The 49,825-nt window shown below is 68.5% G+C and carries 52 protein-coding genes, 1 tRNA gene, 1 pseudogene and 1 riboswitch; of the genes and pseudogenes, 37 read left to right on the forward strand and 17 right to left on the reverse strand.

The annotated features are described in order from the left end of the window. A pseudogene (locus JL108_RS18700) lies at positions 1-128 on the reverse strand (superoxide dismutase); the annotation flags it as partial. A 188-nt stretch (positions 129-316) separates the two neighbouring features. Between JL108_RS18700 and JL108_RS18705 the strand changes: the two are divergent. The 13 genes from JL108_RS18705 to JL108_RS18765 all read left to right on the forward strand — a co-directional run bounded on the left by JL108_RS18705 (position 317) and on the right by JL108_RS18765 (position 10,406). Beyond that, positions 317-904 carry a CDP-alcohol phosphatidyltransferase family protein gene (locus JL108_RS18705; protein ID WP_143912106.1) on the forward strand — a complete coding sequence of 196 codons (588 nt, stop codon included), beginning with the start codon at positions 317-319 and terminating at the stop codon, positions 902-904. After that, positions 901-1,689 carry a DUF881 domain-containing protein gene (locus JL108_RS18710; RefSeq protein WP_205199636.1) on the forward strand — a complete coding sequence of 263 codons (789 nt, stop codon included), beginning with the start codon at positions 901-903 and terminating at the stop codon, positions 1,687-1,689. Before JL108_RS18705 ends, JL108_RS18710 begins: the two co-directional genes overlap by 4 nt. Continuing rightward, positions 1,686-2,018 carry a small basic family protein gene (locus tag JL108_RS18715; RefSeq protein ID WP_143912109.1) on the forward strand — a complete coding sequence of 111 codons (333 nt, stop codon included), beginning with the start codon at positions 1,686-1,688 and terminating at the stop codon, positions 2,016-2,018. Before JL108_RS18710 ends, JL108_RS18715 begins: the two co-directional genes overlap by 4 nt. Then, positions 2,011-2,727 (forward strand): DUF881 domain-containing protein, encoded by a 717-nt coding sequence (locus JL108_RS18720; RefSeq protein ID WP_185972982.1) that lies wholly within the window; start codon positions 2,011-2,013, stop codon positions 2,725-2,727. Before JL108_RS18715 ends, JL108_RS18720 begins: the two co-directional genes overlap by 8 nt. Continuing rightward, positions 2,724-3,098, forward strand: coding sequence for a glycine cleavage system protein GcvH (gene gcvH / locus JL108_RS18725; RefSeq protein ID WP_143912112.1), 375 nt, complete (start codon positions 2,724-2,726; stop codon positions 3,096-3,098). The genes JL108_RS18720 and gcvH overlap by 4 nt, the downstream gene beginning before the upstream one ends. 120 nt (positions 3,099-3,218) lie before the next feature. Beyond that, positions 3,219-3,644 carry an FHA domain-containing protein gene (locus tag JL108_RS18730; protein WP_143912114.1) on the forward strand — a complete coding sequence of 142 codons (426 nt, stop codon included), beginning with the start codon at positions 3,219-3,221 and terminating at the stop codon, positions 3,642-3,644. Next, on the forward strand, positions 3,641-4,354 hold the full coding sequence (locus tag JL108_RS18735) for a MerR family transcriptional regulator (protein WP_246065069.1): 714 nt from the start codon (positions 3,641-3,643) through the stop codon (positions 4,352-4,354). Before JL108_RS18730 ends, JL108_RS18735 begins: the two co-directional genes overlap by 4 nt. A 3-nt stretch (positions 4,355-4,357) precedes the next feature. Next, positions 4,358-4,822, forward strand: a complete 465-nt coding sequence (locus tag JL108_RS18740) for a bifunctional nuclease family protein (protein ID WP_205199637.1) — start codon at positions 4,358-4,360, stop codon at positions 4,820-4,822. Positions 4,823-5,061: 239 nt separating this feature from the next. Continuing rightward, a complete protein-coding gene (locus tag JL108_RS18745; protein ID WP_143912119.1) occupies positions 5,062-5,637 on the forward strand; it encodes a MerR family transcriptional regulator in 576 nt (191 codons plus the stop codon). 274 nt (positions 5,638-5,911) lie between these two features. After that, positions 5,912-6,002: riboswitch (glycine riboswitch) on the forward strand. A 61-nt stretch (positions 6,003-6,063) separates the two neighbouring features. Further along, complete coding sequence (gcvP, locus tag JL108_RS18750) at positions 6,064-8,898, forward strand: aminomethyl-transferring glycine dehydrogenase (protein WP_205199638.1); 2,835 nt, start codon at positions 6,064-6,066, stop codon at positions 8,896-8,898. A 132-nt stretch (positions 8,899-9,030) separates the two neighbouring features. Beyond that, positions 9,031-9,402 carry a hypothetical protein gene (locus tag JL108_RS18755; RefSeq protein ID WP_205199639.1) on the forward strand — a complete coding sequence of 124 codons (372 nt, stop codon included), beginning with the start codon at positions 9,031-9,033 and terminating at the stop codon, positions 9,400-9,402. Between the two features lie 121 nt (positions 9,403-9,523). Then, positions 9,524-9,919, forward strand: coding sequence for a hypothetical protein (locus tag JL108_RS18760; protein WP_143912123.1), 396 nt, complete (start codon positions 9,524-9,526; stop codon positions 9,917-9,919). A gap of 4 nt (positions 9,920-9,923) precedes the next feature. Next, positions 9,924-10,406 (forward strand): hypothetical protein, encoded by a 483-nt coding sequence (locus JL108_RS18765; protein WP_205199640.1) that lies wholly within the window; start codon positions 9,924-9,926, stop codon positions 10,404-10,406. A gap of 88 nt (positions 10,407-10,494) precedes the next feature. On the opposite strand, the gene cobA is transcribed toward JL108_RS18765, so the two are convergent. The 4 genes from cobA to JL108_RS18785 are packed head-to-tail and all read right to left on the reverse strand — an operon-like array spanning position 10,495 to position 14,682. Then, entirely contained in the window at positions 10,495-11,682 is a 1,188-nt protein-coding gene (gene cobA / locus JL108_RS18770; protein WP_205199641.1) for a uroporphyrinogen-III C-methyltransferase, read from the reverse strand. A gap of 2 nt (positions 11,683-11,684) precedes the next feature. After that, positions 11,685-12,962: a sulfate adenylyltransferase subunit 1 gene (locus JL108_RS18775; RefSeq protein ID WP_205199642.1), complete on the reverse strand. Its 1,278-nt coding sequence runs from the start codon at positions 12,960-12,962 to the stop codon at positions 11,685-11,687. Then, a complete protein-coding gene (gene cysD, locus JL108_RS18780) occupies positions 12,962-13,873 on the reverse strand; it encodes a sulfate adenylyltransferase subunit CysD (RefSeq protein WP_143912127.1) in 912 nt (303 codons plus the stop codon). Before cysD ends, JL108_RS18775 begins: the two co-directional genes overlap by 1 nt. 11 nt (positions 13,874-13,884) lie before the next feature. Beyond that, a complete protein-coding gene (locus JL108_RS18785) occupies positions 13,885-14,682 on the reverse strand; it encodes a phosphoadenylyl-sulfate reductase (RefSeq protein ID WP_205199643.1) in 798 nt (265 codons plus the stop codon). Positions 14,683-14,803: 121 nt separating this feature from the next. Here JL108_RS18785 and JL108_RS18790 point away from each other — a divergent pair, with 121 nt between their 5' ends. Both JL108_RS18790 and JL108_RS18795 read left to right on the forward strand, forming a co-directional pair. After that, a complete protein-coding gene (locus JL108_RS18790) occupies positions 14,804-14,950 on the forward strand; it encodes a GPGG-motif small membrane protein (RefSeq protein ID WP_170931297.1) in 147 nt (48 codons plus the stop codon). A gap of 89 nt (positions 14,951-15,039) precedes the next feature. Continuing rightward, complete coding sequence (locus tag JL108_RS18795; RefSeq protein ID WP_205199644.1) at positions 15,040-15,663, forward strand: L-threonylcarbamoyladenylate synthase; 624 nt, start codon at positions 15,040-15,042, stop codon at positions 15,661-15,663. Between the two features lie 15 nt (positions 15,664-15,678). Here the strand turns inward: JL108_RS18795 and JL108_RS18800 are convergent, their stop codons facing one another. Further along, positions 15,679-16,341: a hypothetical protein gene (locus JL108_RS18800; RefSeq protein ID WP_205199645.1), complete on the reverse strand. Its 663-nt coding sequence runs from the start codon at positions 16,339-16,341 to the stop codon at positions 15,679-15,681. A 91-nt stretch (positions 16,342-16,432) separates the two neighbouring features. Between JL108_RS18800 and JL108_RS18805 the strand changes: the two genes are divergently transcribed. Beyond that, complete coding sequence (locus tag JL108_RS18805; protein ID WP_143912133.1) at positions 16,433-16,846, forward strand: MarR family winged helix-turn-helix transcriptional regulator; 414 nt, start codon at positions 16,433-16,435, stop codon at positions 16,844-16,846. Then, a complete protein-coding gene (locus tag JL108_RS18810; protein ID WP_143912134.1) occupies positions 16,843-18,132 on the forward strand; it encodes an MFS transporter in 1,290 nt (429 codons plus the stop codon). The genes JL108_RS18805 and JL108_RS18810 overlap by 4 nt, the downstream gene beginning before the upstream one ends. Positions 18,133-18,145: 13 nt before the next feature. On the opposite strand, the gene JL108_RS18815 is transcribed toward JL108_RS18810, so the two are convergent. Beyond that, positions 18,146-19,369 (reverse strand): HNH endonuclease signature motif containing protein, encoded by a 1,224-nt coding sequence (locus tag JL108_RS18815; RefSeq protein ID WP_205199646.1) that lies wholly within the window; start codon positions 19,367-19,369, stop codon positions 18,146-18,148. A gap of 228 nt (positions 19,370-19,597) precedes the next feature. On the opposite strand from JL108_RS18815, the gene JL108_RS18820 reads away from it, so the two are divergent. Together JL108_RS18820 and JL108_RS18825 are read left to right on the forward strand one after the other, a co-directional pair. Continuing rightward, complete coding sequence (locus tag JL108_RS18820) at positions 19,598-20,029, forward strand: SRPBCC family protein (RefSeq protein ID WP_205199647.1); 432 nt, start codon at positions 19,598-19,600, stop codon at positions 20,027-20,029. A 16-nt stretch (positions 20,030-20,045) separates the two neighbouring features. After that, entirely contained in the window at positions 20,046-21,224 is a 1,179-nt protein-coding gene (locus JL108_RS18825; RefSeq protein ID WP_143912140.1) for an amidohydrolase, read from the forward strand. A 120-nt stretch (positions 21,225-21,344) separates the two neighbouring features. Here the strand turns inward: JL108_RS18825 and JL108_RS18830 are convergent, their stop codons facing one another. After that, positions 21,345-21,830, reverse strand: a complete 486-nt coding sequence (locus tag JL108_RS18830; RefSeq protein ID WP_205199648.1) for a universal stress protein — start codon at positions 21,828-21,830, stop codon at positions 21,345-21,347. A gap of 184 nt (positions 21,831-22,014) precedes the next feature. Here JL108_RS18830 and JL108_RS18835 point away from each other — a divergent pair, with 184 nt between their 5' ends. The 9 genes from JL108_RS18835 to JL108_RS18875 all read left to right on the forward strand — a co-directional run bounded on the left by JL108_RS18835 (position 22,015) and on the right by JL108_RS18875 (position 31,822). Then, positions 22,015-23,094: a BMP family protein gene (locus tag JL108_RS18835; protein ID WP_246065070.1), complete on the forward strand. Its 1,080-nt coding sequence runs from the start codon at positions 22,015-22,017 to the stop codon at positions 23,092-23,094. 88 nt (positions 23,095-23,182) lie between these two features. Next, positions 23,183-24,676, forward strand: a complete 1,494-nt coding sequence (locus JL108_RS18840; protein ID WP_143912145.1) for an ABC transporter ATP-binding protein — start codon at positions 23,183-23,185, stop codon at positions 24,674-24,676. Between the two features lie 267 nt (positions 24,677-24,943). Further along, complete coding sequence (locus tag JL108_RS18845) at positions 24,944-26,062, forward strand: ABC transporter permease (RefSeq protein WP_240191495.1); 1,119 nt, start codon at positions 24,944-24,946, stop codon at positions 26,060-26,062. Beyond that, entirely contained in the window at positions 26,059-27,300 is a 1,242-nt protein-coding gene (locus JL108_RS18850) for an ABC transporter permease (RefSeq protein WP_143912146.1), read from the forward strand. The genes JL108_RS18845 and JL108_RS18850 overlap by 4 nt, the downstream gene beginning before the upstream one ends. Then, positions 27,297-27,719 carry a cytidine deaminase gene (locus tag JL108_RS18855; RefSeq protein ID WP_205199650.1) on the forward strand — a complete coding sequence of 141 codons (423 nt, stop codon included), beginning with the start codon at positions 27,297-27,299 and terminating at the stop codon, positions 27,717-27,719. Before JL108_RS18850 ends, JL108_RS18855 begins: the two co-directional genes overlap by 4 nt. After that, a complete protein-coding gene (locus tag JL108_RS18860) occupies positions 27,688-28,986 on the forward strand; it encodes a cytochrome P450 (RefSeq protein WP_240191496.1) in 1,299 nt (432 codons plus the stop codon). The genes JL108_RS18855 and JL108_RS18860 overlap by 32 nt, the downstream gene beginning before the upstream one ends. 5 nt (positions 28,987-28,991) lie before the next feature. After that, complete coding sequence (locus JL108_RS18865; protein WP_205199651.1) at positions 28,992-30,278, forward strand: thymidine phosphorylase; 1,287 nt, start codon at positions 28,992-28,994, stop codon at positions 30,276-30,278. 9 nt (positions 30,279-30,287) lie between these two features. Beyond that, positions 30,288-30,758 carry a MaoC family dehydratase gene (locus JL108_RS18870; protein WP_143912150.1) on the forward strand — a complete coding sequence of 157 codons (471 nt, stop codon included), beginning with the start codon at positions 30,288-30,290 and terminating at the stop codon, positions 30,756-30,758. After that, on the forward strand, positions 30,755-31,822 hold the full coding sequence (locus JL108_RS18875) for an adenosine deaminase (RefSeq protein ID WP_143912151.1): 1,068 nt from the start codon (positions 30,755-30,757) through the stop codon (positions 31,820-31,822). The genes JL108_RS18870 and JL108_RS18875 overlap by 4 nt, the downstream gene beginning before the upstream one ends. Positions 31,823-31,967: 145 nt before the next feature. Here the strand turns inward: JL108_RS18875 and JL108_RS18880 are convergent, their stop codons facing one another. Further along, entirely contained in the window at positions 31,968-32,546 is a 579-nt protein-coding gene (locus JL108_RS18880; protein ID WP_205199652.1) for an ATP-binding protein, read from the reverse strand. Beyond that, on the reverse strand, positions 32,546-34,408 hold the full coding sequence (locus JL108_RS18885; RefSeq protein ID WP_205199653.1) for an acyltransferase family protein: 1,863 nt from the start codon (positions 34,406-34,408) through the stop codon (positions 32,546-32,548). Before JL108_RS18885 ends, JL108_RS18880 begins: the two co-directional genes overlap by 1 nt. A 186-nt stretch (positions 34,409-34,594) precedes the next feature. Here JL108_RS18885 and deoC point away from each other — a divergent pair, with 186 nt between their 5' ends. The 4 genes from deoC to JL108_RS18905 all read left to right on the forward strand — a co-directional run bounded on the left by deoC (position 34,595) and on the right by JL108_RS18905 (position 40,598). After that, a complete protein-coding gene (gene deoC / locus JL108_RS18890; protein ID WP_205199654.1) occupies positions 34,595-35,314 on the forward strand; it encodes a deoxyribose-phosphate aldolase in 720 nt (239 codons plus the stop codon). A gap of 101 nt (positions 35,315-35,415) precedes the next feature. Next, a complete protein-coding gene (locus JL108_RS18895) occupies positions 35,416-37,638 on the forward strand; it encodes a bifunctional UDP-sugar hydrolase/5'-nucleotidase (RefSeq protein ID WP_205199655.1) in 2,223 nt (740 codons plus the stop codon). Beyond that, on the forward strand, positions 37,635-40,412 hold the full coding sequence (locus JL108_RS18900; protein ID WP_205199656.1) for an ExeM/NucH family extracellular endonuclease: 2,778 nt from the start codon (positions 37,635-37,637) through the stop codon (positions 40,410-40,412). The genes JL108_RS18895 and JL108_RS18900 overlap by 4 nt, the downstream gene beginning before the upstream one ends. A gap of 100 nt (positions 40,413-40,512) precedes the next feature. Beyond that, positions 40,513-40,598: transfer RNA gene (locus JL108_RS18905), tRNA-Leu, on the forward strand. 189 nt (positions 40,599-40,787) lie between these two features. Here the strand turns inward: JL108_RS18905 and JL108_RS18910 are convergent. The 3 genes from JL108_RS18910 to JL108_RS18920 are packed head-to-tail and all read right to left on the reverse strand — an operon-like array spanning position 40,788 to position 41,827. Further along, complete coding sequence (locus tag JL108_RS18910) at positions 40,788-40,994, reverse strand: hypothetical protein (RefSeq protein WP_205199657.1); 207 nt, start codon at positions 40,992-40,994, stop codon at positions 40,788-40,790. Positions 40,995-40,999: 5 nt separating this feature from the next. After that, on the reverse strand, positions 41,000-41,161 hold the full coding sequence (locus JL108_RS18915; RefSeq protein ID WP_205199658.1) for a hypothetical protein: 162 nt from the start codon (positions 41,159-41,161) through the stop codon (positions 41,000-41,002). A 54-nt stretch (positions 41,162-41,215) separates the two neighbouring features. After that, on the reverse strand, positions 41,216-41,827 hold the full coding sequence (locus JL108_RS18920; RefSeq protein WP_205199659.1) for a ribonuclease H: 612 nt from the start codon (positions 41,825-41,827) through the stop codon (positions 41,216-41,218). A gap of 173 nt (positions 41,828-42,000) precedes the next feature. On the opposite strand from JL108_RS18920, the gene JL108_RS18925 reads away from it, so the two are divergent. Together JL108_RS18925 and JL108_RS18930 are read left to right on the forward strand one after the other, a co-directional pair. Continuing rightward, positions 42,001-42,285 carry a hypothetical protein gene (locus JL108_RS18925; RefSeq protein ID WP_205199660.1) on the forward strand — a complete coding sequence of 95 codons (285 nt, stop codon included), beginning with the start codon at positions 42,001-42,003 and terminating at the stop codon, positions 42,283-42,285. Positions 42,286-42,330: 45 nt separating this feature from the next. Then, the gene (locus JL108_RS18930; RefSeq protein WP_205199661.1) at positions 42,331-43,668 is read left to right on the forward strand and encodes an NAD(P)/FAD-dependent oxidoreductase; all 1,338 of its coding nucleotides are present in this window, start codon (positions 42,331-42,333) and stop codon (positions 43,666-43,668) included. Positions 43,669-43,672: 4 nt separating this feature from the next. On the opposite strand, the gene JL108_RS18935 is transcribed toward JL108_RS18930, so the two are convergent. Next, on the reverse strand, positions 43,673-43,861 hold the full coding sequence (locus JL108_RS18935) for a DUF6458 family protein (protein ID WP_143912167.1): 189 nt from the start codon (positions 43,859-43,861) through the stop codon (positions 43,673-43,675). 192 nt (positions 43,862-44,053) lie between these two features. Between JL108_RS18935 and JL108_RS18940 the strand changes: the two genes are divergently transcribed. Then, positions 44,054-45,139: a M23 family metallopeptidase gene (locus JL108_RS18940; RefSeq protein ID WP_205199662.1), complete on the forward strand. Its 1,086-nt coding sequence runs from the start codon at positions 44,054-44,056 to the stop codon at positions 45,137-45,139. Positions 45,140-45,144: 5 nt separating this feature from the next. Here the strand turns inward: JL108_RS18940 and JL108_RS18945 are convergent, their stop codons facing one another. Beyond that, positions 45,145-46,518 (reverse strand): VWA domain-containing protein, encoded by a 1,374-nt coding sequence (locus JL108_RS18945; protein WP_143912170.1) that lies wholly within the window; start codon positions 46,516-46,518, stop codon positions 45,145-45,147. Beyond that, positions 46,515-47,393: a MoxR family ATPase gene (locus JL108_RS18950; RefSeq protein ID WP_205199663.1), complete on the reverse strand. Its 879-nt coding sequence runs from the start codon at positions 47,391-47,393 to the stop codon at positions 46,515-46,517. The genes JL108_RS18945 and JL108_RS18950 overlap by 4 nt, the downstream gene beginning before the upstream one ends. An 18-nt stretch (positions 47,394-47,411) precedes the next feature. Here JL108_RS18950 and JL108_RS18955 point away from each other — a divergent pair, with 18 nt between their 5' ends. Both JL108_RS18955 and JL108_RS18960 read left to right on the forward strand, forming a co-directional pair. After that, positions 47,412-47,792 carry an SRPBCC family protein gene (locus tag JL108_RS18955; RefSeq protein WP_205199664.1) on the forward strand — a complete coding sequence of 127 codons (381 nt, stop codon included), beginning with the start codon at positions 47,412-47,414 and terminating at the stop codon, positions 47,790-47,792. A 19-nt stretch (positions 47,793-47,811) separates the two neighbouring features. After that, positions 47,812-49,104 (forward strand): M20/M25/M40 family metallo-hydrolase, encoded by a 1,293-nt coding sequence (locus JL108_RS18960; RefSeq protein ID WP_205199665.1) that lies wholly within the window; start codon positions 47,812-47,814, stop codon positions 49,102-49,104. 443 nt (positions 49,105-49,547) lie between these two features. Here the strand turns inward: JL108_RS18960 and JL108_RS18965 are convergent. Then, a partial coding sequence (locus JL108_RS18965; RefSeq protein ID WP_205199666.1) for an IS30 family transposase occupies positions 49,548-49,825 on the reverse strand: 278 nt, incomplete at its 5' end.

The following is a 49,825-nucleotide window of genomic DNA, read 5'->3' on the forward strand; positions in this document are numbered from 1 at the left end:
GCGGTGTTCAGGCCGTTGACGTAGTTCTGATGGTGCTTGTCGTGATGCAGCTCCATGATCTTGCCCGAGATATGCGGGTCCAACGCCCCATAGTCATACGGCAGATCCGGCAAAGTGTACTCAGCCACGCGTCCTCCTTCTATCGCGCGAACCGCAGTGGCTCGCGTCAGAGCGTTCTAGGGGAAGTAACACCCTCAGTCTCTCAGCCCTTCCCGGAGTCGCAAGACCGGGAGGTCCCGGCGGCGCGAGCGACCTGCGCGAGGCCCGATACCCTAGGCTGTTCTGCAGACATCGGCGAGCTGGCGAAGGAGGTCGGGTGACCGAGCGCAGTGGCGAACGGATCTTCACCGTTCCCAATCTCTTGAGCTTTGTGCGGATCGCCCTGGTCCCGGTCTTCCTCTGGCTGGTGCTCGGGCCGCAGTGGGACGTCGCGGCGCTGGCAGTACTGGTCATCTCGGGCATCACCGACTACCTCGATGGCAAGATCGCCCGCTCGCTCGGGCAGACATCGCGCCTGGGCGCGATCCTCGATCCCGTCGCGGATCGGCTCTACATCCTGGCGGTCGTCGTCGGGCTCGGGCTGCGCGACATCATCCCGTGGTGGCTGGCGATCATCCTGCCGCTGCGCGACGTGCTGCTGTTCTCGCTGATCCCGTTCCTGCGCACCCGCGGCTACAGCGCGCTCCCTGTGCACTTCCTCGGCAAGGCGGCGACGGCGGGTTTGCTCTACGCCTTCCCGCTGCTGCTGCTCGGCGACGGTGTGGGCGTCGTCGCCGACCTCGCCAATGTCTTCGGATGGGCGTTCACGATCTGGGGTGTCGGCCTGTACTGGTGGGCAGGCATTCTCTACACCTTCCAGTTGCGGCACCTGCTGTCCACCACGCCCGCGGTGCGCTCGACATGACGGAGGGCGCGGGCGCGCGGACGGGTCCTCGGGGAGCCGAATCCCTGCTGGACCGGATCTGGGACACCGCGCTCGAGGACGAGTACTACGCCCCGCACCATCGCCCGCCGCGTCGGGCGCGGGCCCTCTCGGCGATCACGATGCTGGCCTTCGGCCTGCTCGTCGCCACGGCGGCGGTGCAGACACGCGTCGGGCAGCCCGCCAGCGATCTCGAGCGGGCCGCCGTCATCAGCGATATCGAGAACCGCGAGAACCTGGTGGCCACGCAGCGCGCGCGGATCGACGAGCTCACCCACGAGGTCGAGGGGCTGCGGGCCGATGCCGACGCGGCGGGTGCGGGCACTGAGCAGAGCGGTGTCGTGGCCGCGGCGGTGCCGGTGGAAGGCCCTGGGCTGACGGTCACCGCGACATCCGGTGAGGGGCCCGGCGGACAGATCACCGATCAGGACCTGCAGCTGCTGGCGAACGGCCTCTGGTACGCCGGCGCGGAAGCGGTCTCGATCAACGGCCAACGCCTCGGCAGCATGACGGCGATCCGATGGGCGGGGGAGTCGGTCACCGTCAACTTCCGTCCGATCAGCGAGCCCTATGAGATCGCGGCGATCGGTCCGGCGAGCATGGGGGAGAGGCTGCGCGCCAACCCTTCCGGACGCCACTGGGCCCATCGTTCGACCGAGGCCGGCGTCTCCTGGAGTGTCGAGGAGTCGGAGACGCTGCGGCTCCCGGCCGCGCCGGACACGCGCCTGAGCCTGAACCAGGCGACGAAACTGCAGGAGGCTCCATGATCCCCGTCATCGGTCTGGCGATCGGTATCGTGGCCGGCATCGTGCTGCAGCCCACGGTTCCGGCCCCACTCCAGCCCTATGTGCCCATCGCGATCATCGCGGCACTCGACGCGGTGGTCGGCGCGGCCAGGGCGATCGGCGAGAAGCGGTTCGATGATCGAGTCTTCGTGGTGTCCTTCGTCTCCAATGTGCTGATCGCCGCCGCGATGGTCTTCCTCGGCGACCAGCTCGGCGTGGGATCGCAGCTGTCCACCGGCGTCATCGTGGTGCTCGGCATCCGTATCTTCGCCAATGCCGCAGCGATCCGCAGGCAGATCTTCCATGCGTGAACGTTCCCGGCGGGTGACGCGCCCGATGCAGGTGCTGATCGCGGTGCTCGTGGGGGCGCTCGCGTTCGCGATCGTGGCGCAGTGGCGGGAGGACGAGCAGCGCGACTTCGCCGGCGTCCGCGGTGCCGAGCTCGGCGAACTGCTGAAGTCCCTCGACGCGTCGAATCAGCGTCTGTCGCGTCAGATCTCCGAGCTGACCGCGACGCGCGACGAACTGCGCGACTCCACCGCCAGCGACGAGCAGGCCGAGGAGGCGGCTCGCAAGCGCGCCGACGAGCTCGCGATCCTCGCGGGCACGGCTCCGGCGGCGGGACCGGGGATCGCGGTCGACATCGACGGCGGACAGGAGGTCATGACCGCGGCGGTCCTGCTCGACGCGATCGAGGAGCTCCGCGACGCGGGTGCGGAGGTGCTGGCGGTCAACGGCACGGCGCGCGTCGTCGCCAACACGTACTTCCTGGACGATCGCGACGGCATCCGGGTCGGCGGACGACTCCTCGAGCCGCCCTTCGTGATCGAGGCGATCGGCGACCCGCACACGCTGGACGAGGCCGTGTACTTCCGCGGTGGACTGGCCGATCGGGTCGAGACCAAAGGCGGTACCGTGAGCGTCGAGCGGCGCGAGCGGTTGACGATCACCGCCTTGGCTGACGCGACCGACGCCCAGTACGCTCGATCCGCATCGACCGACCCGGAGGAGACACCGTGATCCCTGAGGACCTGCACTACAGCCGTGAACACGAGTGGGTGCGCGCGGACGGCGACATCGTGACGGTCGGGGTGACCCACTACGCGCAGGATCAGCTGGGTGACATCGTCTTCGTCGAGCTGCCGGCCGCGGGCGAGGCCGTCACGGCCGGCTCGGTCATCGGCGAACTGGAATCGACCAAGTCGGTGTCGGATGTCTTCTCGCCCGTCGACGGCGAGATCGTGGAGCGCAATGAGGCGCTCGAGAGCACGCCGGAGACCATCAACGGCGATCCCTACGGCGAGGGCTGGCTGCTACGCGTCCGCGTCGCGGGCGATCCGACGGAGGGCCTGCTGGACGCCGCGGGCTACGCGGCCCATATCGCGGGCTGAAGCGTCGGTGACAGACCACTAGGAGCAGTGCTCACGGGCTCTGTCGCGGGCCCGTCCCTCCTGCTAGGTTGGAGCCTGACGGTGAACGTGACCTTGAGACTGAAGAGGAGTTGGTGATCGATGTCCACGCCGGGTGGTTCCGACGACGACACGAACATGTTCCCGGCGATCGACGCCGACACCGAGGAGATGTCAGCCTCTGACATCTCGGCCGTCGAGAGTCTCCCCGAGGGCAGCGCGATGCTGCTCGTGCAGCGTGGGCCCGATGCCGGTTCACGATTCCTGCTCGACGCCGAGCAGGTCTCGGTCGGCCGGCATCCCTCGAGCGATATCTTCCTCGACGACATCAGCGTGTCGCGTCGTCACGCGGTCTTCACTCGTCGCGACCGGGGCTATGTCGTCTCGGATCTGGGGAGCCTCAACGGCACCTACGTGAACCGCGACCGCATCGACGGCGATATCGCGCTCAACGGCGGCGACGAGGTCCAGATCGGCAAGTACCGGCTCATCTACTTCCCTGGATCGTCCCAGGACGGGTCGGCGTGAGCGAAGCCCTCGGCGAAAGGCCAGCGCGTCTGGGGATCGGCAAGGTCCTCGACGAGTTGCGGCCGGATTTTCCCGAGCTGACGCTCAGCAAGCTGCGCTACCTGGAGACCGAGGGGCTCGTCGAGCCTGAGCGCACGGCCGCCGGGTATCGCAAGTACTCCTACGACGATGTCGAGCGGCTGCGCTTCGTGCTGCGGATGCAGAAGGAGAAGTTCTGGCCGCTCAGCCATATCCGCCAGGTGCTCGACGAGATCGATCGCGGTGCGATGCCCGAGATCGACGATCCGGCGCTGTTCGTGCCCGAGGTCGCGGTCGGCGAGGACGGGCTTCCCACGGTCGAGACCTTTGCCGAAGGGCGGGGTTCGACGCGCCTGACGCGTGACGAGCTGCTCGAGGCGGCCGGAATCGACGATGCGATGCTCTCGGAGATCGAGGGCTTCCAGCTCATCCGACGACGGCCGCATCAGCGGTTCTACAGCCGCGACGATCTGCAGATCGCCGCGTTGGTCGGCAAGATGGCCGGGCTGGGTATCGAACCGCGTCACCTGCGTGGTTTCCGGGCGGCGGCCGACCGCGAGTCCGCCCTGCTCGACCAGGCGATCCCGCGCGGTTCGCGGTCCAATCCCCAGTCGGCGACGCAGCTGATCGAGCTGGCCGCCACGATGGTGCGGTTGCATGCGGTCCTGGTGCGCGGGGAGCTGCGGGGCTGAGCGATGCGTGAGCTCGAGGTCATCGGCGTCCGGGTCGAGATGCCCACGAGTCAGCCGCTGGTGCTGCTGCGTGAGGTCGAGGGCGACCGCTATCTGCCGATCTGGATCGGTGCCGTCGAAGCGGCCGCGATCGCCCAGGCGCAGCAGGGCGTCCTCTCGCCGCGTCCGCTGACCCATGAGCTCATGGCGAGCGTGATCGACGCCCTCGGCGACGACATCGACGAGGTCCGCATCGTCGATGTCCGCGACGGCGTCTTCTTCGCCGAGCTGGTGTTCGGGTCCGGGGCCCTCGTCTCGGCGCGTCCCAGCGACGCGATCGCGCTGGCGCTGAGGGTGGGGACGTCGATCATGTGCGCCGAGGACGTGCTCGACCAGGCGGCGATCGACCAGGACGAAGACGAGGAGACTCAGGTCGAGCGTTTCCGCGAGTTCCTCGACTCCGTCGACCCCGAGGACTTCGAGGGCTGACATCACGCCGTGGACGCTGAGCCTCCCACGCGATCTCCCTCCGCACAGTGAGGGCGGTGAGTGGCCAACCGGCCTCGGACCCGCGTCTCGGGAGCGCCCGGGCAGGAGAGTCGGCGACACGCCGCGCCGGTCGTGGACGCGGGCAGACCTTCACCCTTAACTTGAGGGTGCACGTGGAAGTACACGAGTGTCGTTCCACGCGGTAGACTTCCCCTCACAGCCACGCAGGAAGGCGCACGATGATCGATCCGACCCACGGAGACGACTCCGCTGAGGCGCGCCAACGCGCCGGCGACCAGGGGCTGCTCTTCAACGATGACCTCGCGCCACTCCCGCAGGACACCGGTTTCCGCGGTCCTACGGCCTGCAACGCAGCGGGCATCACCTATCGCCAGCTCGACTACTGGGCCCGTACCGGCCTGGTCGTCCCCACGGTCCGCGATGCCACCGGGTCGGGCACCGCGCGCCTGTACTCCTTCAAGGACGTCCTGCTGCTGAAGATCATCAAGCGCCTCCTGGATGCGGGAGTATCGCTGCAGCAGATCCGTACGGCCATCGACCACCTGCGCCAACGCGGCACCGACGATCTCACCCAGGTCACGCTGATGAGCGACGGAGCCAGTGTCTACGAGTGCCGCTCCGCCGATGAGGTCATCGATCTCCTCCAGGGTGGACAGGGCGTCTTCGGCATCGCCATCGGCGGCGTCTGGAAGGAGATCGAGGGCACGCTCCTGGAGCTCCCCACCGAGCGGGCCGAGGCGGCCAGCGACATCACCGACGAGCTCGCCGCTCGCCGCGCCCGCAAGTCCAGCTGACACTCTCGCCCGCCGATGTTCTAGTGTCCTGCGGCGGAGGTTCGTTGCCGAGAGGCGTCGTCTGAGTGGATGCTCCGCAATCCCCCAAGGACTCCGTCCAGGGAGGTGCCCCCACGGCGGAGCGCGGGCAGGCTGGGGGTACCGCCCTGCACGGAGCGAAGCGGAGTGCTTGGGGGAGACGCCTTTCGAGTGACGCCAACGTCGCGGAGCGCCGCTCAGACGGCGAAAAGCGGTTATGAACTTTCGGCGCAGGGCACTAGACTCAGCAGTGCTGTTGACACGCGTGGGAGAGTCCGTGCTCCGCGCGGCGCCGAAGGGGCAATTCCTCCCCGGAACCTCTCAGGCACCCGGACCACGTGATCGAGGCACCTCTGAAGCGCTGTGACAGAGGGGGAGGCGCTCTGACCGCCGACCCAGGAGTTCCTCGTGACGTCCGCGCCCTTCGCCTCGCGCCACCTCGGCCCCCGTCCCTCCGACCAGCTCGCGATGCTGCGCCGGCTCGGATACGACTCGCTCGACGACCTGATGGCCGCGGCAGTGCCGCAGGGGATCCGTGGTGAGACCGAGCTGAGCCTGCCGCCCGCCGCGAGCGAGGCTGCTGCGACCGCGCGACTGCGCGCCCTCGCCGCCAAGAACACTCCCGGCATCGCCATGATCGGCCTCGGCTACCACCCGACCGAGACGCCGGCCGTGATCCGCCGCAATATCCTCGAGGATCCCGCCTGGTACACCGCTTACACGCCGTACCAGCCCGAGATCTCCCAGGGCCGGCTCGAGGCGCTGCTGAACTTCCAGACGATGGTGAGCGATCTGACGGGATTGCCCACCGCGAACGCGTCACTGCTCGATGAGGGAACGGCTGCCGCCGAGGCGCTCACCGTCATCCGGCGCGCATCGCGGGGCAAGGATCTGCGCCCGATCGCCGTCGACACGCGTCTGGCCCCGCAGACCTTGGCCGTGCTGCGCACACGGGCCGACGCGATCGGGATCGAGCTGATCGAGGCCGACCTCGCCGGAACGGAGCAGGTGGCGGACACCGCCGGGGCGGTGATCGCCTATCCGGCGGCGGACGGGGCCGTCACGGACCCGAGCGATGTCATCGCGGCCTCGCACGAGGCCGGCGGACTGGCGGTCGTCGTCGCGGATCCGCTGGCTCTGGTGGCCCTGCGCTCGCCGGGCGAGCTGGGCGCGGACATCGTAGTGGGCTCCACCCAGCGCTTCGGCGTCCCGATGTTCTACGGCGGGCCACATGCGGCTTTCATGGCGGTTCGCGACGGTCTGGAACGTCAGCTTCCCGGACGCCTGGTCGGTGTCTCGGTCGACGCGGCGGGACAGCCGGCCTACCGGCTCGCGCTGCAGACCCGCGAACAGCACATCCGTCGTGAGAAGGCGACGTCCAATATCTGCACCGCGCAGGTGCTCCTGGCGGTCGTCGCGGGCATGTACGCCGTCTACCACGGCGCGGAGGGGTTGCGGTCCATCGCGCTGTCGGTCCATCAGCACGCCGCGACGCTGCACGACGCGCTGAACGATGCCGGCATCGCCACGCTCCACGGGGAGTTCTTCGACACCGTCGTCGTCCGCGTCGAGGGGCAGGCTGACAGCATCGTCGCCGAGGCACGCAGCGAGGACATCCACCTGTGGCGCGTCGACGACGACCACGTCCAGGTCGCCTGCTCGCAGGTCACCACCCTCGAGCACCTGAACCGCGTGCTGAAGGCCTTCGGCGTCGAGGAACGTCGTATGCTCAGCGGTCGCACCTACCTGCCTGAACCGCTCGTGCGCCGCGACGACATCCTGACCCATCCGGTCTTCACCGAGCACCGCAGCGAGACGCAGCTGCTGAGGTACCTGCGACGTCTCAGCGATCGTGACTACGCCCTCGATCGCGGCATGATCCCGCTGGGCTCCTGCACCATGAAGCTCAACGCCACCACGGAGATGGAGCCGATCAGCTGGCCCGAGTTCGCCGATCTGCATCCCTTCGTGCCCGCGGCCGACGCCGCCGGCATGATCGAGCTCGTCGAGACCCTCGAGGAGTGGCTCGCCGAGGTGACCGGTTACGCGGCGGTCTCCGTTCAGCCCAATGCCGGATCCCAGGGCGAGCTCGCCGGTCTGCTCGCGATCCGCTCCTATCACCGCAGCCGGGGCGACGAGGCCCGCGACATCTGCCTGATCCCGAGCTCGGCGCACGGCACCAATGCCGCATCGGCCGTCATGGCGGGCATGCGCGTCGTCATCGTCGCGGCGTCCGAGGCCGGTGAGGTCGACCTCGACGATTTGCGAGCGACCTGTGAGCGACACGGCGACCAGATCGCCGCGATCATGGTGACCTATCCGTCCACCCACGGCGTCTATGAGCACGGCATCACCGAGCTCTGCGAGATCGTCCACGAGGTCGGTGGCCAGGTCTACGTGGACGGCGCGAATCTCAACGCCCTGCTCGGTCACGCCCGACCCGGGGAGTTCGGCGGCGATGTCTCGCACCTGAACCTGCACAAGACCTTCTGCATCCCGCACGGGGGCGGGGGCCCGGGTGTCGGTCCTGTCGCCGTCGCGGAACATCTGGCGGCCTTCCTTCCGACGCATCCGTTGCATCCCGATGCCGATCGACGCGCCGCGACCGGGGCGATCTCGGCCGCTCCGTACGGATCGGCCGGCATCCTGCCGATCCCGTACGCCTATATCGCGATGATGGGCGCCCAGGGGCTGACCGATGCCACCTCGGTGGCTGTGCTGTCGGCCAACTACGTCGCGGCCCGGCTGGCCGAGGCGTTCCCGGTGCTCTACACCGGCGAGAACGGGCTGGTCGCCCACGAGTGCATCCTCGACGTGAAGTCGGTCGCCGGACCCGCGGGCGTCACGATCGACGACGTGGCCAAGAGGCTCATCGACTACGGCTTCCATGCGCCGACCATGAGCTTCCCCGTGGCGGGGACACTCATGGTGGAGCCGACCGAGTCCGAGGACCTCGCCGAGCTGGACCGCTTCTGCGACGCGATGCTGGCGATCCGTGCCGAGATCGACCGGGTGGCGGCGGGCGAGTACGCCGACGGAGACTCGCCGCTGGCGGGCGCACCGCACGCCGCTCGCGAGCTGTTGGAGTGGTCGCACGGCTACTCGGTGGCGGAGGGCCTCTTCCCGACGGGCGCCACCCAGGACAAGTACTGGCCTCCGGTCGGCCGGATCGACCAGGCCTATGGCGACCGCAACCTGATGTGCTCCTGTCCGCCCCCGACGGCATTCGCCCCGCTCGACTGAGTCCCGCTCCGCTGGGCGGTGAGCTGTCCCGCACCTCGCGCAGGTCCGTGCGGGACAGCACCCCCCCCCCCCCGGCCCGGGGGGGGCCTGGAAGACAGGGCACGGCCGGGTCGACAACCTGAAAGGGACGGTATGAGCTCGCTCGTGGTCTACCTGACGAGTGCGTACGCCCTGGCGATCGCCGTGTACGCCGGCTGGCACAGCTGGCGCGGCTACCGCTTCAGCAATCCGTTGTTCTACGCTCTCGCGGTGCTGGAGGTCATCCTCGTCGGCATCCTCATCGGGGCGATCGTCGCGTACAACGGACGCGACCACGATGTCGATCCGGTGTTGTTCTTCTCCTATCTCGCGACCGTCCTCGTCGTACCGCCGGTCGCCGTGTTCTGGGGCGTCATCGAGAGGTCGAGATGGGGGACCGGGGTCGTCGTGATCGCCATGGTCACCGTCGCCGCGCTGATGTTGCGACTGCAGGGAATCTGGTCGGGCACCGGCTCCGCCTTCTGACCTGCCCTGCGCGCGGAAAGACGATGATGCGCCACGGCGCCTATAACGACCACGATGCATCATCATCGGTGCGGGCACTGCCTGTTCCGTGCGCTGGGCGGGGCCATAGGCTGGGGTCATCATGTCGTCCGACACTCACACTTCCCACGGCTTCGGCCGCATCGTGGTGGCCGTCTACGCCGTGTTCGCCCTGTCGGCGTCGGCACGCTCGCTCTATCAGCTGGCCACCAAGGCCGATGAGGCGCCTTTCGCCTATGGCCTGTCGGCGCTCGCCGGTCTGGTCTACATCGTCGCGACCTACGCCCTGGCCACGAACCGCCGGGGCCTCGCCACCTGGACGATCGGCTTCGAGCTGGTCGGGGTCGTCGTGGTCGGCTTGCTGACGGTCTTCGACGAGCAACTGTTCCCGGATGCGACCGTCTGGTCGACCTTCGGCATCCAGTACGCCTTCGTGCCCCTCCTGCTCCCTGTGGTGGGCCTCTGGTGGGTCTTCCGCAACCGCACGATCCGGGGCTGAGCCCGTGTGGTCTCGTCCCTACTCCCTGCGCTCGCGTTGGGTGCTGCCGGTCGGGCGAGGCGAGCTGTGGGACGCGCTGCTGTCGCAGCTCGAGTCCGGCGATCCGCTGCCGTGGTGGGGATCGGTGCGAGCGGTCGGCACCACACCGGACACGATCGACCTGCGCGCCGACACCGGTCTCGGATATCGCCTGGGGTTCACCGTGTCCGATCTCGAGCTCGCTCGCCCCGACCACTTGACCTTCTCGGCGGACGGCGATCTACGAGGGCGTGCGGTGGTCAGGTTTGTGCCGGCGCCGCGGTCGACCACGATCCTGCTGATCGAGTGGGACGTCGTCGCCACCCGAGCCTGGATGCGGAGCGTGGACCCGTTGGCACGTCCGCTCTTCGTGATCTCACACGCTGTGCTCATGCGCCGCGGCGAGCGCCGGCTCGCCGCCTGGCTGCAGGGCGGTGACATACGCACCTCTCGTCGCCGGGAGCGGTGACTTACGCACCTCTCAGTCGGCTCGAGAGGTGCGTACGTCACCGCCCTGAGGGGCGAGGGGTGCGTACGTCACCGCCCCAGGCGCGGGGTCAGGGCGTGAGCGCCGTGACGACATCGCCGATGACGACGATCGCCGGCGAGGTGGCGCCGACCTCCGCGGCCCGCTCCGCCAGCGTGCCCAGCGTGGCGACGGTGACCCGCTGATCGGGCGTACAGCCGCGTTCGACGACCGCAGCGGGCGTGGCCGGGTCGTGACCGTTCGCCACGAGCTCAGCCGTCGTAGCGGCCAGCCGCCGCACGCCCATCAGCAGCACGAGAGTGTGATCGCCGCGCCGCGGCAGCTCACCCAGCTCCTCGTGGCCGGTGACGACGCTGAAACCGCGCGCGACACCACGATGCGTGACCGGGATGCCCGCCGCCGCGGCCACCGCGATGGCGCTGGTGACTCCGGGCACCACCTCGACCTCGACACCGGCCTCACGGCAGGCGAGCAACTCCTCGCCGCCGCGTCCGAACACATACGGGTCCCCGCCCTTGAGTCGTACGACGACACGGCCCGCCTGTGCGCGGTCGACGATCAATCGGTTGATCTCGTCCTGGGGGATCGGGTGGCGGTCCGGAAGCTTGCCGACATCGATGACCTCCACATCGGGATCCAGCTCATCGAGGACGGCGAGGGGTGCGAGTCGGTCGGTGATCACGACATCGGCTTCGGCCAGCAGCCGCCGCGCCCGAGCGGTGAGCAGCCCCGGATCGCCGGGCCCGCCGCCGACGAGGGCGACCCGGCCGCCGGGGTGATGCGTCCGATGGCGTAGCGGGAGGTCACCGGTCTCGATCGCCGCGACGAGACCATTGCGGAGCAGGGCAGCGCGACGCGCATCGCCCCCGGCGTTGACCGCGATGGTGATGTCGTCCACCCGTCCGGTGGCCGGCGCCCACGCGGTCGCATGCTCCGGGTCGCCTCCCTTGAGGCACCAGATGCGGGACTCCTCGGCATCTGCGGCGACGGCGTCGTCGACCGCAGGGTCCGCCGTCGCCGTCTGGACGAGCCAGGCGCCCTCCAAGTCGCCGGTGCGATAGTCGCGGCGGAGCCAGGTGAGCGACTCGCGGGCGATGGTCGCGGCGAGCGAGTCGGTGACCTCCGGGGAGATCACCACGAGATCGGCTCCGGCGTCCAGCAATGTGGCGACCCGGCGGGTGGCCACATGTCCGCCGCCCACGACGACGACGCGTCGCCCGGAGATCCGTAGCGACAGCGGGAAGAGCGCGTTCGTCACCGTCAGACGTTCGCCGTCGCCAGCAGCGCGTCGCCGACCATGCCGGCGGCGAGCGTGTTGCCGTCGTGCGGGTCGACGATGAGGAAGGCACCCGTGCTGCGCGCGTCGACATAGGGCTCGGCGGGAACCGCTGAGGCGAGACGCAAGGTCACATGGCCGATGTCGTTCAGGCCGAGGGTGTCGGCCGGCAGCACCGAGGCGCTGTCGAGATCGAGGCGTCCTGTCACGGCCTTGACCAGGGCTTGCACGGTGCGGGTTCCGTGTTTGACGAGGACCTTGCTGCCCGAGCGCAGCGGCGCATCCGACAACCAGGCGAGCGTGCCCTCGATGTCCTGTGTCAGCTCCGGGGCGCCGTCGGCGGAGGCGATCAGATCGCCGCGGCTGATATCGATGTCATCGGCGAGACGAAGCGTGACCGACTGCGGCGCGAAGGCCTCGTCGAGCTCCTGGCCGGCCTGGTCGATGCCCACGACCCGGGTCGTGCGACCGCTGGCCAAGGCCACGATCTCATCACCGACGTGGACGACGCCCGAGGCGATCTGTCCGGCATAGCCGCGGTAGTCGCGGAACCGCTCGTCGGCGGCGCTCTGCGGACGGATGACGAGCTGAACCGGGAAGCGCAGCGGCTCACTGTCCGGCTCGCCCTTGGGCGACAGCTCCTCGAGGTGCTCCAGCACGCTCGGACCGCCGTACCAGGGCGTGCGCTCCGAGCGGGTGACGACATTGTCCCCGGCGAGGGCGGAGACGGGGATCGTGGTGACATCGGGCATCCCGAGGTCGCGCGCCGCCGCGATGACATCGGCGGCGACGGAGTCGTAGACGGCCTCGTCGTAGTCCACGAGGTCGATCTTGTTGACGACGACGACCACGTGCGGCACGCGCAGGAGCGAGGCGACGGCGAGATGGCGCCGGGTCTGCTCCTGCAACCCGCCGCGAACATCCACCAGGACCACGACGACATCGGCCGTGCTCGCGCCGGTCACGGTGTTGCGCGTGTACTGCACGTGGCCGGGGCAGTCGGCCAGGATGAAGGTGCGACGCGCGGTGGCGAAGTACCGGTAGGCCACATCGATGGTGATGCCCTGTTCGCGCTCGGAGCGCAGGCCGTCGGTCAACAGCGCGAGATCGGCGGCAGCGAGACCGCGATCCCTGCTGACGCGTTCGACCGCGTCGAACTGGTCGGCGAGCACCGACTTGGAGTCGAACAGCAGCCGCCCGACCAGGGTGGACTTGCCGTCGTCGACGGACCCTGCCGTCGCCAGCCGCAGCAGCGTGCTCATCAGAAGTAGCCTTCCTTCTTACGGTCTTCCATCGCGGCCTCGGAGATGCGGTCGTCCGCGCGCGTGGCGCCGCGCTCGGTGACGCGGGTCGCGGCCACCTCGGCGATGACATCCTCGACGGTCGAGGCAGGACTGGCGACGGCGCCAGTGCACGACATGTCGCCGACCGTGCGGTAGCGCACCTGACGCGTGCTGACCGTCTCACCGTCGCGGGGCTCGGAGTAGGGGCCGACCGCCAGCAGCATGCCGTCGCGCTCGAAGACCTCGCGGTCGTGGGCGTAGTACAGGCTCGGCAGCTCGATCTTCTCCGCGCCGATGTACTGCCAGATGTCCAGCTCGGTCCAGTTGCTGAGCGGGAAGACCCGCACATGCTGGCCGGGGGTGTGGCGACCGTTGTAGAGATTCCACAGCTCGGGACGCTGATTGCGCGGGTCCCACTGGCCGAACTCGTCGCGCAGGCTGAACACGCGCTCCTTGGCGCGGGCCTTCTCCTCGTCGCGCCGGCCACCGCCGAAGACCGCGTCGAAGCGGTGCTCGGAGATCGCATCGAGAAGCGGTTGCGTCTGCAACGGATTGCGGGTGCCGTCGGCGCGTTCGCGTAGGCGACCGTCGTCGATGTAGTCCTGGACGCTGGCCACTTCGAGGCGCAGGCCGAGACGCGCGGCGGTGTCGTCGCGGAATCGCAGGACCTCGGGGAAGTTGTGGCCCGTGTCGACGTGCAGCACGGCGAAGGGGACCGGGGCGGGCCAGAAGGCCTTCACCGCCAGATGCAGCATCACGACGGAGTCCTTGCCGCCGGAGAACAGGATCACCGGACGCTCGAACTCGGCGGCCACCTCACGGATGATGTGGATCGACTCGGACTCCAGCCACTGCAACTGGCTGAGCTCGCGGGAAGGTGTGAGTGTCATGGTCTCGTCTCTCAGGTGTGCAGTCCGCACTCGGTCTTGTCCAGTCCGGCCCAGCGTCCGGCGCGAGGATCCTCTCCAGGGGCGACTCGCCGCGTGCATGGGGCGCAGCCGATCGAGGGATAGCCGTCGTTGACCAGGGGGTTGACGATGACATCGTGCTCGGCGGCATAGCCCAGCAGGTCGTCCCAGGACCAGGCGGCCAGCGGATTCACCTTCACCAGGCCGTTCTTGTCGTCCCACGTCACGAAGGGGGTGTTCGCGCGGGTCGGTGCCTCGTCCCGGCGCACCCCGGTGATCCATACCTCGTACTCGCCGAGCGTGCGCTGCAGCGGTTCGACCTTGCGCAGCTGGCAGCACAGCCCGGGGTCCCGCTCGTGCAGGCGAGGACCGTACTCGGCGTCCTGCTCGGCGACGGTCTGCCGGGCGGTGACATCGACGATGCTGAGCTCCAGCTGGGCCTCGACCGCGTCCCTGGTGCCGATGGTCTCGGCGAAGTGGTACCCGGTCTCCAGGAAGAGCGTGTCGACCCAGGGCAGGTGTCGAGCCACGACATGGGGGAGGACGGCATCGGCCATCGAGCACGCGACCGCGGTGCGGTAGCCGAACTCCTCGGCCACCCAGGCGAGCACCTCGTCGGTGTCCGCATCGGCGAAACGTGTCTGGGCCTCATCGGCGATCGCCCTGAGCTCGTCGATCGAGCGCCTCGGCGCCAACAGCGACGGACGCTCGGCACGATGCCGTTCGCGCGCGTCATCGTGGGCGAGCTGGCGTTCACGACGTTCGGCCAGGGTCAGGGGTGTGGAACTCATGAGGGCCTCAGCCTAGGTCGCCGATCGCACCCGCATCGCGCTGTCCGAATGGCGGACCGGGTCGAACGGCGGGATGCTGGACCCGTCAACCACGGCGAAGCTTCGACGAAAGGACGCGACCATGTGGGCCACCATCTTGTGGATCGCCTCGGTGATCATCGGCATTATCGGCATCATCCGTCTCCTGCAGCGCGACATCGTGATGGGCGTGATCCTCATCGTCGTCGCCCTGCTGGTCGGCCCTGGAGGTGTCAGCATCTTCACCTGACCTGTGGTGCAGGGGAGACGGCACCGTTCTCGGGGCGGTGTCGTCTCCCGTGCGCAGCGGAGGTCAGCGCCAGCCACTAGATTCGACCCATGGCACGCTTCATCGACATTCACCCGGTCAACCCGCAGCAGCGATCCGTCGACCAGGCGGTGGCGGTGCTCGCCGACGGGGGACTCATCGCCTATCCGACGGACTCGGGCTATGCGCTCGGCGCCCAGCTCGGCAACGCCGAGGCGCTGGACCGCATCCGGTCGATCCGCGATCTCGACTCCAAGCATCACTTCACGCTCGTGTGCCGCGACTTCTCGCAGCTCGGGCAGATGGTGCACGTCGACAATGCCGTGTTCCGCGCGGTCAAGGCGGCTACGCCCGGCTCCTATACCTTCATCCTTCCCGCCACCCGCGAGGTGCCGCGTCGCCTGCTGCAGGCCAAGAAGAAGACCGTGGGCGTCCGCATCCCCGATCATCGCATCAGTCTCGCGCTCGTCGAGGCGCTCGGTGAGCCGCTGTTGTCGACGACGCTGATCCTCCCGGGCCAGGAGAATGCGATGACGGCCGCGTGGGAGATCAACGAGGAGCTCGACGGTCGCGTCGACGCGATCATCGATGCCGGCGAGGATGTGCCCGCTGAACCCACCACCGTGGTCGACCTCTCCGAGGGCGTCGCGGAGGTCGTGCGTGTCGGCGCGGGGGATCCGACCCCCTTCGAGTAGGTGAGGCGGCGATGCTCAGGTGTCGCCGTCGAACAGTCCGCCGTCCAGCAGCCAGTGGTTGCGCAGTCGCAGCGCCCGCTCGGTGCTGGCGACCAGCGTCGCGACCAGGAGTGTGACGTTCAGCCATGCGGGCAGGCTGAAGGGCGAGGTGAAGGTGCCGAGGTTCTCCGCGACCGGGGGGATGTGCGAGACCTGATCGACGATCTGCGGGATGCCGAGCACCACAGCGAAGAGCAGGACGGCGATCGACGTCAGGCCGATGGCGCGCCCCACGAAGGGGTGACGGTGTTCCAGCCGCGCGCGTCGGCCCTCGGCGGATGCCGGGTCGGGCACCAGCTGCCGTTCCGACCCGTCGATGGCGACGAAGTGACACCGCTTGAGGCCGAACTGGCTGGTGACCACCTCGATAGTCCCTCCGGGAACAGGGAAGGTGGCCGGCAGCTTGGACTGGGCATGGTGTCGTCCGTCACGGTAGAGCTGGGCGAGCACATCGCCGTCCTCGTCTCCCCATAGCCGGATATCGACCGACCAGGTGTGCGTCTCGCCGTCCTCGTCGGGGAGTTCGAGGTGGAGCAGCGCCCGTGAGAGCGGCTGCCACCAGCGGTAACGCTGAAGAGCGTGTCCGTCGCCGGCCTTCACTCGTCGCGCGGCACGGCGCCGCTTCCAGTCCGAGAACACGCCTGTCAGCCTAGTGTCCGTTCGCGGTCGCAGGCGGGGTGAGTGCGTCCATCCATTTTCTTTAGCTTTGGTAATGAGCTAAGCTAACGGTGTGCCCACCGATTCCCAGCGACTCGCTCACGCCGTGGCGCGCCTTCACCGGCGGCTGCGACAGGAGCGACAGTCGACGCTGACCCCGACTCAGCTGTCGGTGCTCGGCGTGGTCGCTCAGATCGGTCCGGCGACCCCGGGGTCGATCGCCGCCGTCGAGCGGGTCCGCCCGCCGTCGATCACCCGGGTACTCAATCACCTGGTGGAGTGCGGCTATGTCACGCGTGCGCCTCATCCCGATGACGGTCGGCAGATCCTGATCGAGCTGTCCGCGGAGGGTGATCGCATCCTCTCCGACGAGCGCGAACGGCGGGATGCCTGGCTCGAGGAACGCCTCGCCGGACTCGACGACTCCCAGCAGCGGCTACTGCGCGAGGTCACCCCCGTGCTGATGGCCCTGGCGGAGGCGGAGTGAGTCCCACCTTCAGCGCGCTCTCCGTCCGCAACTACCGCATCTATGCGTTGGGCGGGCTCGTCTCGAATATCGGCACCTGGCTGCAGAACACGGCGCAGGCCTGGCTGGTCCTGCAACTGACCGGTTCGGGAGCCGCGCTGGGTATCACCGTGGCGCTCCAGCTGCTGCCGTCGCTGCTGTTTTCACCGATCGCCGGCGTGCTGGCCGATCGGATGTCCAAGCGGCGTCTGCTGGCCATCATGCAGCTCGGCATGGCGTTGCCCTGCGGGGTGCTGGGCGTTCTCGCCGTGACCGGTCTGGTGGAGACGTGGCAGGTCTACATCCTGACCTTCGTCTTCGGCAGTGCTCGTGCCTTTGAGGCGCCCGCGCGACAGTCCTTCGTCAGCGAGATGGTCGACATCGAACGGCTCGCCAATGCCGTCTCCTTGAACTCCGCCTCCTTCAACTCCGGGCGGCTCATCGGTCCCGGTCTGGCCGGCCTGTTGATCGCCGCGCTCGGTTCGGGGGTCGACGCCACCGGCTGGGTGATCGTCATCAATGCGCTGAGCTACGGCTTCACGCTGCTGGCACTGGTCCTCATGGACGGTACCGTGCTGCATCGTCCGCCCATGGCCGAGCGAGGCCGGGGCGCTGTCCGGGAGGGGCTGCGATATGTCCGCTCCCGTCCCGATCTTCTATTGCTGTTCACCTGCGTGTTCTTTCTCGGCGCCTTCGGCATGAACTTCCAGATCACCTCGGCACTGATGGCCACCGAGGTGTTCGGCAAGGGTGCGGGGGAGTTCGGGGTTCTCGGCTCCATTCTGGCGATCGGCTCACTGGCGGGCGCGCTGCTCGCGGCGCGCCGCAGCCATCCGCGGCTGCGGTTCATCGTCGGGGCGGGGCTGGTGTTCTCCGTGGCGCAGATGGTGTCGGGCCTCATGCCCACGTACTGGTCGTACGCGGCGGTCCTCCCGCTCGTGGGACTCAGCGTCCTGACCACCGCGACGACGGCGAACGCCCTCATCCAGATGACCTCGGCCCCGTCCATGCGCGGCCGCGTCGTGTCGCTCTACCTGATGGTGTTTCTCGGCAGCGTGCCGCTCGGGGCGCCGATCATCGGCTGGTTCGGTGAGCATCTGGGCGGGCGAGCGGCGTTGGTGATCAGCGGTGCGACGGTCGGTGTCGGCATCGGCGTGGCCGGTTTGGCCTACGCCCGCGTGCGCCGGGTCAGCCTGCGCAGTCTCGTGCCACGTTGGCCGCTCCGTCACCACGTGACCGAGGACGGACTCGACCAACACCCCTCCTGACGGGACGCGATGATCAGCTGGCGTGGGGGTAGGTCTGGTAGCGGAGGGCACGTTGGTGCTCCAGCGCGCGTCGTCGTCGGTGGCGTGGGTGGCTGCCGGGGAGGAGGCAGCCATGGCGGTCGGTGAAGGCATGGGTCGCGGGGTCGATGACCAAGCTCCCGGCATGCACCGCGCGGTGGCATCTGGGGCAGAGGCCGATGAGGTTGGCGAGGTCGGTGGGTCCGCCGCGGGACCACCAGATGATGTGGTGGATGTGGACGACGGGTGCCCGGCATCCCGGGGACGCGCATTGGTGTCCTTGTCGGGCGAGGACCGCAGTCCGTTGCCTGGGTGTGGCGAGCCGGCTACTGCGTCCGACGTCGAGGATCCCGTCTTTGCCGCCGACTGCGATGGGGGTGATGTCGGCTTCGCAGATCATCTCCTGCAGCTGGCGGATGCCGATGGTCCCGAACCCCACCAACTCCCCGGACCCGCTGTCGTTCATCAGGGTGCTGGCGTCGATCGTCAGGGCCAGGTGCGGACGCACCCCCTTATCCCCGGGTAGGCCACCCTCCAACACCGAATCGAGGAGACGTTCCAGCCCATCGACCCGCCGTTGCGCACTCGTGCGCGGATCATCGGCACCCTGGGGTGCGGACAGCGACTGCAACAACGTGGTGAGTTTCGCGCCGGTGGTCGAGTTGAGGAACCCGTTGATGTGAACACCGTCAGGAACCGGATTCACCTGGATATCCTCACGCGCCATGCCATCGATCCACGACTGATCCAACTCATCGGGATACACCGCATCCCGCAACGCACGGACCACCTGACGCAACGCGGCAGGCTCGTGAGTCGAGGCCACCTCCAACAGCTCCGGGAGCAGGTCACGCGTGTGCCCTGGGCCGACATGCGTCACCGCATACGACAGGTGTTTCACATGCTCGAGTGAGATCTCGCCAGCTGAGGCCAGTTCCGCAGCCTCGGGGATCTGCTTCAGTGTCAGACCAGACCTGACCAACTCGTTCGCCCGCCGCGAGCTGACCCGGAGCTGATCCCGCAACCACGCCTTCACCGAGCTATACCCCTCGGCCTCGTGTTCCAGGGTCTCGGACATCTCAGCGGTCAGTTGAGCCTTGGCGGCATCGATCGCATTGCTCGTCTCTTCCAACGCCCGTAGCGCGTCGGTCGAGGGTGCGAACGCATCAAGCAGGGCTGCGGTGTCCCGCAGCCGCCGTGCCAGATCCCCCGATTCCATGTCTCAGTCTATCGAACAAATGTTCGAACAGTCAAGGGGTGCGGCGGACCTTCTGGTGCCATGTCTCAGGAGATCGGTGACAGTTCTGCATCAGGACATCCGTGACGCTTCGGCGGTTCTTGGGGGTGACGCTTCTCTCCCGGCTGACCCGCTTCGGTAGGTGCGTGGCTCACCGTCGCAGACTCGCGTCGGCGAGCGGCCATGGGGACCGGCTACTAGCGTGCTGTCATGCACGTCGAACGCATCTTCGCCGTCCAGCGTCCGATCGACGAGGTCTTCGACTACCTCGCCGACTTCACGCACACCGAGGAGTGGGATCCGGGGACGGTCAGCACCACACGGCGTTCCGGCGACGGTGGTCTCGGCACCACCTACGACAATGTCTCGGAGTTCCTCGGACGCCGCGTCGAGCTGGTGTACAGCACCGTCACTCACGCCGCCCCGCGCAGAGTCCGGTTCCGTGGCCGGCAGCGCTGGTCGACGACTCTCGACGATCTCGCCCTCCGCGATCTCGGCGACGGGCGGACCGAGATCCAGTACCGGGCCGACTTCTCCTTCGGGTTCCCGATCAGCCTGGCCGCCCCGTTCGTCGTTGGTCCGAAGCTCGGGGACCTTGCCGACGAGACCGTGGCCTCGCTGCGTCGGGCGCTCGAGCGGTGAGCGGTACCCTGGGCCGGTGAGTGTCCAGGACGTCATCGCGCAGACCATCGAGGAGATCACCCCCGACCTGATCGAGCTGCGTCGTGATCTGCACGCTTTCCCCGAGCTCTCCTGGCAGGAGCACCGCACCACCGATGTCGTGATCGCCCAGGTCGAGAAGCTCGGTCTGCGCTATGAGCGCCTGGACATCGGCACCGGTCTGACCGCGGACATCGGTCCCGCGGAGGGTCCGATCGTCGCGTTGCGCGCGGATCTCGATGCCCTCCCGGTACTGGACGCCACCCAGGACCCCTGGCGTTCACGGCAACCCGGTATCGCGCACGCCTGCGGCCACGACGTCCACATCTCGGCGCTCGTCGGGGCCGCGCATGCATTGACCCGGGCACACGAGGAGCACGGTTTGCCGGTTCGCGTGCGGCTGCTCTTCCAGCCAGCAGAGGAGGTCATGCCCGGTGGCGCACTGCGGGTCCTCCGCGAAGGCGCTCTGCAGGGTGTGGCGCGCATCTACGCGCTGCACTGCGATCCGTCCCTCGACGTCGGCCAGGTAGGGCTGCGCGAAGGACCCATCACCGGAGCCTCCGACCATGTCCACGTGGTCCTGAGCGGTCGAGGCGGGCACACCTCCCGGCCGCACCTCACCGAGGACCTCACCTACGCCCTCGGCAGCCTCATCACCCAGATGCCGGCGGTCCTGTCGCGCCGTTTCGACCCGCGTGCGGGGGTGAGCCTGGTCTGGGGCCAGGTCGCCGCCGGCAACGCCGCCAATGTGATCCCCTCGGTCGGCGAGCTGACCGGCACGCTGCGGATGCTCGACTCGGCGGCCTGGCACGATGCCGAACGATTCGTCCGGGGGCTCATCGCCGACATCATCGAGCCCTTCGGCGTGTCCGCGGAGATCACCTACACGCGCGGCGTACCGCCGGTCGTGAACGACTTCGCCGCGACGCAGACCCTGCGCCAGGCGGTGACCGAGGCTCTGGGCGTCAAGGGCGCCGCCAGCACCCCGCAGAGCCTCGGGGGAGAGGACTTCGCCTGGTATCTCGAGGCGATCCCCGGAGCGATGGGCCGCTTGGGGACGCGGACTCCCGACGGCCCCACCTATGACCTGCACCAGGGCAATCTGAGGGTGGACGAGCAGGCGATCTCCGTCGGCGCTCGGGTGCTCGCCGGCGTGGCTGCGCGTCCGCTGGAGTGATGACCGAGGCACTTAACCAGCCTCAGTGGTCGGGTAGCGGGGCCACGCTTGCGGAGCGTGACCTCGATACGCGGGCTCGTTCCTCGCCCAGCTACTCGATCACCCGACCCGGGCGTTCGCTCAGCTGTCGAGGTCGAGCACCCGGTCGCTGCGCGCGGGATCCTCGCTGTCGCGCACCACGACCACGGGGCAGGGTGCGTGCCGCACCACCGCCTCGCTGACCGAGCCCAGGACGAGTCCCTTGAATCCGCCGAGACCACGTGGTCCGACGGCAACCAGGCTCGCGTCCTCGGCCAGCATCAGCAGGCCGTTCGCGGCGGGGCCGCGGGGCGTCGCATAGGAGACCTCGACATCGCCGTACTGCGCGACGAGCGCCCGGGTGTCGGCCATGAGGCGCTCGCGGACCGCCTGCTCGAAATCGGCCGCAGGCGGCACATAGCCGTGTTCCCAGGTGGAAGGCCGGGGAGCGGTGCGCAACGTCCAGGCTCGCGCGACGATGACGGAGAGACCGGTGACGTCCGCCCACCGCAGCACCCACGCGAGCGCCGTGTCGGCGAATGCCGAACCGTCATGTCCGACGACGATCGGGGAGGAGATGGCGTCCATGGGCTCAGGGTACCGTCGCCCGAGGCTCACCGGCGGAGCCGCCGTGTCGAGCGGCACAGGTTACAAATCGGTGTCAGGCGCGTTGAATAGCTCCGCACCTCTCCCCAAGGTCCCATCGCCGCGATTAGTGTCGGCCAGGTGCAGTGAACGTGCCAGACGCGCTGGTGCGAGACGAGGAGGAGAAGTGCGCCATCTGACCAAGGCTGCCGTGCTAGTCGGCGCCGCAGCAGTCGTGCTGAGTGCCTGTGGCACCGCGGCTGACAACGACGACAGTGACAACAACGCTGACGAGCAGCAGCAGTGCGAGGCCGTGGAGCTCGAGGGCGATCCTCAGGTCGCGCTCGCGTACGACGTGGGTGGACGCGGGGACCAGTCCTTCAACGACGCGGCTTACGCCGGCCTGGAGAAGGCGCAGGGCGAGTTCGGCTTCGACGGCACCGAAGGCGAGGCGTCCTCCGATGAGAGCGAGGAAGTCCGTGAGCAGCGGCTCCGTGGCTTCGCCGACGACGGCTACAACGTCATCGTGGGCGTGGGCTTCGCGTACAGCGACTCGGTGGACAAGGTCGCGCCGGAGTACCCCAATGTCTCCTTCGCCGTCATCGACGGCTTCGACCCGACCGAGGACGACGTCAACTGCAATGTCGCCTACCTGACCTTCGCCGAGAACGAGGGCTCCTTCCTCGTCGGCGTGGCGGCTGCCGAGACCACCGAGAGCGACACGGTCGGCTTCGTGGGCGGCGTCAACAACCCGCTCATCCAGAAGTTCGAGGCCGGGTTCAAGGCGGGCGTCGAGGAGACCAATCCCGATATCGAGGTCGTCTCGACCTATATCGAGGAGTCCGATCCTCGCGGATTCGGTGACCCGGCCGGTGGCCAGGCGGCCGCGGAGGGTCTCATCAACGACGGTGCCGACGTGATCTTCCACGCGGCGGGCGCCTCGGGCATCGGCGTGTTCGATGCCGTGACGAGCGCCGATCTCTGGGCGATCGGTGTGGACTCCGATCAGTACCTCACCGCCTCGCCGGAGCAGCAGCCGCACATCCTGACCTCGATGCTCAAGCGCGTCGACGTCTCGACGTACGACTTCATCGCCGCGGCGTTCGACGGTGAGCCGCTGTCGGGATACACCGAGTTCACGCTCGCCGACGACGGCGTCGACTACTCGACCTCCGGTGACTTCCTCTCCGGGGATCTGATCACCGAGATCGACGACTACAAGCAGCAGATCATCGACGGTGACCTCGAGGTCCCGACCGAGCCGTGAGACGCTGAGCCGACGGCCCGGGGTCGCACCTGAGGGTGCGACCCCGGGCCTTCGCCCGATCACGACCACGGCAGAGCAGGGGCTGAGCATGCAGGTGGAGCTACGGGGGATCGCCAAGCGGTTCCCCGGCGTCATCGCCAATCACGACGTCGACCTGACGATTCGATCCGGAGCCGTCCACGCCCTCATCGGCGAGAACGGCGCCGGCAAGTCGACACTCATGAAGATCCTCTACGGGGTCCAGAACGCGGACGACGGGACGATCCTCGTCGACGACCGGGAGCAGCGCTTCTCCTCGCCCACGGACGCGATCGAGGCCGGCATCGGCATGGTGTTCCAGCACTTCATGCTCGCCGACAATCTCACCGTGCTGGAGAACATCGTTCTCGGCGCGGAGAAGATGCACGGGATCGGCGAGAAGGCCCGTGGCCGAGTTCGGGAGATCTCGGCCGAGTTCGGTTTCGATATCGACCCCGACATACGCGTTGCCGAACTCGGCGTCGCAGCTCGTCAGCGGGTCGAGATCCTCAAGGTGCTGTATCGCGGAGCGAGGCTCATCATCCTCGACGAGCCGACGGCGGTGCTGGTACCGCAGGAGGTGGAGATCCTCTTCGCCAATCTGCGTGAGCTCGTCGCCTCCGGCTGCTCGGTGCTGTTCATCTCGCACAAGCTCGACGAGGTGCTGCAGATCGCTGACGACATCACCGTGATGCGGCGCGGCACGACCGTCGGCACCGCCGACCCGGCCACGGCCACCCGCCAGCAGCTCGCGGAGCTCATGGTCGGTGCGGAGCTGCCGACGCCCGAGCTGAGCGCCGATACCGTGACGGACACTCCGGTCCTGTCGCTGCGGTCGATCTCGCTCGTGAACGACACGGGGCGCACCGTGCTCGCCGGCATCGACCTGACGATCCACCGCGGTGAGATCGTCGGCATCGCCGGTGTGGAGGGCAACGGACAGACTGAGCTCGTCGAGGTCATCATGGGGATGCGGCGAGCGACGGAGGGCCGCATCGTGCTGGCCGAGGAGGACATCACGCGGTTGTCCGTGCGCAAGGTCCGTGAACGCGGGGTGGGATTCATCCCCGAAGATCGCCACCGGCACGGTGTCGTCCTCGACTTCTCCCTGTGGGAGAACCGGATCCTCGGACACCAGACCACCGCTCCGGCCGTACGCGGGCCGCTGCTCAATCCCGGCGGGGCCAGACGGGACGCCGAACGGATCATCGACGCCTACGATGTGCGGACCCCCTCGGTGCACACCACGGCGCGAGCCCTTTCAGGCGGCAACCAGCAGAAGTTCATCGTCGGACGCGAGATGAGCGGAGACCCGATCCTGCTGCTGGCCTCGCATCCGACCCGCGGTGTCGACGTCGGCGCCCAAGCGGCCATCTGGGATCACATCCGCCGGGCACGCCAGGCGGGTCTGGGCGTGCTGCTGATCTCCGCCGACCTCGACGAGCTCATCGGTCTGTCCGACCGTCTCGAGGTGATCCTGCGCGGACGGTTCACCGCCCAGCTCGATCCTCGCGATGTCACCGCGCAGGAGCTCGGCACAGCCATGACAGGAGGCGCGGCATGAGCGAGCGAGACTTCACTTTCCGGTGGTCGAGTAGCGCCCGAGGGACGAGGGCGCGTATCGAGACCACGCTCCGGGGTGATTTCGATACGCCGCTCGTTCCTCCCCCGCAAGCGGGAGGTGCCCCCAGCGGCTACTCAATCACCGAGTTGCGACCTAGTGTGCTTCTTCTTGAGGCGGTGGGGGCATGAGCGAGCGCAGCGAGCGAACGACGACGGTCTTCTCATGCCGCCATCGGCCTAGTGTGTTTCTTCTCGAGGCGGTGGGGGCATGAGCGAGCGCAGCGAGAGCCAGCTCGTCCGACGCGTCGCGCAGATGGTGACGTACTCGATCGTGCCGACCCTGGTGGCGATCGCCGCGGCGCTGCTGGCCACAGCCGCGATCGTGTGGATCTCGGGAGCGCCCGTCGGCGGCTTCCTCGACGCCATGCTCTCCGTGCCCGGGGAGCGGGATCTGGTGATCATCATCAACCAGGCGTCGATGATCGCCCTCTCGGCCTTCGCCGCCGCGATCTGCTTCCGGATGAACATCTTCAATATCGGTGTCGAGGGGCAGTACATCATCGGCGCCTGTGCCGGTGCCTTCTTCGCCGGGGCGGGGATCGTGCCGGGCCCCCTGAACATCCTGGCCACGCTTGTCGTGGCGATGCTCGCCGGCATGGCCTGGGCGATGATCGCCGCCGTCCTGAACGTCACACGCGGCGTCAGCGAGGTCATCTCGGCGATCATGCTCAACTATGTGGCCCTCACCCTGGCCGGATATCTGGTCAAGACCTACGGCGCCAAGGCCGGATACACGTACACGACCGGCACCATCCCGCCGTCCAGCCAGCCTCTGGGATTCGGGATCATCTCCGGAGCCCCCGATGTCTGGGCACTCGCGATCCTCGCGGTGATCGTCGCCGTGAGCTACTCCTTCCTGCTCGGATGGACCCGCTTCGGCTTCGACCTGCGGACCGCCGGAGAGTCGCGGACCGCGGCCCTGGCGAACGGCATCAATCCCAAGAAGATGGTGCTCATCACGATGGCGATCTCGGGCGCGATCGCCGGGTTGGTGTGGATGCCGAGCTTCTTCGGCAGCACGCACACCTTCGGCATCCCCGAGTACTTCCAACGCGGCCTCGGCTTCACGGGTCTCGCCGTCGCACTGCTCGGCCGCAACACCTCCTTGGGTATCTTCTTCGGCGCGACCTTGTTCGCCTTCCTCTCGACGCAGTCCAACCGCCTGCAGAGTGTGGGAGTCGGACGCGATGTCGTCGAGATCACCCAGGGCGTGGTGGTGCTCATGGTCGTCATCGCCTTCGAGATCTCGCGGCGGATCAAGGCCCGGCGCGAACAGGAGAGCGTCGCGCGAGAACTGGGCACGACGACTGAGGGGGTGCGGGCATGACGCGCACGATCGCCTCCCCGGCGGCGGTCCGGCAGGTGCGGTACCTGACCTGGATCGTCGTCCTGGCCGTCCTCATCACGGTGTCGCTTGTGCGGGTGCTGACCGATCAGAACCGGATGACCACCCCGGGCACCCTGCGACTGGCGCTCATCGCCGCCTGCCCGATTCTGCTCGCCGGTCTCGGCGGTCTGTGGGCCGAACGGGCCGGCATCGTGAACATCGGCCTCGAGGGCCAGATGCTGCTGGGCACCTGGGGTGCCGCCTTCTTCGCCTATCATTTCGGCGCCTGGGGCGGGGTCCTCGGTGCCATCGCGATGGGTGCCCTGGGCGGGCTCCTGCACGGCCTGGCCACCGTCACCTTCGGCGTGGACCACATCATCTCCGGCGTCGCGATCAATATCGTCGGTCTCGGTGCCGTGGGATATCTGGCGCAGACCTTCTTCATCGGCTACGAGGGAGGCGGTCCGCGCAATCTGTCGGGCTACGCGGTGCCTCGGGAGATCACCATCCCCGGCATCTCCTCGGCGGCTCGCTGGGTGTCCGAACAACGATGGTTCCTGGTCTCGGACGTCGCAGGGGCCATCGCCGGGGTCACTACGCGTCTGTCCCTGCTCACGATCCTCGCCCTGCTGCTCGTGGCCTTCACCGCCTGGGTGCTGTGGCGCACGCCCTTCGGCCTGAGGCTGCGGTCCTGCGGGGAGAGCCCGCAGGCGGCCGAGACGCTGGGCGTCAATGTCTATCTGTACAAGTACATCGCGGTCATCATCTCGGGCGGGTTCGCCGGACTGGGCGGCGCCTACCTCGCGATGGTGGCGTCGTCGTCGTTCACGACCGGGCAGACCAACGGCCGTGGCTACATCGGCCTGGCCTCGATGATCTTCGGCAACTGGAACCCCACCGGGGTGCTCGCGAGCTCGTTGATGTTCGGGTACGCGGACGGCATCAGCCTGTTGTCCAATAACGGACCCCTCGTGCACGCCATCCTGCTGCTGCTCGCGGTGCTGCTGCTCGGCTACGCCGCGTTGAAGCTCCGTCGCGGCGAGCGGGTCACGGCCATCGTGATCGCGGGCATCGCGGTCGTGCTCTTCGCCTGGTATCTGGCGGTCGACTCGGTGCCCTCGGACTTCACCGGCATGACGCCGTACATCCTCACGCTGTTCGTGCTGGCGGTGGCCGCGCAACGGCTACGGATGCCGGCGGCGGACGGGAAACCCTACCGGAAAGGACAGGCCGGATGAGCGCGGGATTCGGATTCACGTCGGCGGCGGCCCCGGTCGACTGGGACGCACTCACCCGCTACGCCACCGAAGTCATGGGGCGGGCCTATGCGCCGTACTCGTCCTATCGCGTCGGGGCGGCGGGACTGGTCGAGGACGGACGCGTGGTGCTCGGCTGCAATGTCGAGAATGCCGCCTACGGCGTGGCACTGTGTGCGGAATGCGGCATGATCTCGGCCTTGCACTCGACCGGCGGGGGACGCCTGCGCGCGGTGGTCTGCGTGGACGGCCAGGGGCAGCCGATCATGCCCTGCGGTCGCTGCCGTCAGCTGATCTGGGAGCACGGGGGAGCAGAATGCCAGGTGCTGACCCCGCGAGGTCCGGTGGCGATGTCCGAGGTGCTCCCCGATGCCTTCGACGAGACGGACCTGCAGCAGTGACGAGGAGACCCGCTATGCCCCCAGTATCGTGTGCTCGACCGTCCACGGTGGTGACGGCATGACGGCCGACCTGCTGGACACTGCGGACCCCGGCTTCCTCGACGATCCCTATCCGGTGCTCGCGGAGCTGCGCGCCGAGGCACCGCTCGTGTGGCACGAGGCCTGGGGTGTCTGGCTCGCCACGACCCACGGAGCGGTGAGCGCCGTGTTGCGTGACCGGCGCTTCGGGCGGATCTGGACCGATCAGGTGCCGCTCGACGAGATGGAGCCGTTCAACGCGCTGCATCGCAACCAGATGATGGAGAACGAGCCGCCCGCGCACACGCGGCTGCGGCGTCTCGTGGCGGGGGCCTTCGGCCGGGGACATGTCGAGCGGATGCGTCCGCGCATCGCCGAGCTCGCGGCGTCGATGCTCGATGCCCCCGGCGGGGTGGTCGAGCGGTTGAACGACGGTGACCACGTGGACATCCTCGGGACCTACGCCGAGCCGATGCCGGTCTTCGTCATCGCCGATCTCCTCGGGGTGCCGCGGGCGGACCACCAGGACCTGCGGCGGTGGTCGCAGGCGATCGTCCACATGTACGAGCCCGATGTCGACCTCGACACGAAGAATGCGGCGATCGAGGCGAGCGAGGCGTTCTCGGCCTATGTGCGTGGCGTGGTGGCCCATCGCCGGGATCATCCCGGCGAGGACCTCATCACCGATCTGATCGCCGAACGCGATGGCGGCACGCGGCTGAGCGAGGACGAGCTCGTCGCCTCGGTCGTCCTGCTGCTGAACGCAGGACACGAGGCCTCCGTCAACGTCTTCGGCAACGGCATGCACGCCCTCCTGGCCGATCGCCAGCAGTTTGCGCGGGTCAGCGGCGGGGAGGTTCCGGTCGAGACGGCGCTCGAGGAGCTCATCCGCTACGACGCGCCGCTGCAGCTGTTCGAGCGCACGGCGACCGACGACATCGAGGTCGAGGGCGTCACGATCCATCAGGGCCAGAAGGTGGCCTGTCTGATGGGCTCGGCCAACCGGGACGCCGAGGTCTTTCAACGCGCCGATGAGTTCGATGTCGCGCGCGACCCCAACCCCCACGTGGGATTCGGCATGGGACTGCACTTCTGTCTCGGAGCCCCGTTGGCGCGCCTCGAGCTGCAGCTGACGATCGGTGCGCTGCTCGACCGGCTGCCCGGGCTGGCCCTCGCCGAACCAGCGCCGCGTCGTCCCACCTGGGTGCTGCGCGGCTACGAGAGCATCCCCGTACGAGCGAAGGAGTGAACGCCGTGGCCAAGGAGCCGTTCGACGCGACCGAGGTGATCGCCGTCAAGCGCGACGGTCACGTGCTCGGGGAACACCAGATCGACTGGGTGATCGATGCCTACACGCGCGGCGTCGTCGCCGAGGAGCAGATGGCGGCGCTCGCGATGGCGATCTACCTCAACGGCATGGATCGTGGTGAGATCGCCCGCTGGACCGGCGCGATGATCGCGTCCGGTGAGCGGATGGACTTCAGCGGACTGTCGCGGCCCACGGCGGACAAGCACTCCACGGGCGGCGTCGGCGACAAGATCACGCTCCCGTTGGCACCCCTCGTGGCCGCCTGCGGGGTGGCCGTCCCACAGCTCTCCGGACGCGGACTGGGACACACCGGCGGGACGCTCGACAAGCTCGAGGCCATCCCCGGCTGGCGAGCTCATCTCACCAATGAGGAGATGCTCGCGCAGCTCGAGGACGTCGGGGCGGTCGTGTGCGCGGCGGGATCCGGGCTGGCTCCTGCGGACAAGAAGCTCTACGCGCTGCGCGATGTCACGGGGACCGTCGAGTCGTTGCCGCTCATCGCGAGCTCCATCATGAGCAAGAAGATCGCCGAGGGGACCGGCTCCCTCGTGCTCGACGTCAAGACCGGGTCGGGTGCCTTCATGAAACGCGAGGCCGATGCTCGCGAGCTCGCGGCCACGATGGTCGCGCTCGGCGACGATGCGGGCGTGCGCACGGTCGCCTTGCTGACGGACATGGACACGCCGCTCGGCCTGACCGCAGGCAACGCCTTGGAGGTCCGGGAGTCGGTCGAGGTGCTCGCCGGCGGCGGACCGGCGGATGTGGTGGAGCTGACCCTCGCGCTAGCCCGCGAGATGCTCGCCGGCGCGGGACGCGATGACGTCGACCCGGCCGACGCGCTGGCCTCGGGTCGGGCCATGGACGTCTGGCGGCGCATGATCGCGGCACAGGGCGGCGACCCGGACGCGGCGCTCCCGGAGGCCGCGGAGACCCAGGTGATCCTCGCCGAGACCGATGGCGTGCTCGGACGACTCGACGCGATGGCCGTGGGAGTCGCCGCGTGGCGGCTCGGAGCGGGGCGCAGTCGTCCGGGGGAGGAGGTCCAGGCCGCCGCGGGCGTCGAGCTGCACGCCAAACCGGGCGACCGGATCCGCCTCGGACAACCGCTCGTGACCCTCCACACCGACACCCCTGAGCGCTTCGAGCGCGCGGCGGCGGCGCTCACCGACGCCTGGACGATCGACGACACCGGATGTGACCTGCGTCCCGTCGTGATCGACCGTATTGGTTAGGGTCGGGCCATGCGTGTGCTGAACAATCGTCAGGAGATCGCCGAATCCGCGGGCACCGAACTCGGGGTCAGCGCGTGGATGCCGATCGAGCAGGATCGCATCGACATGTTCGCCGACGCATCCGGTGATCGCCAGTGGATCCACGTCGATCCCGAGCGCGCGGCCGAGGGCCCGTTCGGCGCGACGGTGGCCCACGGGTACCTGACGTTGTCGATGCTGCCCTTCCTCGGTGCCCAGGTGTACGCGGTGGCCGGCGACGTGGCCCGGGTCAACTACGGCCTCAACAAGGTGCGTTTCGTGACGCCGGTGCGCGTGGGGTCGCGGATCCGTGATCGTGTCCTGGTGCTGGAGGTGCGCGATATCGCCAAGGGCCAGCAGGTGACCTTCCAGCACACCGTCGAGATCGAGGGCGAGGACACGCCCGCCTGTGTGGCTGAGGCGGTCGTGCTGCTCATGGACAACGGGGGGACGGCCGGATGACCCGGGCCACCGCGGAGCAGATCGCCGGCCTGCCGAAGGTCGCCCTGCACGAACATCTCGACGGCGGGGTCCGGCCCGACACGGTCGCGCAGATCGCCGCCGAGATCGGTCATGAGCTCCCGGCACCGGCCGAGACCCTCGGCGCCTGGTTCGCCGAGGCGTCGAGCTCCGGATCCCTCGAACGCTATCTGGAGACCTTCGAGCACACGGTGGCGGTGATGCAACGGCCGCAGGACCTGCGACGGGTGGCCCGGGAGGCCGTGGAGGACCTCTCGGCCGACGGCGTCGTGTACGCCGAGCTTCGCTGGGCTCCCGAGCAGCACCAGCAGGCCGGGCTGAGCCTCACCGAGGCGGTGGAGGCCGTCCAGGAGGGCATCGACGAAGGTGTCGCCGCCGTCCGTGCGGCCGGCGGGACGATGGTCGTCGGGCAGCTGCTGACGGCGATGCGACACGCCTCGCGCGGGCTGGAGATCGCCGAGATCGTCGTCGCCTATCGTGATCGGGGGGTCTTCGGCTTCGACATCGCCGGCGCCGAGGACGGCTTCCCGCCGATCCTGCATCTGGAGGCCTTCGAGTATCTGCGCCGCGAGAACGCGCATTTCACGATCCACGCGGGCGAGGCCTTCGGCCTCCCGTCGATCTGGCAGGCCGTCCAGCGGTGCGGTGCCGATCGCCTCGGCCACGGTGTGCGCATCGTCGACGATATCGACGTGTCGGGCTACCGTCCTCGCCTCGGGCGGCTGGCGGCCTATATCCGCGACCGTCGGATCCCCCTGGAGCTGTGCCCCTCGTCCAATGTCCAGACCGGGGCCGCCGCCTCGATCGCGGATCATCCGATCGCCCTGCTCGCCGAGCTCGGCTTCCGGGTGACGGTCAACTCGGACAATCGCCTGATGAGCCAGACGTCGATCGGCCGCGAGCTGACCTTGCTCAGCGACGCCTTCGGCTACTCGGTGGGCGATCTTCGCTGGTTCACGGTGAACGCCATGAAGAGCGCCTTCCTGCCCTTCGATGAGCGCCTTCAACTCATCGATGAGGTCATCAAGCCCGGCTACGGTGCCTGACCCTCACCGGGGCAGCGGTAAGTCGTCAACCTTTCGGTCGCGCTAGCGGTAGGCCCTCAACCCTTCCGTCCCGCGGGCGGTACGCCGTCAACGTCATCCGATCGCGATGAGGTTGATGACCTACCGCCACCGCCGGGCTCCGTGGTCAGCGCGATGCCGCGAGCTCACGCCGGGCCTGGGCCGGTGTGAGGGGGCGACATCCGGCCGCCACCGCGCGGGCGATGACCGCCCGCTCCGTCCGGAGCAGTGCCCACCCCCGCCGAACCAGCACGTGAGGCGGCTTGCGCGACTCGCGCAGATCGCGGGCCAGTCGGAGCGCGAAGGTGAGCAATCGCGGACGGACCAGGCAGATGGCATCGGCGAGCAGTCCGGAATCCCGGCAGTCGGCGACGATATCGGGTGCGAACAGACCCTCGGCGATGAACCGGTCGCCGGCGACGTCGATCCGGTGGCTACCGGCTCGCGCGCTGCGGGCGAGATCGTAGACCGGCACGCTGGCGGTACGGGTCCTGCACAGGTCCTCCATGGCGCGGAGGGCCCCGTCCCGATCCCAGCTCCGGACGTCGTCCCAGTCGGGAAGTCCCAGCGGGCTCATCGGGAGCGAGGGGTGATCGCCCTCGTGGTAGAAGTCGTCGAGCCGCAGCACCGGCCAGCCCAGGCGGGCGGCGAGGTGCGACTTGCCGGAGCCGGAGGGACCCGCGAGGATCACAGCGCGCGCCTCCATCAGCAGACGGCGAGGGCTTGGCCGACCTGGTCGACGAACACGCCCTGTCCGTGCCCGGTCGGATGCACCTGGTCGGTCCCGGTGATCTCCGGATGCTGCGAGGCCAAGGCGTTCCAGTCGATCAGATGGACATTGGCGTGCGCCTCGGCCACGGCACGCGCCGCGGCCAGGGACTGGTCACTCCATGAGCGCCCCGGTACATAGGGGGCGACGAGCCCGACCTGCCGGTCGGCGAGCTCGTTCGCGACGAGGGCGTCCAGGTCGGCCTGGTCGATCTCGCCGTTGGTGCCGGTCGCGATGAGTACCGTGGGCTGGAGCTGGCCCTGCGCGGCGGCGTCCCGGATCGCGCCGGCGACGTCCCCGTACTGCCAGCCGACCACCGCGACGGCCGAGGAGCCGGGGCGGCGTTCCAGGAGCGCCGGAGCCACGGCGACGGTCACGGAGTCACCGAAGGCGCTGACGGCCTCGTGTGCGTCCACGGCGCGGCAGGCGTCGGGAGCCGGTGGCGGCGCCTCCGTCGGCGCCGACGTTTCCGGGGCCTCATCCGATGCCTCGATCGAGGCCGAGACGGCGCGCTGGCCCTCGCGGAGGGCCGCCTCGACATCGGACTCGCTGGGCGCCTTCCAGAGCGCTGTGGACGCTGTGAGGAGCACGGCGAGGCCGGCGATCGCCAGCGGACGCGCGCGACGCGGGCGGTAGACCCTGTCGTCCCCGCGGACCTGTGCCGCCCAGCGGGCGAGCGTCGCACGGGCACCGTCACGACGCAGCGGGAGCTCGACGAAGCGATAGGAGAGCGCCGCCACGGGCACGGCGATGAGGACGGCTGCCCAGCCCGCGACGACGCGATGCTCGGCGGGCATGAGTCGGGTGGCGAAGACGATCAGGGGCCAGTGCCACAGGTAGATGCCGTAGGACCGTTCACCGACCCAGCGCAATGGCGACCAGCCGAGGACACGGGCGATCGGCGTAGGGTTGGCCGCTGCCAGTACCAGTCCGGCGGTGGCCAGGTTGACGAGGGCGAGACCACCGAGGAAGGTCACCTGGCTGTCCCACTCGACAACGAGTGCGTAGACGACGATGGCGACGAGACCGACGGCACCGAGCGCGGTGTAGCGCACCTTCTCGGTGGCGGCCGCGAAGCCGTCGCGCAAGAGATGCGGTGTCGTGCCGAGAGCCGCGGTGGCGCCCAGCAGCAGTCCGAACGCATGGGAGTCCAGGCCCATATAAGCCCGCGTGGGATCTGCGGTGAGGTACCAGAACGCCATGAGTCCCACCGAGACCAGTGCCAGGACTGCCACGACTCGTTGGGCGACGGCACGACGGGCGACGGTGAGCAGTCCGAGGATCAGGACCGGCCAGAGCAGGTAGAACTGCTCCTCGATGCCCAGCGACCAGAGGTGGTTGAGCAAGGGCGGAACGCTGGCATCCGCATACGACCATCCCTCGTGGATCTGGATCCAGTTGCTCGTCCAGGTGAGAGCCCCGATGACCTGGCTCCGCAACCCGGCGCCGGTGTCATTGCCGACGGCCAGGGTGATCGAGCTGGTGATGGCCACCATGACGAGCAGCGCCGGTGCGAGACGGCGGATCCGGCGAGCCCAGAAGCGGCGCAGGGCGACGCGCCCGTGCTCGTTCATCTCGCGCAGGATGAGCGCGGTGATGAGGAATCCGCTCAGGACGAAGAAGACGTCGACTCCGACGAAGCCGCCGGGGAAGCGATCCGGGTCGGCGTGATAGCCCAGGACGAGCAGGACGGCGACCGCGCGCAGTCCGTCGAGTGCCGCCAGATGGCGGGCGGGTCGCGCAGCCCGTTCCGCGGTGTCCTCCGGATGCGCGGAACGGGTGGGGAGCGTCGCGCTCACACCGACGACCTCGACGGCCGTACGGCGCGTCCGGGATCGGCCGATACGTGCGCGGGCATGGATACATGGAAACACGGTCGGTCAACCGGACGGAGTCCACCCACGGGTGTGTCGAGGGACCTGGGACACCTGTCCCGGACTGCTGACGGGTCACCGGCCGCCACGAGCCCTGGCTAGGCTGGGCATATGACCACCGTGCCCTCTGTCGCCGAGATCGCCGCCCAGATCGATCACGCGATCCTCAAGCCGGAACTCACGCGGGACGATGTCGATGCCGACCTGGACCTGGCTCGCGAGTACGGCATCTTCAGCGTCTGCGTGCGCCCGAGCGATGTCGCCCACGCGGTGGAGCGCCTCGCCGGATCGGCGGTCGCCGTCGGGACCGTGATCGGCTTCCCGCACGGGACCACCACCACCCAGACGAAGGTCGCTGAGGCCCGCCAAGCGCTCGAGGACGGCGCTCTGGAGCTGGACATGGTGCTGAACATCGGCCGGTTGCGCAGCGGCCTCGTCGAGGACGTCGAGGCAGACATCCGAGCCGTCAAGCGGGCCGCCGGCGATCACATCGTGAAGGTCATCCTGGAGACCGCGCTGCTCGATGACGGGCAGAAGGTGGCCGCGTGCGAGGCCGCCGAGCGGGCCGGTGCCGACTTCGTCAAGACCTCCACCGGTTTCGCCGGCGGGGGAGCGACCCTCGAGGACGTGCGGCTGATGCGCGCCGCCGTCGGTCCCGGTGTACAGGTGAAGGCCTCCGGAGGTGTCCGCGGCCTCGACACGCTGCTGGAGATGCGTGGGGCGGGCGTCACCCGCTTCGGCACCAGCGCCACCCGAGTCATCCTCGACGACCTCGCGGCGCGTGTTGCCGGCGGACAGGCCACGGGCGCGGAGGACTCCACCTCCTACTGACGAGCGTGCGCCTGTTCGTCACCGATCGTTGACAGCACGTTCACGTTCGGGTGATGGTGTCGGGACCTGGAGTATCCAGACACCATATCGGGGGAATATCGATGACACGCGCATCGCGCCGTCTCGCAGGAGCGGCGCTCGGATCACTGTTGGTCACGGGGACGTTGACCACACTCGCGACGGCACCGGCCCAGGCCGACGAGGTCGCACTCAATCTACTCAGCTTCAACGACTTCCACGGTCGTATCGACGAGAACACCGTGAAGTTCGCGGGCACCGTCGAGCAGTTGCGGGCCGAGGGCGGCGAGGACAACACCCTCGTCCTGTCCAATGGGGACAATATCGGCGCCTCACTGTTCGCCTCGGCGGTCTCCGAGGACATCCCCACGATCGATGTGCTGAACGCGCTGGGCGTCGCCGCGAGCTCGGTGGGCAATCACGAGTTCGACAAAGGGGTCGACGACCTCACCGGCCGCGTCGGCGACGCGGCCGACTTCCCGTATCTGGCGGCCAATGTGCTCGGCCCGGACGGCGAGCCGGTCCTCCCGGCCTACGAGACCTTCGAGGTGGCCGGTCTGGAGGTCGCCGTGGTCGGCGCGGTGAGCGAGGAGACGCCCGCCCTGGTCAGCCCCGGTGGCGTCGAGGGACTGGAGTTCGCGGACGTGACGGACTCCGTCAACGAGACGGTCGAGGAGCTCGAGGCGGGCGAGACGCCGCCGGACGTGATCGTGGCACAGATCCACGAAGGAGCTCCGGACGGAAGCGTCAGCTATGAGGAGGCCGTGGCCTCGAGTCCGACCTTCCGCGACATCGCCGAGGGCGTGTCGGGTTCGGTCGACGCGATCTTCATGGGCCATACGCACCAGGAGTACGCCTGGGACGCTCCCGTGCCCGGCGAGCCCGATCGCACGCGCCCGATCCTGCAGACCGGCAGCTATGGCGAGAACATCGGTCAGGTCGGCCTGACCGTCGACACCGATACAGGTGAGGTCGTATCGCATACGTCCCGCAACGTGCCCCGCACCGAGACCGAGGACGCTGATCTCGTCGAACAGTTCCCGCGCGTCGGGGAGGTGCAGTCGATCGTCGCCGCGGCCCTGGAGGTCGCCGATGAGATCGGCCGGGAGGTCAAGGGATCGCAGACCGCCGACATCACGCGAGCTTTCAGCGGCACGAGCGAGGATCGTGGTGCGGAGTCCACGCTCGGCGGACTCGTGGCCGATTCACTGCTTGCCAAGGTCTCGGAGACGCAGGCCGGGGCCGATCTCGGGATCGTGAACCCGGGCGGGTTGCGTGCGGATCTGCTGTACGCGCCCTCAGGCGCCGAACAGCCCGGTGAGATCACCTATGCCGAGGCCAATGCGGTCCTGCCCTTCGTCAACAACGTCAGTTCCGTCGAGGTGACCGGCGAGACCTTGAAGACGATCTTCGAACAGCAGTGGCAGCGGGACGCCGACGGCGAGGTGCCGAGCCGCGCCTACCTGCAGCTCGGGGTGTCCGAGAATGTCGCCTACACCTTCGATTCCACGCGCGCCGAAGGCGATCGGATCACCGGCATCACCATCGATGGAGAGCCGGTCGACCCCGCGGCCAGCTACCGGATCGCCACGTTCTCCTTCCTGGCGCAGGGCGGCGACAACTTCCGCGCCTTCGCCGACGGCACCAACACCGACACCGGTTTGGTCGACTACGAAGCCTGGATCGAGTATCTGGAGTCCAACTCGCCGGTCGCACCGGACTTCGCCCGGCGTTCGGTCGAGGTCCAGGGACTCGACGACGCTTACACCGCCGGGGACAGCGTGACCTTCACGCTTCCCGAGCTGGATCTCACGTCCCGTGGAGCACCCGCCAATACGGACCTGACGATCGAGGCCGTCACCGAGGACGGTGGGACCGTCGACCTCGGTGACGCCGAGGTGAGCGAAGGAGCCGCCGAGGCCACGGTCGCCCTGCCGGACGATCTCTCCGGTCAGGTGCGCTTACGGGTCACGGTCGCTCCCTCGGACACCGTGGTGACGACCGCGCCGTTCACGGTGGACGCCGCAGAGGAGCCGGGCGCGGAGCTCGGCGCGACGGCCGGCTCGGTGCGGTATCCGCTTCCCGCGCGCATCGACGTCACGGCACGCCCGGACGCGAAGGGCCTGGTGACGGTCACCTCAGGTGGTTTCCCGGTCGGAGTGGGCCTCTTGCACCGAGGCTCGGCCACCGTCTACACCCTGCCCTTCGTGCTGGGACCCGGTGCGCACGAGCTGACGGTCACCCACTGGGGCGATGGTCGATACGAGAAGAGCTCGGTGCCGGTGACGGTCGAGGTCACGCGGTGACGGCCGCGCTCGCCCGGGCGGCGATCGGCCTCGTCGGCACGGCCGCGCTCGCCGCCGGTCTCCTCGCGGCACCCGCGGCGAGCGACGCGGCCCCGGCCGGAGACGGGCTCGTCATCTCCGAGGTGTACCTGAACGGAGGCAGCTCGGGCGCCGTCTATCGGAACAAGTACGTGCAGATCGCCAACCCGACCGATACGGCGGTCAGCGTCCGCGGATGGTCGGTGCAGTACCGCTCAGCCACCAGCACCGGGAGGTTCAGCGGCGTCATCGACCTCGGCGACCACACGATCCCCGCGGGCGGGCAGCTCCTCGTCGGCGGCAACAGCAACGGGGCCGCAGGTGCGGAGAACCCGGAGCCCGATGTCACGAGCGGGATCGCCTTCTCCGGCAGCGCCGGAGGCACCCTGGCGCTGGTGCGCTCGGGTGGCGCACTGAGCGGCGAGCGTGAGGCGGTGCTGGACGATCCGGCCCTCGTCGACCTCGTGGGATACGGCACATCGACGACGTACGAGGGAAGCGGTCAGGCCCAGGGGTACTCGGTTCGATCCGCGCTCGCACGAGACGACGACCGTACCGACACCGATGACAATGCCGCGGACTTCTCGGCTCACGATCCTTTACCCGAGGCCTGCGGTGAGGCGTGCGATGGCGACACGAGTGAGCCGGGGGAGCCGCAGGACGCGACGATCGCGCAGATCCAGGGCGAGGGGGCGGAGAGCCCGCTGCTCGGGCAGCCGGTGCGCACCCGGGGTGTGGTGACGGCCGTCTACGCCGAGGGCGGCTTCGACGGCCTGTACCTCCAGACCGAGGGGACGGGAGGCGAGGTCGACCTGGGGGAGCACCTCGCCTCGGATGGCGTCTTCGTGTACTCGTCGTCCCTGGCCGCGCAGGCGGAGGTCGGCGATCATCTCGAGATCACCGGCACGGTCGGGGAGTACTACGGGCTCACACAGCTGGTCCCCAGGGCGGGCGGATGGCAGGTGCTGGACGATCCGGCGCAGGCCGTGAAACCCGCGGCCGTGGAGTTCCCGCTCTCGGAGGCTGAGCGAGAGTCCCTCGAGGGCATGATCGTCGCGCCAGCCAATGGCTTCACGGTCACGGACAACTATCAGACGCATCAGTACGGTCAGATAGGCCTCGCCGCCGGTGACACACCGCTCGCGCAGCCGACGGATGCGGCCCGGCCCGGTTCACCGGAATACGAGGCGCTGGTGCTCGAGAACGCGGAGCGTGCCGTGAGCGTGGATGACGGTGCGACCGTCAACTTCCTGAACGGTGCGAATCGCGAGGTCCCCGTGCCCTGGCTGACGCCGGACAACGAGATGCGGGTCGGTGCACGCGCGACGGTGACCGAGCCGATGATCCTGGACTACCGGAACGACGCATGGAAGCTCCAGCCCACCACACGGCTGGCCGCCGGAGACGAGGAGCCGCTCCTCGTCCAGGATTCGACTCGCCCCGGGGAGCCCGCCGACGTGGGAGGCGACGTGCGGATCGCGACCTTCAACGTGCTCAACTACTTCACGACGCTGGGCGAGGAGTATGCGGCTGCCGGTAAGGGTGACTGCACCTACTACGCCGACCGCGAGGGCGCCAATCTCACGGTCGATTCGTGCGCCAACAACGGTCCGCGAGGAGCGGCGAACCGGGCCAGCTTCGAACGACAGGAGGCCAAGATCGTCGCGGCGATCGACCGTCTCGATGCCGCGGTGGTGTCGCTGGAGGAGATCGAGAACTCGGCTGCCTTCGGCGAGGACCGCGACACCGCGTTGCGGACCCTCGTCGAGGCGCTCAACGAGCATGCCGGTGAGCAGCTGTGGGACTTCGTGCCATCTCCGCAGGAGGTGCCCGAGGACGAGGACGTCATCCGCACCGCCTTCATCTACCAGCCCGACGAGGTCGAGCTCGTGGGTGAGTCGGTGATTCTCGAGGATGCTGCGTTCGGCAATGCCCGTGAGCCGTTGTCGCAGGAGTTCCGGCCTGTCGGTGCAGGGGAGGACGACGATTTCCTGGTCATCGTCAATCACTTCAAGTCCAAGGGCTCGGGAACGGGCGAGGACGCGGATCAGGGAGACGGCCAGGGCAGCTCGAACGCGTCCCGGGTGCGTCAAGCCACGTCTCTCGTGGCCTTCGCGGAGTCCGAGCAGCAGCGAGCGGACACCGAGCTGGTCTTCCTCACAGGCGACTTCAATGCCTACAGCAAGGAGGACCCCGTTCGCGTGATCGAGGACGCCGGATACGTCAACGTGCCGGCCGAGCACGGTGCCGATCCGACGTATCAGTTCGGTGGTCAGATGGGATCCCTCGATCATGTGTTCGCCTCCTCGGCCGCCACCGAGCGCGTCACGGGCGCCGATGTCTGGACGATCAACGCGGAAGAGTCGATCGCCCGCGAGTACAGCCGCTTCAACCAGAACGTCACGCAGTTGTACGACACGAGCCCGTATCGCGCCAGTGATCACAATCCCGCGTTGATCGGCATGTCGACCTCCGGGGAGTCGGCACTCGGGCTGAGCGCGAGTGCCGAGCCCGTCCGCTGGCCGAAGGGCCCCGTGGTGGAGGTCTCGGCGAACGGCGATGCCCGTGGGGCCGTGGTGGTCCAGGCGGGTTGGCTGCCGGTCGGTATCGGCTATCTGAGCGGTGGCTCGGCGCGCGTCTCGGTGCTCCCGGTCGTCCTGGGGCCCGGCCGTCACACGCTCGAGGTCCACTATCTCGGCGGTGGCGGGTTCGACGCCGAACACGTCGCGGTGGACGCGGAGGTCCGGGCCCGCTGAGCGTGGGGAGGGGGTGCTCCGACGACACCCCCTCCCTGTTCGTCTCGCTGGACCTGTTTGGTAGTGTTCTCGACGCACCACGGTTCCGGTTCGGGACCATGTCCGGGTGGCGGAATAGGTAGACGCGCTAGCTTGAGGTGCTAGTGCCCGGTTACGGGCATGGGGGTTCAAGTCCCCCCTCGGACACACATGATCGACGCTGAAGCATCAGCGTGGGACACGCAGAAGGCCCCTCCCGACGATGATCGGGAGGGGCCTTCTGCGGACCGATGATGATGCATAAGGGTTGCTATGGCGACCTGAATGCATCGAGTTTCAAGCAGGTCCGCACCGATGACGATGCATTGTGGTTCCCATAGCAGCCGTAACGCATCATCACTCCTCGGTCACGTCGTGGGCGTGTTTCATGAGGTGGACGAGCGAGGCGACCGCGCCCGCGCCGCCGAGGGCGAGGCCGATATAGGCCCAGGGTGTGGTCTCGAGGGGGCCATAGCGCACGAGCAGCAGGCACACGATGCCCAGCACCGCCGCGCTCAGGGCGATCGCGAGACCCGCACCCCAGACCGGATGACGGATACGCATCGCGCTCAGCCCTCATCCTCGTCCTCATCGGAGTCCATGATGTCGCTGCCCGCCTGCGGAGCGAGCCGGCCTTCGCCGGTATCGGGAGTCTCCTCCGGTGCGGGAGGAGGCGGACCCTGGTTCGCGACCTCGCCGTCGTCCTCGGTGTTCTTCTCACGTGACGTCATACCCGGTACCTACCCCGTGGCGGGCCCCGTCAAACATCGCGTGGGTCTCGGCGGTCAGCGAGCGAGGCGCGCGGCTTCCCCCGCCAACCGGTCGGCCTCCTCGTTGAGAGCGTGCTGATTGTGCCCTCGCACCCACTCCCACGTGGTCGGGATGCCGGCCTCCTCTCGCGCGCGCAGCAGTTCATCGAGGCGCCGCATGAGGTCGACATTGGCCACGGGCTTACCGGAGGCGGTCTTCCAGCCCTTGCGCTTCCAGCCCGGAATCCACTTAGTGGCCGAGTTGAGCACGTACTGCGAGTCGAGCTGGAGGTGCAACGCCGTGTCCGGGTGCGCCTCGAGGGCATTGATCAGTGCGAGCAGCTCGCCGATGTTGTTGGTCCCGTTGGCCAGGCCACCGGAGTCGCTGCGACCGTCGGTGGCCACCCACGCCCAACCGGTCGGGCCGTCTGGATTGGCCAGGCACGAGCCATCACAGGCGATCGTGACGACACCGTCGGGGACTACCGGCTCCGCACGTGGCTCGGGCTCGACGATTCCGCCCAGGACCGCGTCGACTTCGGCCACCAGCATGCGGGCGTGGGCTGCGGACAGGTGGGCCGAGCCGAGACTCAGGGAGCGGAAACGCTCCAGCAGCCGGGACTTCTGGTCTTCGGTGAGTCCGCTCATGATCCTTCTCGCGATGTCGACGGTGCGGGACGAGCCTACGGCCTGCAACCGCGGTTTGCGGCAGGTGGTTCACTGTCGGAGGCGGCAGTCGACATTGCCGATGTCGTATGAGATCGTGGCCGCTCGGGCACCCCATATGGGCCCGCCTTCCCTGCGATCAAGGAGCGAACGGGTTGCGAGACAGCGAGCACGAGCGACTCGCCTTCGAGATGAGCCTCATTTTGATGAAGAAGCTCGGCTGTGAGATGTATCTGACAGCCGGGGTCGGACTCATGGTGTGCCTCGAGCATCCCGACGCGCCCGAGCACGAACTACAGGCCGAAGGCATCTGTCCCTTCACACGCCATCAGGTGGATGCCGTGCTGAAGATCCACGAGGACGGGCGTCTGCCCGCGTATATCGAGGCACTCGACGAGTACACCGGTCTGCTCAAGGACATCGACTCCGAGGGTCTCTGAGGCTCTCGCCCAGCACACCCCGTCCACCGGGCGGACGATGGTGACATGATCAGTTGCGACATCGTCATCATCGGTACCGGACCCGGCGGCGAGTCCCTCGCCACACGCCTCGCCGGCGAAGGACTCGACGTGGTGGCCGTCGAGGCCGAGCTCGTCGGCGGAGAGTGTCCTTACTGGGGGTGCATCCCCTCGAAGATGATGATCCGCGCGGCAGATGCTGTCGCCGAGGGCCAGCGAGTACGGCGGCTCGGTGGAAGCGCCGAGATCCATCCCGACTTCTCGATGGTGGCCGAGCGGATCCGTCGCGAGGCCACCTCGAACTGGGACGACTCCGCCGCGGCCGACCGGCTCACCCAGGCGGGGGTCCGGCTCGTGCGAGGACGCGGCGTGGTGGTGGGGGAACGCACCGTCGAGGCCGGTGGCGAACGCTTCAGCGCGCGCCGCGGGGTCGTGCTCAACACTGGTACGGCGCCGGCGGTGCCGCCGATCGACGGTCTCGACTCCACCCCGTACTGGACGAACCGCGAGGCCGTCTCCGCCACGCAGGCCCCCGCGAGCCTCGTCGTCATCGGCGGCGGCGCCATCGGCCTCGAACTGGCCCAGGCGTACGCGCGCTTCGGCACAGCGGTGACCATCCTCGAGGTCGCAGGCCGCATCCTGGCGGTCGAGGAGCCGGAGTCCAGCGATGCTCTACGCGATGTGTTGCAGAGCGAGGGGATCACCGTCCGAGAGTCGGTGTCCATCGACCGGGTCGACCACGGGGACGACGGCTTCACCGTGTCCCTCTCCAACGACGAGGTGCGCGCGGAGCGTCTGCTCGTCGCCACCGGTCGTCGCGCGCGTATCCACGACCTCGGACTGGAGGAGTTCGGCGTCGACACGTCCGCCAAAACCCTCACGGTCGATGACGACATGTCTCTCGCGCCGGGGCTGTGGGCGATCGGCGACATCGCCGGACGCGGCCAGTTCACCCACGTGTCCATGTATCAGGCGGGTCGTGTCGGCGATGTGCTGTTAGGCCGCGATCCGGGACCGTATGACACCAGCTTCCCGCGCGTGACCTTCACCGATCCCGAGATCGGAGCGGTGGGGCTCACCGAGAGCCAGGCGAGGGAGCGAGGCATCGACGCGCGCACCTCCGTCACCCAGATCCCGGCGAGCAGCCGCGGTTTCATCCACGGCCCGGGCAACGACGGATTCATCAAGCTCGTCGTGGACGCCGAGCGCGATGTGATCGTCGGTGCGACCTCCGCCGGGCCTACGGGCGGTGAGACCCTGTCGTTGCTCGCGCTCGCCGTCCGCGCGGAGGTCCCCCTCGGCACGCTGCGGAACATGATCTACCCGTATCCCACGTTCTATCGGGCGATCGAGAGCGCATGGTGAGCGCTCAGCGCGGGGGAGGGGCGTCGCGGCCGGCGCGTCCGGCCAGGATCAGTGAGAGGACCAGGCCGAGTACCCCGACGCCCATCAGGATGTAGCCGGTGGTGACGAGGTCGATGCCGTTGACCGCGTCTTGGACAGCGAAGGCCAGGATCGCGCCGATGGCCAGCAGGAAGAGTGAACCGCCAATGTACATACTGCGACGATGACAGCGGATCGGCGATCGCGCATCCGCAACGCCGTGGAGCAGGTCGGCGGCGTTCTGTCAACCTCGACGCGTGAGATCAGACGATCATCCGAATCTGTGGAGAGTCGCCGCACGGATCGAGAGTTATCGGTAGAGTAGGCCGCGGCTGAATCCCCACCGACATTCGAGGTTCCTGTACCGATGACGACTGCGTCCCGACGCTCGCCCGCGCCTGCGGACGGACCTCGACCTCGTGGTGGTACGCGCCGGCGCCAGCGGCCGCAGCGCCGCTGGGCCTCCCCGCTGGTCATCGGCACCGTGAGTCTGGCGGCCGCCGCCGGTGGCGTCGCCGCCACCACGGGCGAAGACGCTCCGGTGACCTCTGTCGCGCCGGCTCCCTTGGCCGTCGCCGATGTGCCCACCGTCCCCGATGTGGTCGAGGAATCGATCGATCCGAGTGCCGCGGTCGAGCTGGAATCAGCCCCGGCTCCGGACGCCCAAGGTCTCGCGGCCGAGGCCGAGACAGATCAGGATGTCGATCCGGTCGATCCGCAGACCGCCGACGAGCCCCCGGAGCCCGGTGTGGAGCCGGAGGCGGCCGAGCCCACCGAGCCCGGTGTCGCGGCACCCGATCCCACACCGCTCACCGACGGCACCAGCCCTCTGGCGTCGCAGCTGCGTGCGCAGTCGGCGGTGCCCGAGGACACCACCGGCCCGGTCAACCTGGCCTCCGCACTGCTCCCGCCGATGCTCCCGGACTTCGCCGCACAGCGCGAGGCGCTGAACGCCGAGAAGGAGCGGATCGCCGGGCTCGTCGAGGAGCGTCGTGCTCAGCTGCAGGCCGAGGAGGAGGCCCGCGCCGCCGAAGAGGCCCGCACGGCCAACGAGTGGATCATGCCCTTGGAGAACTACCGGTTGTCCGCCCGCTTCGGCCAGGCCGGCCGGATGTGGTCGAGCGGTCGCCACACGGGTATCGATCTCTCGGCCCCCAGCGGCACACCGCTCTACGCGATGCAAGACGCCGTCGTCGCCTCGACCGGCTATGCCGGGGCCTACGGCAACCGCACGGTCCTGCGCCTCGCCGACGGCACCGAGCTCTGGTACGCCCACCAGTCGCGGATCGACGTCGAGCCCGGACAGGTCGTCCGCAAGGGAGATCAGATCGGCGCCGTCGGAGCGACCGGCAATGTCACCGGACCGCACCTCCACCTCGAGGTCCATCTCGAGGACGAGAGCGAGGCGGTCGACCCGCTGCCCATCATGGAGGAACACGGGCTGCGCCCCTGACCGGCTCAGACCGGCAGCAGACGCCCCACCACCGTGCTCAGCTGCTCGATCGTGCAGCACTCGTACATCGGCACGACCTCGCTGTAGGTGAGAGCCTCGGAGTCGCCGAGCCCCCAGCGTGATCCGTGCTCGGGATTGAGCCAGAAGGTCCGGCGTGACCGCTCCGCGATCCGGTGCAGGGCATCGAGACGGGGTCGCTGGTTGTTGTTGCGGGCGTCGCCGAGGATCAGCACGGCCGTCCGCGGTCCCACGACCCGGTCGACCTCGACCATGAAATCGGCGAACGCCTCGCCGTAGTCGCTGCTGGTGTGCCACTTGGTCACCCGAGCCTCCGCCAGGATGCGCGCGCTGAGATCGCCATCGTTCTCGCGGACCAGCTCGGTCACCTCGGCCATGGCGTTGACGAAGGCGAACACCCGCACCTTGCTGAACTGGTCGCTCAAGGCCTTGACCAGCAGCATCGTGAAGTCCGAGAAGCCCGCGACCGATCCCGACACATCGCACAGCAGTACGAGCTCGGGACGTGACGGACGCGGTGCGGCGTAGACCGGCTTGACCGGGACGCCACCGGTGCTCATCGCGGCGCGGAGCGTCCGGCGGATGTCGATCTGCCCACGACGGCGTCGGCGCCGGCGGGCCGAGAGGCGTGTCGCGAGTCGTCGGGCGAGCGGTTGGACGGTGCGGCGCATCTGCGCCAGCTGATGGGCGTTGGCGCTCAGGAACTCGACGCGATCCTTGCTGGGGGCCACAGCGTGCCGGGAGACCACCTCACGCCCCCGAACCTCGGCGGTACGCCGGCGCGCCTCCGACGAGACCGCCTCGCGGAAACGGCCGACGGCGCGTCGCACCTCGTCGCGATGCAGTCGTTCGGTCACCGGTCCGTTGCTGCCGTTGCCGCCCCCGCCACCGTTCCCGCGGAATCCGACGGCCGCGGCGACGAGAGTCTGCGGCCGCAAGCGCTCCAATGTCTGATAGGCCGACCATCCATGTGTCGACGTGTCAGGGCGGCCGACCTCGCCGAGCAGGTCGACCGCCACCTCGGCGAGCTGGTCCAGCGCCCGCGGATCGTCGTCGGCGAGCGCCATCGCGAGCAGATCGCGCAGTTGCTCCACGGTATCGGCCGCGAGCTCGTCGCGGGCTGCCTCCGGGGCCCCGATGCCGGCAGGAAAGAACAGATCGAAGGTCATGTCGAAGACATCGCGTTGACCGTCCCGGCGCACGAGCGCTGCGGCCAGGCCCTCGCGAAGGATCTCGCGGTCGTCGAAGCCGAGCACCGTCGCGACCTGCGCGGCGTCGATGGTCTCGCTGGGTCCGGCGTTGATGCCCTTGAGCCTCAGCGCCTCGACGAAGGAGACCAGGCGTTCGGCGACGTCGGTCACGAGGTCTCGCTGAGGGTGAGCGCCGTCCGCGCCTTGTCGATATCGTCCTGGTGCTTCACCACGACGCCCAGGGTCTCGGAGATGACCGCGTCGTCGAGGGAGTGGGCGCCCAGCGCGACGAGGGTCCGTGCCCAGTCGAGGGTCTCCGAGACCGACGGCGCCTTGCGCAGTCCGCTCGCCCGTAGCGCACCCACGACCCGCACCACGGAGTCGGCGAGTGCCGCATCCAGCCCGGGAACCTTGAGAGAGACGATCTCGCGCTCCAGCTCCGGTTCGGGGAACTCGATGTGCAGGAAGAGGCAACGTCGGCGCAGCGCCTCGCTGAGTTCGCGCGTGGCATTCGAGGTCAGGACGACGAAGGGACGCTGGGTCGCGGTGACGGTGCCGAGCTCCGGCACGGTCACCTGGAAGTCGCCGAGGACCTCGAGGAGGAGGCCCTCGATCTCGACATCGGCCTTGTCCGTCTCATCGATCAAGAGCACGGTGGGCCCGTCGTTGCGGATCGCGGTGAGCAGCGGCCGCGGCAGCAGGAACTCCTCGCTGAAGATGTCGTCGCGGGCGTCGTCCCAGGTCTCGTTCCCACTGCCGGAGCTGATCCGCAGGAGCTGCTTGGCATGGTTCCACTCATAGAGCGCACGGGCCTCGTCGACGCCCTCGTAGCACTGCAGTCGGACGAGATCCGCGCCGCAGGCAGTCGCCACAGCTCGGGACAGCTCGGTCTTGCCGACTCCAGCGGGCCCCTCGACCAGGAGCGGCTTGCCCAGTTCGCTGGCGAGGAAGACGGTCGTGGCGATGGCATCGGAGGCCAGATACCCCGCGCCCGCGAGGCGCTCCTTGACGTCCTGGACCGACTCGAAGGGCATGCTGCGTGTCATGGCGTCAATCTAGTACCCATGGTCTACGTCGAGTACGCGCTGTCGAGTCCTCACCGTCCCGAGCGGGCCTTCGACCGGTTGACGCGGTGGGAAGACCACTCGGTCCCGTTCACCCGGATCCGGCGCACGCCCAAGGGATTCACGGCGCGGACGGGTCTTGGTCCGCTCGCCTTCGACGATCCGATGGTGATCGCCCGGTGGGAGCCCGGACGCCGCGTCGAACTGATCAAGCGTGGCCGGGTCGTGCGAGGATGGGCCGTGATCGAGGTGGCGCCCGACGGCGAGGGCAGCCGTGTCGTCTGGCGCGAGGAGCTCGGTGTGCCCGGAATGCCGGGGATGCTTCTGCGTGGGCCGTCGCGGTGGATGGTGCGACATCTGGTACGCCGCCTCGTCGGCTGATGCCCCGTACGATCGGGACATGGGGTACTTGCCTGACGCCGAGACCGTCGACATCTGCCGTGATCTGATCCGCATGGACACCTCCAACTTCGGAGACGATTCGGGACCGGGGGAGCGGGCGGCCGCCGAGTACGTCGCCGCATCGCTCGCCGAGGTCGGCATCGACTCCCAGATCTATGAGTCCGAGCCGGGCCGGGCCACTCTCGTCGCCCGGTGGGGCAACCAGGACTCGTCCCGCCCGGGACTGGTGATCCACGGACATCTGGACGTCGTGCCGGCGGAGGCCGCTGACTGGAGTGTCGACCCGTTCGCCGCCGAGATCGTCGACGGCTACCTGTACGGACGTGGCGCGGTCGACATGAAGGATTTCGACGCGATGCTGCTGTCGGTGGTGCGGGCACGGCAGCGAGCCGGCGCGATCCCCGATCGTCCGATCCTCCTCGTCTTCACCGCCGACGAGGAGGCCGGTGGCCGCAAGGGCGCTCACTGGCTCGTCGACCACCATCCCGAGTGGTTCGAGGGGTGCACCGAGGCGATCGGGGAGGTCGGGGGGTTCTCGACCGAGGTCGGTGGCCAGCGTCTGTACCTCGTGGAGTCCGGGGAGAAGGGCATCGCGTGGATGCGGTTGACGGCGAGTGGCACCGCCGGACACGGTTCGATGCGCAATGACGACAATCCCGTCGCGCATCTGGCGCGTGGTCTCGCGGCCCTCGGCGATCACGTGTGGCCCGAGGAGCCTGGTCCCTCGATGCGCCTGCTGTTGGACAAGGTGCGGGAGCTCACCGGGGCGGAGGGCTCGCCTGCCGAGCTGCTGGGTCACTTCGGCCCGGCCGTGCGGATGATCGGCGCGGGGCTGCGCAACACGACGAATCCGACCATGCTCCAGGCCGGGTACAAGCACAATGTGGTGCCGGGCGAGGCCGTCGCCTTCGTGGATGGCCGCTACCTTCCGGGCCATGCCGAGACCTTCATGCCGGCCGTGCAGGAGATCGTGGGGGACAAGGTGAGTGTGGACTCGCACACCTTCGACCGAGCCTTGGAGTACGCCTTCGAGGGCGATCTGGTCGATGCGATGACGGTGTCCCTGCACCGGCACGATCCGGAAGCCCATATCGCACCGTTCCTGATGTCCGGCGGCACCGATGCCAAGGCCTTCGACAAGCTCGGCATCACCTCCTACGGCTTCACGCCGCTACGGCTGCCGGGCGATCTGGACTTCACGGCGCTGTTCCATGGCGTCGACGAGCGGGTCCCGCTCGATGCGCTCGAGTTCGGCTCCCGCGTCTTCGATACCTTCCTCGACCTCGCCTGACCGACTCACCCTGGGCGGTGAGCCCACACCCTGGCGCTGGGCGACGAATCTGTAGGTCTCTGCAACGATGGACATGCGATGTTTCCTCTCCACGGGTGACGTCGTTGCCGGCGTCGGCCCGGGATGAAGAGTCACCACGAGGCAGTCCTGTAATGGGTCACAACCCGCAGGGGTCGGACATGCTTCTGATCAAGCCATCCTGGTGGGCCAGGGACGACGCCGGCGCCGCCCGCGCCGGACAAATCGCCACAGAAGGCATCCCACGAATGGAGCCAGGTGAGCTACGAGTCACGACACGAGCAGAACCAGCATCACCCCACCAGCCAGCCCCAGGCCAGCCACCACAAAGACTTACAGGTGAGCTACGCACGTCTCCCCGCGTGGGGCGGTGAATGACGCACCTCTCGCCGTGGGCTGGTTCTAGTGGTCGAAGCAACGGGTGGTCAGGCTGCCTGGGTGAGGAGCCTGTTCAGCCGGATGGCTGGGGTGTCGAGGTCAAGGGTAGGTCGGGGGCGTGCGTTCAGGCTGTCTTGGGCGTTGCGGAGGTCCTCGGCGGTGAAGGTCGAGAGGTCGGCGCCTTTGGGGAACCAGTGTCGTAGGAGCCGGTTGGTGTTCTCGTTCGATCCGCGTTGCCAGGGTGAGCGGGGATCGCAGAAGTAGACCCGCATGTCCAGAGCGGTCTGGATTCGGGCGTACTCGGCGAGTTCGGAGCCACGGTCCC

Origin of the sequence: Aeromicrobium sp. YIM 150415 (assembly GCF_016918125.1) — a bacterium.
Taxonomy (GTDB): domain Bacteria; phylum Actinomycetota; class Actinomycetes; order Propionibacteriales; family Nocardioidaceae; genus Aeromicrobium; species Aeromicrobium piscarium.

What these genes read in the sequence shown, in the direction of transcription:
- JL108_RS18850 (WP_143912146.1), top strand. Translation starts at nt 26,059, where the DNA reads ATGACGCGCACGATCGCCTCCCCGGCGGCGGTCCGGCAGGTGCGGTAC.
- JL108_RS18870 (WP_143912150.1), top strand. Translation starts at nt 30,288, where the DNA reads ATGCGTGTGCTGAACAATCGTCAGGAGATCGCCGAATCCGCGGGCACC.
- JL108_RS18935 (WP_143912167.1), bottom strand. Translation starts at nt 43,861, where the DNA reads ATGTACATTGGCGGTTCACTCTTCCTGCTGGCCATCGGCGCGATCCTG.
- JL108_RS18760 (WP_143912123.1), top strand. Translation starts at nt 9,524, where the DNA reads ATGTCGTCCGACACTCACACTTCCCACGGCTTCGGCCGCATCGTGGTG.
- JL108_RS18755 (WP_205199639.1), top strand. Translation starts at nt 9,031, where the DNA reads ATGAGCTCGCTCGTGGTCTACCTGACGAGTGCGTACGCCCTGGCGATC.
- deoC (WP_205199654.1), top strand. Translation starts at nt 34,595, where the DNA reads ATGACCACCGTGCCCTCTGTCGCCGAGATCGCCGCCCAGATCGATCAC.
- cysD (WP_143912127.1), bottom strand. Translation starts at nt 13,873, where the DNA reads ATGACACTCACACCTTCCCGCGAGCTCAGCCAGTTGCAGTGGCTGGAG.
- JL108_RS18815 (WP_205199646.1), bottom strand. Translation starts at nt 19,369, where the DNA reads ATGGAATCGGGGGATCTGGCACGGCGGCTGCGGGACACCGCAGCCCTG.
- JL108_RS18785 (WP_205199643.1), bottom strand. Translation starts at nt 14,682, where the DNA reads ATGAGTTCCACACCCCTGACCCTGGCCGAACGTCGTGAACGCCAGCTC.
- JL108_RS18790 (WP_170931297.1), top strand. Translation starts at nt 14,804, where the DNA reads ATGTGGGCCACCATCTTGTGGATCGCCTCGGTGATCATCGGCATTATC.
- JL108_RS18960 (WP_205199665.1), top strand. Translation starts at nt 47,812, where the DNA reads ATGGGGTACTTGCCTGACGCCGAGACCGTCGACATCTGCCGTGATCTG.
- JL108_RS18875 (WP_143912151.1), top strand. Translation starts at nt 30,755, where the DNA reads ATGACCCGGGCCACCGCGGAGCAGATCGCCGGCCTGCCGAAGGTCGCC.
- JL108_RS18845 (WP_240191495.1), top strand. Translation starts at nt 24,944, where the DNA reads ATGAGCGAGCGCAGCGAGAGCCAGCTCGTCCGACGCGTCGCGCAGATG.
- JL108_RS18920 (WP_205199659.1), bottom strand. Translation starts at nt 41,827, where the DNA reads ATGAGCGGACTCACCGAAGACCAGAAGTCCCGGCTGCTGGAGCGTTTC.
- JL108_RS18720 (WP_185972982.1), top strand. Translation starts at nt 2,011, where the DNA reads ATGCGTGAACGTTCCCGGCGGGTGACGCGCCCGATGCAGGTGCTGATC.
- JL108_RS18860 (WP_240191496.1), top strand. Translation starts at nt 27,688, where the DNA reads ATGCCTTCGACGAGACGGACCTGCAGCAGTGACGAGGAGACCCGCTAT.
- JL108_RS18820 (WP_205199647.1), top strand. Translation starts at nt 19,598, where the DNA reads ATGCACGTCGAACGCATCTTCGCCGTCCAGCGTCCGATCGACGAGGTC.
- JL108_RS18710 (WP_205199636.1), top strand. Translation starts at nt 901, where the DNA reads ATGACGGAGGGCGCGGGCGCGCGGACGGGTCCTCGGGGAGCCGAATCC.
- JL108_RS18740 (WP_205199637.1), top strand. Translation starts at nt 4,358, where the DNA reads ATGCGTGAGCTCGAGGTCATCGGCGTCCGGGTCGAGATGCCCACGAGT.
- JL108_RS18855 (WP_205199650.1), top strand. Translation starts at nt 27,297, where the DNA reads ATGAGCGCGGGATTCGGATTCACGTCGGCGGCGGCCCCGGTCGACTGG.
- JL108_RS18730 (WP_143912114.1), top strand. Translation starts at nt 3,219, where the DNA reads ATGTCCACGCCGGGTGGTTCCGACGACGACACGAACATGTTCCCGGCG.
- JL108_RS18940 (WP_205199662.1), top strand. Translation starts at nt 44,054, where the DNA reads ATGACGACTGCGTCCCGACGCTCGCCCGCGCCTGCGGACGGACCTCGA.
- JL108_RS18830 (WP_205199648.1), bottom strand. Translation starts at nt 21,830, where the DNA reads ATGGACGCCATCTCCTCCCCGATCGTCGTCGGACATGACGGTTCGGCA.
- JL108_RS18745 (WP_143912119.1), top strand. Translation starts at nt 5,062, where the DNA reads ATGATCGATCCGACCCACGGAGACGACTCCGCTGAGGCGCGCCAACGC.
- JL108_RS18955 (WP_205199664.1), top strand. Translation starts at nt 47,412, where the DNA reads ATGGTCTACGTCGAGTACGCGCTGTCGAGTCCTCACCGTCCCGAGCGG.
- JL108_RS18715 (WP_143912109.1), top strand. Translation starts at nt 1,686, where the DNA reads ATGATCCCCGTCATCGGTCTGGCGATCGGTATCGTGGCCGGCATCGTG.
- JL108_RS18915 (WP_205199658.1), bottom strand. Translation starts at nt 41,161, where the DNA reads ATGACGTCACGTGAGAAGAACACCGAGGACGACGGCGAGGTCGCGAAC.
- JL108_RS18910 (WP_205199657.1), bottom strand. Translation starts at nt 40,994, where the DNA reads ATGCGTATCCGTCATCCGGTCTGGGGTGCGGGTCTCGCGATCGCCCTG.
- JL108_RS18930 (WP_205199661.1), top strand. Translation starts at nt 42,331, where the DNA reads ATGATCAGTTGCGACATCGTCATCATCGGTACCGGACCCGGCGGCGAG.
- JL108_RS18880 (WP_205199652.1), bottom strand. Translation starts at nt 32,546, where the DNA reads ATGGAGGCGCGCGCTGTGATCCTCGCGGGTCCCTCCGGCTCCGGCAAG.
- JL108_RS18795 (WP_205199644.1), top strand. Translation starts at nt 15,040, where the DNA reads ATGGCACGCTTCATCGACATTCACCCGGTCAACCCGCAGCAGCGATCC.
- JL108_RS18950 (WP_205199663.1), bottom strand. Translation starts at nt 47,393, where the DNA reads ATGACACGCAGCATGCCCTTCGAGTCGGTCCAGGACGTCAAGGAGCGC.
- JL108_RS18895 (WP_205199655.1), top strand. Translation starts at nt 35,416, where the DNA reads ATGACACGCGCATCGCGCCGTCTCGCAGGAGCGGCGCTCGGATCACTG.
- JL108_RS18775 (WP_205199642.1), bottom strand. Translation starts at nt 12,962, where the DNA reads ATGAGCACGCTGCTGCGGCTGGCGACGGCAGGGTCCGTCGACGACGGC.
- JL108_RS18840 (WP_143912145.1), top strand. Translation starts at nt 23,183, where the DNA reads ATGCAGGTGGAGCTACGGGGGATCGCCAAGCGGTTCCCCGGCGTCATC.